Genomic DNA, 57671 nt, shown 5'->3' on the forward strand with positions numbered 1-57671 from the left:
CTAACGACGGGTGAAATGATGAATATCACTGCATGGATACGAAAAGCAGTCTGGCTCACATTGCTGATGCCTTGCCTGTTGAAAGCAGAGTTTCTTGATTTGGCCACTATGCCGCTGCAAACCTCCGGCAGTTCGGATGTGCTGCCGAACCTGATGTTTGTGCTGGATAACTCGGGCAGCATGGGCTGGAATTACACGCCTGACTGGGCAGTCGGCGAGCCGGATAACAGCAGTTATGATGCCTCTGACTGGCTGTTCAGTAATGCCGCCTACAATACCCAGTTTTATAATCCGACTGTGATTTACTCGCCGCCGGTAGATTACCGGGGGGTGAGTCTTGCGAATCAGACGGCCTATGCGGCAACGTCAGATCGCGCCGATACCCTGTATGGTCGGGTGTATCGCGGCACGTCAGCCTATTATTTTGCCTATGTGCCGGGCGAGTATTGCACCACACCCAATCTGACCAGTTGTATTGTGTCAAAGGTGGCCACAGGGGCATATATATACCCTGCAACCTTGCGCTGGTGTAATTCATCCTCTGCTTCCGGCAAGCGTACGCTGTCGGGTTCCGACCGTTGTCAGGCGATACGCAATACCGTCACCAGCGTGAATGACAGCAATACTTACCGTTATCTGCGCGAACCGCGCGCCACCTACAGACTCACACTGACACGTAATAGTGGCACGGTCACAGTGAGCAGCATCAAAATAAACAATATTGAAATCTTGTCTTCTTCAACTTCGTCATCCTCCAGTAGCACACTGGCCTCAAATGTGGATAGTCGTATATGTGACGGCTCCATCACGGGTAATTGTCTGATCGCGGGCAATTCAGTATCCCGCAGCAGCAATGTGTTGACGATTACTACCTTTGCCGGTGACCCTGTCGATACAGCCAATCCGGTTCAGGTGACCATGTCCGGCAATGGCAGTTATAGCGCGCAACTGGTGACAGCAAGCAGCAGCGATATTCCAGGTAGCCTGGTGTATCAGCAAATCACCAGTAGCCAAAGCAGCTACACTGCACCTGGATCAACGAGCAAAGCGGTTGATCGTACTGACTGTGCAGGCAGTACCTGCACTTACAGTGAAGAACTGAGGAATTACGCGAATTGGGCCACCTACTACAGTACGCGCATGCTGGCGATGAAAACCGCAGCCAGCCAGGCGTTCCAGGCGCTGGATGCCCGTTATCGGGTAGGGTTTGTGACTATTAACAGTGCCAGTAACAACTATTTGCCAATTGCACCGTTTAACGCTACGCAAAAGCAGAACTGGTATAACACGCTGTTTGCGGTGAACCCGACAGGCAGCACGCCCCTGAGAACGGCACTTTCTGGGGTTGGGCGTCATTTTGCCGGAAAGAAAACCTTGGGCAATGATGACCCGATGCAATACGCTTGCCAGCAAAACTTTACGTTGTTGACGACTGACGGTTACTGGAACGATGACTCTTCGACGCCAAGAAGAATTGATGGCTCCACAGCCATTGGCAATCTGGATGGCGGCTCGACCCCGCGCCCGCAATTTGACAGCAGTGGCAAATCCAATACGCTGGCGGATGTGGCGAAGTATTTTTATGATACCGATATTCGCGATGGTGACTTTTCTAACTGTAACGGCTCCTGGGGGACATCCGTGTGCGGCACAGTGACTGATTATCCCAAACAAAATATGGTGACGCTTACTTTAGGCTTGGGTATAGATGGGACGTTAGCCTATACCGATGATTATAAAACCCAGGCGACGGGTGATTTTAAAGACATCACCACTGGCGCCAAAAACTGGGATGACCCCATCAGTAAAACCTCGGGCCAGCGGATTGATGATTTGTGGCATGCCGCAGTCAACGCCGGCGGCACTTATTACAGTGCCAGTAACCCTAAACTGCTGCGCGAGTCGCTGAGTAAAGGTCTGTCTGAAATCAAATCTGTACAAGGTGCGAGTGCCGCGGCAGCAGCCAGTAGTCTGGCGCCGACTAGCGGTGATAACTTTCAATACGTGGCCAGTTACCAGACCGTCAAATGGATCGGTAATCTGGAAGCACGTACGGTGGATGTGCAATCCCTGGAAACCTCGCAAACAGCAGTATGGTGTGTGGAAAATGTGGCGGCAACTACCTGCCCGGCCCCCTCGGTGGAAGCGCGATTGACAGGCAATGGCAGTACGACGATCTATTGCAAAACAGTCAGTTCGAACGAGACTGCTTGTGGTAGTGCTGGTGGCGTGTTGGGCGCAGTGCTGGGCACCAGTGAGCTTTCGTCTTGTTATCAAGAGGTACAAGGTAGTTGCACCGGGCGTTTACAAACGCAGGTGGCAGGCAATAGTCGTAAAATTTATTTTAACTTAAGCGGTGCTTTAGTGAGCTTTAATGCAGATAACCTGCCAGCCGTGCATCAAACCGCGTTGAATAGTGGCTATCTTGCCTTGAGCCAGATGCAGGGCTTGCCTGCGTCTGACCCCAAGATCACGGACGCTAACAAGGTGAGCAAACTGGTGGATTATTTGCGTGGAAACAAAACCTACGAAGATATCAGCCTGAATACAGTCGCCGAAAATCGCTTGTTCCGTGAGCGCCAGGCTACATTGGGGGATATTTCGCAATCGCGCCCGAACTATTTCAAAGTTTCAAACGCGGGGTATCTGGATGCTAATTACACGGCCTATAAGGCCTTGTCCGAATCACGGCTGGCAGCGGTTTATGTCGGCGCCAATGATGGCATGCTGCACGCTTTTAATGCCAATACCGGTGATGAACTATGGGCGTTTATTCCCACTCCGGTGATCAGTAATCTGTCTCATCTTGCTGATAAAGAATACGGGGCGAGTTACCATACCAATTACGTCAATGGCAGCCCGATAGTGGCGGATGTCTGTGTGTCCGGCTGCGGCTCCAGTGGCGCGGTATGGCGTACCATTTTAGTCTCAGGATTAAATGGCGGAGGGCGTGGCTATTTCGCGCTGGATGTGACCAATCCGGCATCCCCCGTCTTGTTGTGGGAATTTAACGCACAAAACACTGGGGCCTTAAACAACATTGGTTTTAGTTTCGGCAATCCGCTGGTGACCAAAATGCTGGATGGTCGTTGGGTGGTGGTGGTTACTTCTGGCTACAATAATGGCACCTATGCCCGTAAACTTAATGATGGTAGCTATGTGAACAATAGTCCGGTAGGGGATGGTGTTGGTTATTTATATGTGCTGGATGCCAATACCGGCAGTTTGCTCAAAACCTTGTCTACCGGTGAAGGTAATGCTGCCGACCCAAGCGGACTGGCCAAGATTTCAGGCTTTGCCGAACAAATGTTTGAAAATAATACGGCAAGCAAAATCTATGGCGGCGATTTGAACGGCAATATTTGGCGCTTTGATATTAACACTGGCGCGGTGACCAAGATTGCCACCTTGCGCGATAGTGGCGGTATCGCTCAGAAAATCACCACGCAGCCTGAGTTGGGCAAGATCGATAACAATATTGTGCTGATGGTGGGGACCGGTAAATTTATTGAGGCCGCTGATTTAACCAACACGCCACAAAACGCTGTCTATACTTTTAAAGATAATAACCAGACCACTGCCATTGGCCGTAGCCAACTGGTTCAGCAAACGCTGGGGGCTGATCGCCGGGTGGCTTCGCCAGCCAGCATCAATTTTGATTCCGGGTATGGCTGGTTTCTCGATTTTCCCGCTGGAGAGCGGGTCAACCTCGATCCTTTGTTATTAAACGGCGTGTTGCTCATGCCAACCACCGTGCCCAGCAGTGCAGCTTGCAGTGGAGCTGGGTATGGCTGGTTTAACTTCTTTGATTATAAAAAAGGTGGCTCGCCACTGGCGAGCGGTTTGGTGTCGGAGCGTATGCTGACACCGGCAGTGGGATATAACATTGTTTATGACAACAAAGGCGTCCCACATGTGGTGGTTACCGGCAGCAATGACCCTACGCCGCAACAGTTAAGTCTGGATGATCAGGTGTTTGGATTATCAAGTTCAGGCACGATTTCAGAGATATTCAAGCAAAAAAGCAACGGCAGTTATGGCACCAAGCAAAGCTGGCACGAGTTGATTCAATAGGCAGTAAAAAAGCCCCGGTCGGGGCTTTTTTATGATTGCAAAGTTATTTCACTTTTTTGGCAAATACATACAAAATAATGCAGATCACAACCAAAATACCAATCAAGGTATAAATACCGCCAGCGCCCAAAAACATAACGTTCCCCTTAGCAGAATAGTGAAGACTTCTAACGCTATTCTAAGCAAAAAAGGGCAGCGTTTTCAAGCGCCCAAGCAATGTGGGTCGCAACGTTAAACAGCTAAACGACTTCCAGCAGCAGTTCGGCAGGTTTGTAGACAGACTGGATATTATTGTCGGCCACAATGTCTTCTGCCAGGTAGATGATGTCTTGTGCTGTAATCAGTTCTGGAATGCTGGCCGCATAAGTCAGGGTGTCATCCAATAATTCGTACATAATCATTCCTTGTTTTTTGGGTCAATATATTCTTAACGTCACAGAACAAAGATTCTTGAGCAATAGTCTCTCGTTCAGTCTTAATTAATTGCAATTCTGTCTATGGGCACCGCTATTTATTCAAATTGCTAAGCCAGGCAAGGCGCGATTAAAAAAGTTTGACGCAGCATATATGTGATATGTAAGGACAAGTTTTTTACGAGCAACGAAGTATCGCAACGGAATTTGAATGCATAGCGGTGCCCATATGAGATGCCTGATCAGACGCATGTTATATTGGATGTGTGAAATTTTAATGAACGCTTGATTGCAGATAAAGGTGCCTTTAAAACGTGCAACAGCAGGCCTGACCGCTTGCGATTGAAAGTGTTTGGTGCCAGGTTCGGGGGTGCGACTATGAACGTGTTACGTATTGGTGGGGGATTGCTGCTCTTGCTTGTATTTGCCCTGGCAGGCTTGTATGGCTACAACCTGTATGGAGATGACGGCCCGGTGCCGCCCAGTGCATTGTCGCAAGCCATTAATCAGTGCGATTTGATCGCAAGTAAAGCAGCCGCCAATTTGCCAGAAGTGCTGCCTTTCCAAAAGCTGGAAAAAGCAGCGAGACAGGCGCGTGTGCTGGATCAATGCATGCAGGATCAAGGGTTTCAGGAAAATCCTGACTGGGTCAGGGCTGCGATGGTCAAATCAGCGCACATTGCAAAACAGCAGCAGATTTCAGAAGGCGAAGCCTACGAAAAACTGCGGCGGGAAGAGATGTTGCAAGGGACGGCAAGTGACCATCCTCTTTATTGGCGCAAGCGACTTTGAGTGTGGCGAGTGCAAGTGATATTGCGTGGGTCATGCCGTCATACAGTTAGCGCTTTTGCCCCAGATAATCGGTTTTGCCCAGTGGTACGCCAAGATGGCGCAAAATATTGTAGGCGGTAGTGACATGAAAATAAACATTGGGCATTGCCCATTTTTCAAGATAGTCCAACCCGCTGAAGGTGAGTTCGGCCTTTCTTATGGTGAGGGTGACCTCTCTGGATTCTGCGCCCGCCACTTGCTCAGCTGTAATGCCTGCTAAAAAACTTACCGTTTTATCAATGCGGGCATAAAGCATCTCAAAGCTGGATTCATCATCTGCATACTGCGGAATTGCAATGTTAGCCAGTCTTGCTCCTGCGCCCTTGCTCATATCGCTCACCAGTTGCACCTGTTTTAGCAATGGGTACATATCTATATAAAGACGGCTGTTCAGAACAGTTTCAGGCGCGACTTTCATCTGAAGTGCATAAGACTCACCCTGCTCAAGAATATGCTTCAGGTTATTTAAGTTGCGGATAAGTGGCGCAATGCTGACATCATATACATTCATCAGGGTTCCTTATTAATGTTCGTAGCGACGATATTGTAATGCCTCAGCAATGTGCGCATCACTCATTGTTTGGCACAACTCTAAATCGGCAATCGTTCTTCCTACTTTTAAAATCCGGTGATAAGCACGCGCAGACAAGCCAAATTTATGCATGGCAGCTTGAAGCAAGTGATTGCCACGTTCATTGAGTTGGCAATGTTCGCTGAGTTCCAGTGGCCCCAAAGCGGCATTTGCTTTGTTCTGGCGAAGAGATTGCTGCTGTCTGGCGGCTTCCACGCGTTCACGTATCTGCGCACTTGTCTCGTTTGCCTGGGCAGCGCTGAGTTCTTCAGGCTTGAGTGCAGGCACTTCAATATTCATGTCTATCCGGTCAAGTAATGGCCCGGAAATCTTGTTTTTGTAGCGCAATATCTGCTCTGGAGTACACCGGCAGCGATGGTTGAAGTGTCCGTAAAAACCGCAGGGGCAAGGATTCATTGCCGCGATCAGTTGAAACTGTGCAGGGAAAGTCGCCTGTCTGGCTGCCCGTGAAATAGTGATGTGGCCGCTTTCCAGGGGTTCGCGCAAGACTTCCAGCACTTTGCGGTCAAATTCCGGCAGCTCATCCAGAAACAATACGCCATGATGGGCGAGGCTAATCTCACCTGGCCGTGGCACACTGCCGCCACCCACCAGAGCAATCCCTGAAGCGGTATGGTGCGGGGCCCGAAATGGGCGACGTTTCCACAAGTGCGCAGGAAACTGGCCTCCAAGCGACAAAATGGCAGCACTTTCCAATGCCTCCTGTGTAGACATGGTTGGCAGAATTCCAGAAAAACGCTGTGCCAACATGCTTTTCCCGGTGCCTGGTGGTCCGCTCATCAGTACGCTATGCTGCCCTGCCGCAGCGATTTCCAATGCACGTTTAGCGCGCAACTGGCCTTTGACCTCGCAAAAATCCGGCCATTGCTTAGAGGTGTCTATTGGACTGATCGATTGTTGTTGTGGCAACAATTGTTTGCCGGATAAATGCGCACATACGGCAAGCAGGCTATCGGCAGCGTAGACCGTGGTGCCATCCACCAAGCTTGCTTCACACGCACTTTCTTGGGGTAGGATAGCTGCTTTGAGAGGGCCGGCCTGTTTTGCGAGTTGGAAAGTCATTGCCAGTGCGCCACGAATGGGGCGCAAGGCACCCGTCAACGCCAACTCCCCGGCAATCACATAGTCGGCCAACCGGGTTTTGGGTAGCTGGCCTGAAGCTGCCAAAATGCCCAGCGCAATTGGCAAATCATAACGCCCGCCTTCTTTAGGTAAGTCAGCTGGGGCCAAGTTCACTGTGATCCTGCGAGAAGGAAACTCAAACTGCGCGGTTTGAATGGCAGCCCGCACACGATCCTTACTCTCTTTCACCTCTGTCTCAGGCAATCCAACAATGGTGAAACTGGGGAGCCCATTGGCCAGATGCACTTCAACGACCACTTCTGGTGCATCCATGCCGCTCAGTGCGCGGCTATATAGAACAGCAAGGCTCATGTCGCATTCCAGAGGATTGAAATGCTAACAATTGTAAATTATTTTTTACCTTCTGTTGCCTGTAAGCCCTCCAGAGCCTCTATTTTTTCTTCCAGACTGCGTAACTGTAGCTGGGTACGCGCTAATAGCGTGGCTTGAATATCAAACTCCTCGCGTGAAACAAGTTCCATTTTGGTGAGAGCGCCCTGAAATAGTGCATGAATATTAGATTCAAGCTCCGAAACAGGGCTGGACTCTACTAATTCTCTGATTTTTAAAGATAATTCTTTTATTTTTTCACTTGGAAAGTGCATATTCTGGGCTCCTTTTTTATGAATTTTAACATGCACAGTATACATAAAGGTATGGATAATGCGCTGTTTATGGTTGGGAAATTATTAAAAACAGTATTTTATTGAATTTATATAACTATTTAAATTAAGTTTTAATTTTAAGTTATTGATTATTATTGTTTATGTTGATTGGCACGTGATTTGCTTTTACCGCAATGTTGTTTCATTCTCGTTTACAACAATTCGATCAAAGATATTTAAAGAGAGAGGGCTCATATAATGCGTCAATCAATTTTGCTAACAGCAATACTAGGCACCTTGTCATTCGCACAAGTTTCATACGCAGATGAAGTGGCTAAAGAAGAGGCTTCAGACTGGGATGCAACTGCAAACATCAGTTTCGTTTCTGACTACTACTTCCGTGGTCTTTCACAAACATGGCATAAACCAACTGCGCAAGGCGGTTTGGACATTACTCATTCAAGTGGGTTCTATGCAGGCGTTTGGGGCTCTGCTGTAACACCAAATACCTATCCAGATGCAAATACAGAAATCGATGTATATGCCGGTTTCAACGGTAGTATTCCAGCCGTTGAAAAACTTGGCTACACAGTGGGTGTTTACAGCTATATGTATCCAGGTGGCTCATGGAAGAAGTATGATGGACTGACCGCTGACCAAGGTAAAAAATCTGGTGGTAAATGGGATACTACAGAATTAAACGTTGGCTTATCTTATGATTGGATAAGTGCAAAAGTATCTTACTCATTAACTGACTGGTTTGGTGCTGAAAAGGCAACAGGTTGGGATGGCAGTACAAAAGGTTCAACATATTTTGAATTGAACGCTGCTTATCCATTACCATGGTGGGACTTAACCTTAATTGGTCACGTAGGTCATATGAATGTTGCTGGTAAATTGCAAGCTAGTGGCTTCCCCACAGCAAACGGCGCAGCTGGTACATACGAAACCAACCCTGACTATACTGACTGGAAATTAGGGCTGAGTAAAGGTTTTGCAATTGGCAAGTCTGAAGGCTGGGCTGCAGGTTTGTATTGGGTTGAAGCCAGCAACGACAGATATTGGGGTGGTGGCTACGGTGGCACAAGCTTTAGTCGTTCAATCAACGGTACAACCGAAACTAAAGATTTGAATGATGGCCGCTTCGTTTTCACACTGGGCCGTACGTTCTAACTAAATAAGTTTGAGTTCTGGCAGGCGTAGTGTCTGCCAGAGTTAACAACGGGAGAAGCAAATGAAATTTGTATCCGCAATAATCAAGCCGTTCAAGCTTGATGAGGTGCGTGAAGCCTTGTCCAATATTGGTGTGCAAGGGATCACCGTCACCGAGGTCAAAGGATTTGGTCGTCAAAAAGGCCATACCGAGTTGTATCGTGGGGCAGAGTACGTCGTTGATTTTCTGCCAAAAGTGAAGCTCGAAGTCGCTATCAAGGACGATATGCTGGATCAGGTAGTCGATGCCATTGAAAAAGCGGCCGCGACAGGCAAAATCGGTGATGGCAAAGTCTTTGTCTTCGATTTGGAACAAGTTTATCGTATCCGTACCGGTGAAACCGGTCCGGATGCGTTATAAGAGGGGGCTTCAGTTATGAAGAAAATTCTTTCTGTGTTATCACTGGTTGCGCTGATGGGTCTGGCAGCTACGCCGGCCAGCTACGCTGAAGAAACCGTAGTAGAAACCGTGACTATTGAAGAGACTGTTGCACCAGATGCAGCGCCAGCTGCCGAGGCACCAGCCGCTGCTGAAGCGGCACCAGCAGAAGCTGCAGCCGAAGCGCCTGCAACCCTGGATGTTGGCAGTACTGCATTTATGATTGTGGCGACTGTGCTGGTGATTTTGATGACCATCCCTGGTTTGGCCTTGTTTTATGGCGGTTTGGTACGTCAGAAAAACATGCTTTCTGTGTTGATGCAAGTGTTCGTTGTGTTCTCCATGGTGTCGGTGATTTGGGCGGCTTATGGGTACAGTGCGGCATTTAGCGAAGGCAACATGGTGGTGGGTGGCTTGAGCAAGGCATTTCTGGCGGGCATTACGCCTGACAGTTTGTCTGGCGTAATTCCAGAGTATGTATTTCTGACCTTCCAGCTGACTTTTGCAGCCATTACTCCAGCGCTGATTGTGGGCGGGTTTGCCGAGCGTATGAAATTTTCAGCCGTGCTGTTGTTTACCGCGCTGTGGGTGACATTTGCTTACGTGCCAATCGCGCATATGGTATGGGGTGGCGGTTATTTGGGTTCGCTGGGTGCTAAAGACTTTGCCGGTGGTACGGTTGTACACATTAACGCGGGTATTGCTGCGCTGGTGGGTGCCATCATGTTGGGTAAACGTATCGGTTACGGTAAAGAAGCCATGCCTCCGCACAATCTGGTGATGACCATGGTCGGTGCTGCATTGCTGTGGGTGGGTTGGTTTGGCTTTAACGTAGGTAGCGAACTGGCTGTTGACGGTGTTGCTGGCATGGTGCTGATTAACACACAACTGGCGACTGCTGCTGCCGTGTTAGGCTGGATTTTTGCCGAGTGGTTGTTCAGAGGTAAACCAAGTATGCTGGGTGCTGCTTCAGGTGCTGTGGCTGGCTTGGTGGCGATTACGCCTGCTTGTGGCTTCATCGGTCCGATGGGTTCCATCATTCTGGGCTTTACCGCCAGCTTTGTCAGCCTGTGGGGCGTGACCAAGTTGAAAGGTGCGCTGGGTTATGACGATTCACTGGATGTATTCGGCGTACACGGTTTGGCTGGTATCTGGGGTGCTGTAGGCACCGGTATCCTGATGTCTCCTGGCTTGGGTGGCGTTGGTTACGCTGAAGGTGTTACTATGGGCGGTCAAGTCACTACGCAAATCATTGCAGTGGTGGTGACGATTGTCTGGACAGGTATCGTGAGTGTGATTCTTTACAAAGTTGTAGACATGCTGGTAGGTCTGCGTGTGAGCGAAGAATACGAGCGCGAAGGCTTGGATACAACCGAGCATGGTGAGCGTGCTTATAGCATGTAAATAATGCGTAATAAGAAAACGGCTCGATATGAGCCGTTTTTTTTTGAACTTATACTGTCCATGCTTTATCAATGGTAAGGGCCAAATTAAAATAACTCGATGACCATGCACCTAGAAAACTCCATGACGCCTTTGCAGCGAGTCTTGCAAATTGCCAAACTCGAAAAGCAGGATATCCTGCTATTGTTTTATTTAACCTTGGTCTACGGGGTACTGGGAATCGCGACCCCGGTCGCCGTACAAACGATGGTGAATATCGTCACCATGGGCGGGGTACTGCAACCCTTGTATGTGGTCGGGTTTATTCTTTTTTGCTTGTTGGCACTCTCCGGCGCTATTTACGCGATTGAAAGTTTTCTGGTTGAACTGATTCAGCGCAGAATTTTTGTGCGCACCAGCATGCAAATTGCCGACAACATGCAGCAGATTCATATTTCAGTGTATGACAAGAACAACACGGTTGAACTGGTGAATCGCTACTTCGATATCCAAACCGTGCAAAAATCTGTCGCAACCTTGCTGACCATCGGTCTGACTGCGCTGCTGCAAGGGCTGATAGGCAGTATTGTGCTGCTTTTTTACAGCCTGTATTTTGGCATTCTTGTTGTCATCATGCTGATAGTGTTGTGGGCGATTGTGTTCGGGCTTGGCAAACAAGCCGAAGAGAGTGCGATACAGGAGTCCAAAGCTAAATACAATATGGCGGCCTGGCTGGAAAACATTGCCAGAAATAAATGGTTATCCAAGTTTTACGGAGCAAGGCAACGCACGCAGGCGCATACCGAATATCTGGTCAAATACTACCTCACAGCAAGAACCCGTCACTTTAAGGTATTGATGATGCAACTGATTAGTGGCGTGGGCTTGTACGCACTGATTGGCACAGGCATGTTGATCTTGGGCGGCACATTAGTGATTCAAGGGCAAATCAACCTTGGGCAGTTTGTGGCAGCCGAGCTGATTATTTTTGGTGTGCTTTCAGCTTTTGTGCGTTTTATTACCAAGCTTGAATATTTTTATGATCTGCTTGCAGCGGTCGATAAAATTGGCGTACTTGAAACCCTGCCTCAGGAGACGTCAGGCGAACATCAGGCCAGCAGGGATGGCTATCAGCAACTACAGGCGTTCGATATGGGGTTTAAACATCACCGGCAAAGCGCACTGATGAATAAACTCAACTTCAAATTACAACGTGGTCAAGGTCTGGCGATCTTGGGCGGATTGGGGAGTGGCAAAAGTACTTTACTGGAGCTCATCACTGGCTTGCGGCAACCCGATCAGGGATATCTGGCATACAACGGCATCGACTTGCGACAGCTTGATCTCAACCACCTGCGTGATCATATCGGGGTTGCCAACAAGGTGGAATGGCAACATGGCAGTATTTTTGAAAACCTGCGATTGCACCGCGCAGATATTGAAATCGACATGGTGATAGATGTTTTGCAGGTACTGGGCTTGTGGGATGATATCAGTAAACTCGAACACGGTATTGAAACCGAGTTGACGGACTTTGGTGCGCCATTGACCTATACTCAGCTACAAAGACTGATGCTGGCACGGGCCATCATCGGTAAGCCAGATTTAATGATTATTGATGGTTTGCTAGATGGTTTGGCGCAGCATGAACTGGACCAAGTGTTGAATTTGCTGAAGCGCCAGGAAACTGACTGGATGTTGATTGTGACCACCCGCTTCCAGCATATTGCACAACAATTTCAGCAGGTACTACAACTGGAAACCGCCACAGAGGCAAAAGGAGGCGGTGATGCAGCGTAAACAGCAGATCAGCCTGATGCATGGCGTTGAAACACCTGATTCCTTGCGTGTGTGGATCAAACGACTGGCCTGGCTCTTGCTGGGACTGCCTGCCTTTTTTATGTTTTTGCCTTGGCAGCAAAATGTCACTGCATTGGGCAAGGTAACTGCTTACTCTCCTTCCGAACGGGTACAAACCATTGATGCACCCGTCAGTGGTTTAATTAATCGCTGGCATGTGCAAGAGGGCTCGCAAGTGAAAGAAGGCGACTTGCTGCTCGAAATTGCTGACACCGATCCTAATTTCAAGCAACGGCTTGAAGCGCAGCGCGATAATCTGCAAACCAAGCTTGGCGCAAAGCAAGATGAGTTGCGCGCTTATGAGCTGCAGAGGCAAAACCTTACGGCAGCACGGGATGCGAAGATTTCGGCTGCTCAGTACAAACTCGATGTCGCTACGCAAAAGATTCGCAGTAGTCAGGAGGCGGTAAATTCTGCCCAAGCCACGCTGGATGCAGCAAGCTTGCAACTACAGCGTTTGCAACGTTTGTTAGGCGATGGTCTTGTATCCAAGCGCGATATGGAGCTGGCTGAGCGGGATCAGATTATTGCCAGCCGCAACATGAACAGCGCGCAGGCGCAGTGGCAATCGGCAAAGGCAGAAGCCAGTTCAGCACAGGCAGATATTCAGCAGGTGCGTTCGGATACACAGGCTTATCTTGACTCAACCACGGCCGTGATCAACAAAATTAAAGGTGAAATGGCCGATAGTGAAAATAGCCTGCATACCTCTGAAATTTCGTTGTCACGGCAGAATATGCAAAAAATTGCGGCACCGCGCGCTGGCACTATTTTCAGGCTGCCGGTCAACTCACAGTCGCAAATCATCAAGCAGGGGGATCCCTTGCTGGTGATCGTGCCGCATACTTCTGAACGCGCAGTCGAATTGTGGGTGGATGGCCGTGATGCGCCGCTGATTACGCGAGACAGTGTTGTGCGGCTTGAGTTTGAGGGGTGGCCCGCTATTCAGGTGCCAGGCTGGGCACAAGTGGGTGTAGGTACATTTGAAGGCAAAATTGCCTTTGTTGACCCGACGGATAACGGTTCCGGACACTTCCGGATTATGGTGGTGCCAAGCGAAGGCACTCCCGAATGGCCATCGCCCAGATTCTTGCGGCAAGGCATCAGCGCCAAAGGCTGGGTGTTGCTGGAGCGCGTGACCATCGGTTACGAGTTGTGGCGGCTGTTGAATGGTTTCCCGCCGCGAATTCCGCATGAACCTGTACCGCTCAATAGTGGCGGAGGCAAGCCGGCATGAGGGTTGTATGGTGGATCACCTTCTCCGGTTGGCTTGCAGCCTTCTCGGGCATTGGCATAGCCGCCGAAGACATTGAGGATGTGCGTGCCAGACAACGGTTGGAGCGCCAGGAGGGGCGAGCCTTGGAACAATACAGTCGTCAGCCTGGCGTCCCGTTACATGACGCGGTGAAGCAGCAACAGGATCAGCGAAAAACCCCCGTAGTCATCGATTTGAAAAGTGCCTTGCAGCCCTTTGATAAGCCAGAAACCAACAGTATTTTGTCGGCCACAGCAGAGCAAGGCACACAGCTGACCATTGCAGATATGCGCCAGCGTGCCTTGCAAAACAACTTGCAAGTCAAAGTGGTTAAAATGGATCCGGGGATTGCCAATCAATCCTTGCGCGAAGAGCAGGCAAAATTCGACCAGGTGATTTTTGCTTATGCCAAATATGCTGACAAAGATACGCCAGCCATGTCCGGCGACAAGGTCATTATCAAGTCGGACAATCCCTTGCTCGATGGTGAGTCCGCGAAGCTTAATCTGGATGCCCAGCGTAAGCAATACTGGGATGTGGAAGCGGGTGTGAAAGTCCCGTTACGTACCGGGGGTACGGTGACCTTGAGTGCGCCTCTGGAAAACCGGCAAAGCCTGGGCAAGTTTGCCAGTGATCAGTATCGCAGTGCCTTGCGTTTTTCTTTCAGCCAGCCCTTATTGCGTAACGCCGGGCGGGATGTGAACGAGGCCAGCATCCGCATTGCCGAACTGGACCGGGACGGGGTACAACTTAAAACCCGATTGCAAACCATTCGTATTGTGACCACGGTTGATAAGGCTTACTGGGATTTGTATGAGGCGTGGGCTGCACTGGATGTGCGGCGCAACCAGTTTGAATACGCCAGCCAGAATCTGGCCATGGTGAAGCGCAGGGTGCAGGAAGGCATTACTGCCGCGGTTGAAATTAACCGTGCTGAGATTGGCGTAGCCGACCGTATGGAAGCACTCATTGTCGCCGAGACCAATCTAAAGCTGGCACACCGGCAGTTGCAGTTTTTGCTCAATGATCTGGATGACGGCGGCAGTCAGTCGGCGTGGGTTCCTGTTACGCCACCAAATCTGGTCAAGTTTGAATTTGACCGCAGCCACTTGATCCGGGATGCACTGGACAGTCGTATTGAGTTGCTGGAGCAGGAGCTCAAGCTCAGTGCGGATTTGATCCAGATCGAATATCTGCAAAACCAGACGCTGCCCATGTTTACACTCGATTACCAGTACGGTGCACTGTCAGGCTCAGGCGAGCGTTTTGGCAATATTGGTCAGGATCTGTTTAACGGACGCTACAGCGACTGGTCGCTGGGGCTCAAGTTTGAAATGCCGGTCAGCAACGAGGCCAGAAAAGCCAAACTGGACAGGGCGATTGCTCAGCGCATGCAGCGCTTGACCACCAAAACTCTGCAAACTCTGACGGTCAAGCGTGAAATTTACGATGCTCTGGACAAGGTGGACCAGAATTGGCAACGCATTATTGCCGCACGTCAACAGGTGCTGGTCGCCGGGATCAACTACGAGGCGGAGCTCAAGCAGTTTAATGAAGGCTTGCGTACCATGACCGAAGTGCTTGAAACGCTGACGCGCCTGGGGGAGGCGCAACTTAAAGAAATTCGTGCCATCAGTGATTATCAGGTGGCACTGATTGATGTGGCTTATGCCACTGGCACGGTATTGGGACACGGGAAAATCAGTCTGCAATAGGTGGATCAGCCTCGCTGTCAGGTGTTACGTCGTAACGTCGCTCAAGGCTGCTTGTTTATCCGATATGTTTGCATCAGCAGATCAAACTGTAGCAAACTCATCCGCTGAATGCCTGTCCGCTCTCCATGTTTGCGCGGTGCACTACGCATGTCATCTGCCTCAAACACACTGATACGTTGCGTGCCATAAGTGGTTTCTACCAACAACACTGGCACCCGTTTGCGAAGTAATTCATGCTTTTGCTTGCTGGGCCTGTCAGACATGCGGTACTGCTGTTCATCCATGCGGTAGGGCACATTCTGGTTTAACAAAAAAATTTCCAGTTCTTTGGTGCTCTCGGCAAATACATGGATATCCGTGTCGGCGTAAGGCCCGGCAGTGCCTTCCAGCACGGTGCCAGTTAAATGCGGGTTGAACTTCTGTAATATTTGCATGGTATGCAAAGCGGCTTGCCGGAGATCCAGCAAGTGTGCTGCATCCGCTTCATCAGAATACAAGGCATGATATTCACGCAAGGCCTCATCAATTTCGGCATTGGTCGGCAAGGGAACATCTTGCGTAATGCCGAGGGATTTAACCGCTTTGCGTTTGGCGCGGCCATAGTCACTGATGCCTTCCTCATACATCAGTCTGGCAGCAGACTGGGCGATTTCCTGACGCAGGTCACTCGAAAAGTCATCAAACATGGCAGGTACTTGTTAATTGGGTGCTAACAACTTTGCAGCCGGATTCACTGGCAATTTTTTATCTTCATTGCCAGAAGTATGTTCACCCATTAAACGCTCCAGAAAAGAAGGTTCATGCTCATCCTCTTCCTTGTGTTGATCTTCAGGGTCAAACAGGCCCGGCAAGTTCTCGGGTTGTGACTGCGGTAAAAATTCTTCATAGAAGTATTCATAAATACCGGGATCGTCTTCGCCAACCTGGGCGCCGGTATAAGCATCCACTTTTAGTTGAACAATGCCCTCCGGAACTTTGTACTGATAGACTGGCATGCCTTTAAGTGTTTCTTGCATGTATTTGATCCAGATTGGCAGTGCTGCACGCCCACCCGTTTCCCCTCGGCCCAAATTGCGGGGGCTGTCGTAACCCATCCATGCAATCGCGACCTCTTTAGGGTGGTAACCGGCAAACCAGGCGTCATACTGGTCATTGGTGGTGCCGGTTTTGCCAGCAATATCCGGACGTCTTAATGACAGTGCCGCTCTCGCCGTCCCGTTACGCACAACGTCTTGCAGCATGGTTGTCATTATAAAGGCATTGCGCTGGTCAATCACGCGCGTTTCAGACACATGCTTGCCTGGCTGCACAGCTTGTAGCACCTTGCCGCGGCTATCGACGATTTTTTCGATCAAGTAAGGATGTACGCGATATCCGCTATTGGCGAATGTGGCGTAGGCCGCTGCCATTTGCCAGACCGAGGTCGATCCGGCGCCAAGTGCGGTAGACAAGTAAGGGGGATGGTCTTTAGGGTTAAATCCAAACCTGCGCAGATAGTCCTGGGCGTATCTGGCACCAATCGCACTCATCAGGCGAATCGAAATCGTGTTTTTTGACTGTGCCAGAGCCTCACGCAGCCGCATTGGTCCAGCATATTTTTCATCATAGTTATGCGGTTCCCAGGCATTGCCACTGCCTGTTTGTTCGGATGAAAAACTGATCGGAGCATCTTCAAATACACTGGCAGGGGTATAGCCTTTATCAAGTGCTGCCGAATAAATAAATGGCTTGAAGCTTGAGCCCGGTTGACGGCGGCCTTGCGTCACATGGTTATATTTGTTGCGGTGAAAGTTAAATCCGCCCACCAGTGCATTCACTTCGCCCGTTTCGGGGTTGAGCGCCATGAAAGCACTTTCCACTTCGGGTAGTTGTACTACCATCCATCCTTCGGCATGGTGATACACCCGAATCACAGCACCAGGCGCCACTGTTGTTGGCCCTGGTTTTTTGGGCAGTATATGGTTTTTGACCAGCAAAAGCGCTTTGTCTTGTAGCGCAAGCACTTCCCCGCGCTTGGTGACCACGGTGAGCAGGTCGGGCTCGACCTTGGTGACCAAAGCGGGCACAAACTGGTTATAAGTGACAAATTCGCGCAGTAGCTCTGCGCCTTCGGCAGGGCTTATTTTAGGGGAGGGTAGTGATAATACCTTTTCTGGCCCCCGGAATCCGTGTCTTAATTCAAAATTAATCACGCCCTGAATGACGGCGGCGTTGGCTGCGATCTGATGCTGCTTGCGGATGGTGGTCGTGACCTTCAGGCCGCTCGAATAAATCTTTTCGCCATAGCGTTGATAGAGTGTGGCTCGCACGATTTCTGCAACGTATTCCGAGCCTAATGGTTGTACCAGCTTGGCGGACTGGAATTTGAGCGGTGTGTGCATCGCCTGTTCAAACGCATGCGCACTGATCAGCCCATAACGGCGCATATCACGCAATACTTCATGTTGGCGTTTTACTGCATAGTCCGGGTGGATAAATGGATCATATTTGCTGGGGGCTTTGGGGAGGCCAGCTAACAGGGCCGCTTCTGCCAGATTGATTTGCCTGAGCTCTTTATTAAAGTAGGTTTTGGAGGCGGCAGCAAAGCCGTAGGCGCGTTCGCCAAGGTAAATCTGGTTCAGGTAAAGCTCGAGGATTTTATCTTTACTGATGGCGTTTTCTATTTTAATCGCCAGCATGGCCTCTTTTATTTTGGTCCAGATGTTACGGGGCGCATCCGGGCCGCTAAAAAAGTTTTTGGCAACCTGCATGGTGATCGTGCTGGCACCCTCGTGCCCACGGCCCGTCAGGTTGTTGCGGATCGCGCGCACAATCCCGGTGGTATCAATCCCGTTATGCGTATAAAAACGCCGGTCTTCAATCGCCAGAATTGCATCTTTCATCACTTGCGGTGTTTGTTCAATAGGCACAAACGCGCGTCTTTCCTGGCCAAACTCGCCGATTAACTCACCGTCGGTATCAAAAATACGCAGGGGCAGTTTCGGGTGGTAGTCAGTGAGTGCCTCCAGCGAGGGCAGCGACGGATACAGGATACTGATCATCAGTACCAGTAATGCGCCGACAATCAAACTACCGATGATGGAAAGGAAAAGAAAATACTGTAACCAACGTTTTGGATGCATGCCTTGTGTGACTCATCGTGAGAATTACCCCTGAATTGTAATCTTTTTTTGCCAATTCATCGGCAGTTTATTGTGGAATCATGCAAATAATCGCCCTCAGTCTGAATGAGTGGCCTGCGATAAAACAAGTTTTTTGCATGCGCCAACCTGGTGGTTGGCATAGATGATGCATGCATTTGAAAGATGAAAGAACACAAAGGGCTAAACCGTTGAATTTAGGCTTTTTACAACGCAAGAAAACCAGTGCCATTGGCGTAGATGTCAGTGCGACGGCCATCAAAATGGTGGAGCTGTCGGTCAGTGGCAAGCAGCAGTTCCGGCTGGATGGCTATGCCAGTGTGGCCTTGCCCAAAGGTGCGATTACTGATGGCAATGTTAATGACCTGAATCAGGTTGCCGATGCCATGCGCGCTGCCTGGCGTTTGCTGGGATCGCGCGGGCGCGATATTGTCATGGCTCTGCCGACTTCTGCTGTCATCTCCAAACGGGTATTAATGCCAGCGGACATGCGCGAAGAAGACATGGAGTTACAAGTAGAATCCGAGGCTAATCAGTACATCCCCTTTCCGCTGGATGAAATGAATCTGGATTTTCAGGTGCTGGGTCCTGCCGGTAAAGGGGGCGATGAGGTTGAAGTGTTGATTGCTGCGGCCAAAAAGGAACGGATTGATGACCGTGTCGCCGTTGCTGAGGTTGCTGGATTGAAAGTCGGCGTGATGGATGTCGACACCTATGCGACTGAAATGGCCTATCGCCAAATTGTGCGCCAATTACCCGAGGTGGGTAAACGCACTGTCACTATGATTTTTGATGTCGGCGCGTTCGTCACGCATGTGAATGTGATGGTGGGAGCGCATTCGGTATATACCCGTGAACAGGCGTTTGGAGGCGCCTTGCTCTCCCAGGAAATCCAGCGCCGCTTTGGCTTGTCTGCCGAAGAGAGCGAAATTGCCAAACGTCAGGGCGGGCTACCAGAGTCTTATGCACAGGAAGTCTTGCAGCCGTTTATGCAGTCACTGGCAGCCGAGGCGACGCGAGCAGTATCGTTTTTTACCAACTCTACCCAATATGCCAAGGTTGATCATTTGTTGCTGGCGGGTGGCGTAGCTTCTACGCCAGGGCTGACGGCGCTGGTGGAGGAGAAATCAGGTATTCATACTGTGTTCGCGCATCCGTTTCAGGCGATGACACTGGCTAACAAAATCAAACCATCGCAATTGATGCAAGATGCTCCCGCATTGCTGATTGCCTGTGGACTGGCCATGCGGGGAGTCGATGCATGATCAAGATTAATTTACTGCCACATCGGCAGATCAGGCGTGCAGAGCGGCAACGAGAGTTTGGTTTGATGGCTGCATTGGTCGCTGTGGTGATGGCCGCCATTTTGTTTGTGAGTTGGAGTTATATCAAATCACGCATCGAAGACCAGCAAAGCCGTAATCAGCGATTACAGGATGAAATTACACGGCTGGACAGCGAAATTGTCGCTATCACCGGCTTGAAAGACCAGATCAAGCGCGTGCTGGAGCGCAAACAAATTGTGGAAGGCTTGCAAAGCGGTCGTAATCAGGCTGTGTCAGTGCTGGATGAATTGGCGCGGCAGTTGCCTGAAGGCGTTACCTTGAAAAGCATTAAACAAAGTGGCAATGAAATTGACCTGAGAGGCGTGGCTGATACCAATGCAAGGGTGGCCACACTGGTACATAACCTGAGTAGCTCTATGGTGATGCAGAGCCCCAATCTGGTTGAGATTAAAGCCAATAACAGCCAGCCGGAACGCAAGCAGTTCGAGTTTGTACTCAAGGTGATGTTAAAGCAGGACAAGCCGGATGAAGCGCCCGCCAGTGCGGCGGCAGCGGTTCCACAAGGATAAGCCATGGCCATGCAACTTTCTGATTTTAATAATATAGATTTAAATAATGCAGGCAATTTGCCACTGCCGGTAAAGGCAGTCTTGTTGACTGTACTTGCTGCGATCTTGCTTGCCCTTGGTTATTTCACAGTGATTAATCCTAACCTCAAGCAGTTGCGCGGCGAGAAAGAAAAAGAGCAGGGCCTGCGTGATGAGTATCTGGCCAAAAAGGTTCAGGCGATCAAGATGGATGCCTACTCCAAGCAGGTGATCGAAATTCAACGGACATTTGGCACGCTGCTCAAGCAGTTGCCTGATAAGTCAGAGATGGATGGTTTACTCACCGATATCAATCAGGCTGGTTTGGGGCAGGGCTTGTCCTTCGAGGCCTTTGTGCCGCAAGAAGAAGTGTATGCGGAGTTCTATGCCGAAAAGCCGATCAGCATCAAGGTGATTGGCCATTATCACGCACTTGGCACATTCGCGAGTGAGGTGGCCAAGCTATCCAGAATCGTGACTTTAAACAATGTACAAATCCAGCCTGTAGGTAAAGATGATAAAGCGCACAAAGATGCACTGGTCATGGAAGCGGTAGCCAAGACCTATCGGTATCTCGATGCTGAAGAAGTGGCTGCCCGCAAAGCGCTAGAGACAAAGGCAGGGAAGAAATGATCAGGGCGAACTCAACGCTGTGGGTGTGTGTGTGTTGTCTACTTGCTGCCTGTGCAGGGCCGGAAAGCGACGATTTGACTGCGTTTATGCAAGAAACCAGCAGTCACTTGCCAGTCAATATTGAGCCGTTACCACAAGTACAGGCGTTTGTTTCCAAGCCTTATAACGCTGACGGTGCGTTACATGATCCATTTGTGCCACGAAAAGCAGAAGCGCAAAACTTGAACCAGCCAGACCTGAAACGCCCTCGGGAACCTTTAGAGGCCTATCCGCTGGAAGGACTCAAGTTTGTTGGAGTCGTTAGCCGACAACACAAAACTTACGCCACCATACAGACGCCGGACAATATGATTTATCAGGTAAAACAAGGTAATTACATTGGTGAAAAGCTGGGCTTAATTACCGCCTTGGCTGAGAACAAACAAACGTTGAAGTATGAAATGACAGTCAAAGAAACGGTACAAGATGCCACCACTGGCGAGTGGACGGACCAAATGACCACGTTGGAATTGCAGGGTAATCAATGATGAAAAAATTTTATTACATGGGTGTGTGGGTGACTCTGTGGTTGGGATGCATGGCAATGCATGTTTCAGTGCAAGCCGCCGAGGATGCGGTGAGTACGCATCAGTTGCAAACGGTCGATGTCACTTCTTTACCGGGCGGCCGCCTGAATGTGCAGATACAGCTAAATGAGGCACTGCCAGTGGTGCCTACCAGTTTTATTTTAAGTAATCCTCCGCGGATTGTGTTTGATATCCCGCATACGCACAATGCCACCGGAAAAAACATAGTGATGGTGAATCAAGGTGTGTTGAAGTCATTGCAAATTGCACAGGCCAATGATCGAAGCCGTGTGGTGCTCAACCTGACCAAGCCTGTCGCCCATCAGTTGCAACTTCAGCATAATGCCGTGGTGGTGGCACTGGCTCAGGAGTCAGCCGAAACAGCCACTTTGCCAACACCCGCCAAGCGCTTTGCGGATGCCGAAGTGCTCAATCAGCACCGTATTCAGAAAATTGATTTTGTCCGCGGTAAAAATGGCGAAGGCCGTATTCTGGTCGAATTATCAGACAATAATGTGGGTGTGAACGTCAAAAATGCTGGCAAAGCTGTGGTGATTGATTTTGCCAATACCGACCTGCCTGAACATTTGCAACGTCGATTGAATGTGATTAACTTCAATACTCCGGTGATGTATGTTGACGCAATACGCCGCAATCAGCAGGCGCAGATTGTGATCGAACCAGACGGCGATTGGGAGCAGTCTGCCTATCAGATGGATAAAAAGCTGGTGGTGGATATCCGTCCGCTGGTCAAAGACCCGAACAAGCTGATTCAGGGCTCCAGACAAGGCTATGCTGGTGAAAAGCTGTCTTTGAACTTTCAGCGTGTAGATGTGAGGGATGTATTGAAAGTGATTGCTGACTTTACAGGTAAAAATATCGTGGTCAGTGACACTGTTTCAGGCACGGTGACCATTGGCCTGAAAGATGTGCCATGGGATCAGGCGCTGGATGTCATCATGAAGAGCAAAGGCCTGGATATGCGTGTCAATGGCAGCGTCATCTCGGTGGCCCCTGCCGAAGAGTTTGCAGCCAAGGAAAAAGCGCAACTGACTGCCGAAGCCGAGCGCGAAACGCTGGAAAGCTTGCGCACGGAAGTGTTTTCATTGCGCTATCAAAAAGCAGCCGATTTCCGCAATATGTTATTGGGTGGCGGTCCTGGCATGGGCGGCAGCAGTGGTAGCACGGCCTCTTCCTCCGCCTCGTCTTCTAACCGACTCAACCGTATTTTGTCGCCACGCGGGAGCGTTACCTATGATGCGCGTACCAATACTATTTTTGTGCAGGATACGCCCAGAAAGCTCGAAGAAATCCAGTCTATTATCAACAAGGTGGATGTGGCGGTGAAGCAGGTGATGATTGAATCACGCATGGTGATTGCTTCGAATACCTTCTCCAAGGCATTGGGTGCGCGCTTTGGCATCACGCAAACCGGCACACCTGGCACCAATACCAACCTGACCGTCAGCGGTAGCCTGGGTAACCGGTTTACCCAGATTTCTGCCACCGGCGTAGCCACACAGGGCACACACAACGGCAGTATTCAAACCGCGACCAATGGCGGCAGCATTCTCACCAGTTCAGATGGTCAGCCGGATTTGATGTCCAATCTGCCAGTGACCAATGCCTTTGGCAGTGTGGCGCTGAGTTTGCTTAAACTGTCGGCTAATGCTTTGCTCAATCTGGAATTGTCTGCACTCGAAGCGGATGCGCGCGGTAAAGTGATTTCCAGTCCACGGGTGACCACGGCCAACCAGCAAAAGGCCCGTATTGCCCAAGGGGTGGAAATTCCGTATCAGTCTGCCACCAGCAGCGGTGCGACGGCGGTGAGCTATAAAAAGGCCGAGTTAAGCCTCGAAGTCACTCCGCAGATTACGCCCGACCAGAAAATTATTATGGATCTGGATGTGCGTAAAGACAGCAAAGGGGAGGAAACTTCGGGCGGGGTCGCGATTAACACGCAAAACGTGCAAACACAGGTGCTGGTCGGCAACGGTGAAACTGTCGTGCTCGGCGGGATTTATGAGCAGGTGTCGCGCAAGTCCACCGATAAAGTGCCATTTTTCGGTGATCTGCCTGTCGTGGGCTACGCTTTCAAACGTAACACCAAGCAGGAAGACAAAACCGAGTTGCTAATTTTTATCACGCCTAAAATTATGGATGAGAGCCTGAATTTGAATTAATCAGGGGTGCAACCGTGTGTGCTTACTGACAGCACGCGGCCTTTGACTTAAAATGCCCAACTTGATCGGTTGGGCTTTTTTATGGGCGAACACATACCAAGCAATATTTTTCTGATTGGATTGATGGGGGCGGGTAAAACCACCGTCGGCAAAGTGATTGCCAAAAATCTGGGAAAAACGTTCTATGACACCGATCAGGTGATTGAGCAGCGTACGGGTGTCAAAATCCCGACCATTTTTGAACTGGAAGGCGAGTCAGGGTTTCGCAAACGTGAAACTGCCATGCTGGAAGAGTTGTCTGAACAACAAAATATTGTGCTGGCCACTGGTGGTGGTGCCATTATTGCCCCGGAAAACCGGGCCATCCTCAAGCAGTATGGCTACGTGATTTACTTGCGCGCCAATGTCAATGAGCTGTATCTGCGTACGCGTAACGATAAAAATCGCCCCTTGCTGCAAAATGTGGATGTTAAAGCCAAACTTGAGCAGCTGTTTCACGCACGTAACCCTTTGTATACCGAAACCGCAGATTTGATTGTCGATACCGGCCATCAGCCGGTGACCGTGATTATCCATAAAATTGAATCCGCATTGAACGCGCTGGAGCCCTCATGCAAACCTTGACCGTCAGCCTGGCTGATCGCAGTTACCCCATCCATATTGGCAGTGGCCTGTTGGGCCAGGCTGATTTGATATTGCCACACCTCAAACGCAAACAAGTCGCGATTGTCAGCAATACCACTGTTGCCCCTCTTTATATGCAGGCCGTGGCCCAGCCACTGCGCGAGGCCGGCGTCAGTGTTATTGAGATTATTCTGCCTGATGGCGAAGCCTATAAAAATAACGCAACCCTGCAAATTATTTATGACCATTTACTGCAACAACGCTGCGAGCGCAATACCACGCTGATTGCACTCGGTGGTGGCGTCATTGGCGACCTCACCGGCTATGCCGCCGCCACCTATTTGCGCGGTGTGCCGTTTATTCAAGTCCCCACCACCCTGTTGTCGCAGGTTGATTCCAGCGTCGGCGGTAAAACCGGCATCAATCACCCGCTGGGCAAAAACATGATAGGCGCCTTTTATCAGCCCAAGCTGGTACTGGCAGACATCGAAACGCTCAACACCCTGCCGCAACGCGAACTGTCGGCCGGTATCGCTGAAGTGATTAAATACGGCCTGATCCGCGATGCTGATTTTTTTGACTGGCTGGAAACCAATATGCCGGCACTGATGGCCGTAGACCCGGCAGTCACCAGTTATGCCATTTATCGCTCTTGCCAGAACAAGGCCGAAGTTGTTGCCGCGGATGAGCATGAGCAAGGTGAGCGTGCCTTACTCAACCTCGGTCATACCTTTGGCCATGCCATTGAAAATGCCATGGGTTATGGCGTCTGGCTGCATGGTGAGGCGGTGGCGACCGGCACCATGATGGCCGCCGATTTGTCGCAACGCATGGGCTGGCTGGATGCCGCGCAAGTGGCCCGTATCCAAACCATCATGCAAGCTGCCAAATTGCCTATTACACCGCCAGACCTCGGTGCAGACGAATATCTACGCCTGATGCAACTGGACAAGAAAGTGGCCGATGGCCGCATTCGGCTTATTTTGCAACAAGCGATAGGCAAGGCCATTATCACCGCCGATTACGATGCCGAAAAGCTCAAACAAACCCTCTCACTCACGACCTAAACGAGACACACGATGACCCTAGCCAGCTTTGCCGCACACCCAGAACAAACGCGTGGCCGCAGCGTCATCGAGCAGGAGTCCCCCACGCGCAATGTGTTCCAGCGTGACCGCGACCGTATTATTCACTCCACCGCTTTTCGTCGGCTGGAATACAAAACCCAGGTCTTCGTCAACCACGAAGGAGATCTGTTTCGTACCCGCCTCACGCATAGCATCGAAGTCGCCCAGCTGACACGCGGTATCGCCCGAACCCTGGGCTTGCATGAAGATCTGGCCGAAGCCATTGCGCTGGCGCACGACCTCGGCCATACCCCGTTCGGCCATGCCGGACAGGATGCACTTAACCACTGCATGAAAGACTATGGTGGCTTTGAGCACAACCTGCAGTCCCTACGCGTAGTCGATGTGCTGGAAAACCGCTATGCCAGTTTTGATGGTCTCAACCTGACGTTTGAAGTGCGGGAAGGTATCCTCAAACACTGCTCACGCAAAAATGCCGAGCTACTGGGCGAGGTGGGCGAGCGTTTCTTACGCAAGGAATCCCCCAGCCTCGAAGCGCAGATTACCAATTTTGCAGACGAAATTGCCTATAACAACCATGATGTGGATGACGGCCTGCGCTCTGGCCTGATCACCATCCAGCAATTGTCTGGCATTCAGCTGTTTGCCGAAAATATGGCAGAAGTCAAAAAGCTGTATGGCGAGATTGAAGAGAAACGCCTGATTCATGAAACCATACGCCGCATGATTAATGTGCTGGTGATCGATTTATGCGAGCAAAGCCAGCAAGCGATTGCCAAGGTGCATCCTGCGAGTATTGACGATGTACGCAAAGCACCTTACCTGGTTGGTTTTAGCCAGGCCATTGCCGACAAAAATCTCGAACTCAAGCAGTTTTTGCGTAAGCACCTCTACCAGCACTACAAGGTTAACCGTATGAGTGCCAAGGCCAGCCGCATTATCGAAGAATTGTTTAATGCCTTTATGCAATCCCCCAAGTTGATGCCGGACGAGCATCAACTTGCGGCTAAACAAGATCAGGCGAGGGCGGTTGCGGATTATATTGCGGGCATGACGGACCGCTATGCGATACGTGAGCATAAACGGTTGTTTGCGGTGGAAGATAGCTGGTAGGCGCCCGATGTAGATGTTTTGCAAAGTGCCATTTGTTTAAAATGAAGGAAATACTTAATGTCTCTTGAAGAAAAGCAAAATGAGTCTATTTCCAAAAGTTTGGCGAGAACTCAAGAACAAAAATCAGCACCATTAGATTTTTTTCGAGTTGTAAAATTTTTTGGGTGTATTTTTGTATCTCTTTCATTTGTTATTGCTATCTTCACAAAAGGTCTTTTTGTACTTAGTAAAAAAGGCTTTTCTATTGTTTCTGTTGAGGAATCTCCTCAATTATTCTGGTTTTTCTTTGTGCTTTATGGATGGTTAACAATTGCAGTTGTCCATAGCTTATGGAGAAGATTTATAAGATAGTATGGGGTGTTAGTGGTTGTTTGTCAGGTTTCATTTCGCCTTTAGGCGAGTAACTTTTCTTTGCTTGCACAAAGAACAAGTCACCAAAAGAAAGTGCACCCCAGCTTCCGCTTTATCCGTGCGCTACTCGGCTTGTCGGGCGTCCATCGAAACTCAACCTGGCAGCTCACACAATACGTGAGCTGCTGCGGGATTCGGTCAGCCGATGGCCGAAAACTCCCGACAACCCTGCGTTGCTCGGCGCGGCAGATGGGGGCCCCGAACACCAAAGAGCGCGTATCAATTTAGGTTTTTAAAAGCAGCCTATCAATTTATTTGGTTGTTATTTATTTGAATCAAGCCTTTCAGCCTCTGTTTCTCTCCCTCTCCTAGCAGGAGAGGGCCGGGGTGAGGTGGAGGGGCCCCATCTGCCGCGCCGAGTAGCGCAGGCAAAATAAGATGAAGCGAGCGGTTGTCTGAATCCCGCAGTGGACTGCGAATTGTGCAGGCCGCTAGGATGAGTTTCGCGAGCGCTTGACTATAAGTCCGGCAAAGCAACGGACGAAAGTCCTAAGCCGAGCAACGAAGGAAACAAGCGGAAGCTGGGGTGCACTTTCTTTTGGTGACTTTATCTTTATGCAAGCAAAGAAAAGTTACTCGCCTAAAGGCGAAAAGAAACCCGACCTACTACTCACAAAGACACACAAAAGCCAACCTCAATCCAAAGTTTGCAAAGGGTTTTCATCTACTTGCCCGCAGACTGCCATCCTGTTTACAGCCCCAAATGCGCACGTAACACTTTCACCACACCAGCCCCTGCTGCACTGGCCGCACTTTCTGCAAACTTTTTCGCAGCCGATTTAAAGGCAGCGACTCTTTCCTGAGCTGTCTTTTTCTTTTTAGCAACATCATAGCTTTGTTGAAAAAGCTCGAGCTCGTCTTTGTCAAACACGCTGCCCAATACTGCAAACAGCCCGCTGGCGCTGACCTTCACAATCTCGGTATTAAACGAGTAATCGAAAATCTGTTGATGTATTTTGAGTTGACCCTGCAACCAGTGTTTGGCGAGCACATCTTCAATGATCAGGCAGACTTTCTCGCCGTCTGCCTCCAAGCTGGCCTTGCTGAGCGCTGCCAACAGCCTGCCCATGGCCTGGTCTTCCGGGCGTCCGCCAAATTTTAATGCTGCCTCATAGCGCAGTTTTTTGATTTTTGCGACCGGGGTTTTCAGGCGCTCGCTCACCGTTTGGTTACTGTAATTCGCCAGTGGGCTGCCCTCCAGTCCATAGGTGTCCAGCAAGTGCATGACAAGGGCATCAATGTCTGACTTGGGCATGGAGCCGAGGCCGAATTTTAAATAATTACTCAGAAACTCCTGCTCAAAAGTGTTCATGCGCGCGGTCCAGTTCGGTTAACAAATAGAGGGGTGGGCTTATCCTAGCGATCGTTTATCTTAGCGAGCGTTTATCCAGGGGTCAACGCTATTGCAAGGGGTGCTGGCGTTCAATATTTCATGTATTACTTTGCGTTATATTACTTATTCACCCTTGCCCGCAATTTCAGGATAATCCATTTGTATGAAGTTTATAAAAAAAATCATACGATAGGCGACTTTCAATGCAACCATCCTTACACATGCAGCAATACCCAATCTTGTGGATGCTGTTATCTGCCAGCTTGGTCACGCCAATGGCGCAAGCGAACGAAGCGCTTCACCTGGATGAAGTCGATGTGCGCGGGCATTATGACAATGCAATCGGCATAGCCGACGCAGCCAGCGAAGGCACCGTGAATGCGGCGTTGATCAAAAACAGACCGACTCTACGCACGGGAGAGATTCTGGAATTTGTACCCGGCATGATCGCCACTCAGCACAGTGGCAGCGGCAAAGCCAACCAGTTTTACCTGCGCGGGTTTAACCTTGATCACGGCACAGACTTCGCCACTTATGTGGATGACATGCCTGTGAATATGCGTACCCATGCGCATGGGCAGGGCTACACAGATTTAAACTTCCTCATCCCTGAGCTGGTCAGCCATATCCATTATAAAAAAGGGCCCTATTCAGCAGAAGAAGGGGATTTTTCCTCGGCCGGTGCAGCGAGATTGCACCTGGTTAATCAATTGCCACAAGGCATCGCCAGCCTGACCATAGGTAGTTACGATTATCAGCGCATGTTGCTGGCAAACTCTGTACCGCTTGCAGACGGACATTTGCTCTATGCGCTGGATATGAATCACTACGATGGCCCGTGGCAGGTCGCAGAAGGTGTGAGGAAATACAACGGTCTGTTGCGCTACAGCGAAGGCGATGCGCATGACAGCACGACTTTGACTGCGATGGCTTACCGCAATCGCTGGAATAGCACCGATCAAATTCCAAGGCGCGCAGTGCAGTCCGGTCAAATCAGCCGCTTTGATGCCATAGACCCTAGCGATGGCGGAGATTCATCACGCTACAGCCTGTCATTTAACAAACAACACCGGGATCAGCAGGGTAGCTGGCAGATGAGCGCTTATGCCGTGCGTTCCGAGTTAGACCTCTACAGCAACTTCACCTATTTTCTGAATGACCCTGTTAATGGTGATCAGTTTAACCAGAGCGAAAAACGTACCATGCTCGGCGTGAATCTCAGTAAGTCATGGCTGGGTGAATTGGCGGGTTTGCCAATGGAAAACAATCTGGGCATACAAACGCGCTATGACAAACTCTCCCCGGTGGCGCTGTATAACACGGTAAACACGCAGCGTATTTCATTGATACGGTCTGATAAGGTGGAAGAAAGTAGTGCAGGCCTGTTTGCTGAAAACACCGTCTGGTGGCATGAAAAATTACGCACAGTGGTCGGTGTGCGCTATGACCGTTACCAGTTCGATGTCAAAAGCAGCATTAACGGAAACTCAGGCAACACCAGTGATGGCATTACTTCGCCCAAGCTCTCGGTGATTGTCGGACCATGGGCCAACACCGAGTTTTTCTACAATATCGGCAAAGGTTTTCATAGCAACGATGCGCGCGGCACCACCCAAACCCGCCTGGCGGATGGCTCAGCAGCCTCACCTGTCACACCGCTGGTCAGCACACGTGGCAGCGAAGTCGGCGTGCGCACAGAGTGGGTGCCCGGCCTGCAAAGCTCGTTGGTCGTGTGGCAACTGGATATCGACTCTGAACTGGTGTTTGTCGGCGATGCAGGCGAAACTGAGCCAAGCCGCGCAAGCCGTCGTACCGGCATTGAGTGGAATAACCATTATGTGGTGAATGACTGGCTGCTGCTGGATATGGACCTCGCCTTATCTAAAGCGCGCTTCACCAAAGAAGACCCCGCTGAGCCAGGCCGCTATATTCCAGGGTCAATTAACAAAGTGGCCTCGCTAGGCGCCACCGTGACCAATTGGGGCAACTGGTTTGGTAGCATGCAACTACGCTATTTTGGCCCACGCGCACTCGTCGCAGATAACTCTGTGCGCTCAAACGCCACGCTGCTAACGTATGCACGCCTTGGATATCGCTACAACCCGCGCACCACGCTGACGCTAGATGTATTTAACCTGTTTGACCGCAAAGCCAGCGATATCGATTACTACTACGAATCACAACTGGCAGGCGAAGCTACCCCGGTGAACGACAAACACTTTCATCCGGTAGAACCCCGCTCAGCGCGCCTCGCACTCACCTATAACTTTTAATTCGCCAAAGATAGAACGAGCATATTTGCGGTATATTAAAAGCATGCGTCTACAAAAGGGCGCATGCTTTTTAATCATTTTATATTGTAAAGAGAATGTATGCGTCGCATTACTATTTCGGTCGAAGATGACCTGGCCGATGCTTTTGACCAGCTGGTTGCCGTCAAAGCCTACGTCAACCGTTCAGAAGCCTTCAGGGATTTAGTGCGTAAAGCACTCGATGACGCCGTGATGGAAAACACCAACCATACACAAGCCGATTGTGTCGCCTCGCTCAGTTATGTCTACAATCATCACGAACGCCAACTCGCCAGCCGTGTGAATCAACTACAGCACGACCATCATGACGTGATTATCACTGCCCAGCATGTGCATTTGGATCATGATAATTGTATGGAGACGGTGATTCTGAAAGGCAAGATTGCCGAAGTGGAGGCTTGTGTAAATGCGATCTCGTCACAGACCGGGGTGACGCATGCGAAGGTGCATGTGATTCCGAGGTAGTTGAGATAATCACTTGATTGCCACATGCGCGAGTGTAAGCGCATGAACAGCTCGCGGGTAGCATATTGGGCGATAGGCGGTCATTTGCGGGGGAGTGGTTGTAATGTTAATGTTGGTCATGTAGGATGACCAACATGAAGTGATTAAGGCGATCAAGATGACTCAATTTAATATTGCAGAAGCAAAAGCCAACTTTTCAAGCCTTGTTAAAAAAGCCATGATGGGTGAAGAAGTGATTATTGCGAAAGATAACAAGCCGTTACTCAAGCTCTCACCGATTGTGCCAGAAAAACCAAAAAAGCCACAACCTGGCACAGGAAAAGGCTCCATACTGTACATCGCAGATGATTTTGACGCGACGCCAGAAGGCTTTGAGGATTATGTGTAATGCGTCTTTTATTGGATACGCACGTATTTTTGTGGTGGGTTAATGACGACCCAAAACTGAGTAACCGTGTACGAGATTTAATCGCTGATACTGATAACAGCAAATTTGTCAGTGCTGTAAGCGCATGGGAACTCTCGATTAAAACTGGATTAGGCAAAATCAGGTTAGATCAACCAGTTTCAACATTTTTTTCAACTTTCACCGCTGAAAATTATTTTGATGTGTTGCCAATACAATTAGCGCATATCTACTACACCGAACACCTACCATCCCATCACAAAGACCCCTTTGACAGGCTGTTAATCGCACAAGCCAAGGCAGAGCACTTGCAAATCATTTCGGCAGATGCCACTTTTGATGCATATGAGATAGAGCGATTTTGGTAGGCTACATGACATATTAAATTCGCCAGTGGGAAGATATTTATTCTTAAGGTATTGATAATGTTAAATTTATTCTCTTAGCGCAGTGCCCTGAAATGTTGGAATGCTAGATTTGGTGGTTTTAATTAAATAATGGCACTATTTGCTACGATGCTAGACCTGTCCCTAGTCGTTTTAGGGAGGATTACAACTGCACTTTGGTATTTTAAATTTTTTATGAGTAGAAACTCGCAAAAAATATAAATAAAATATATCAATATTGGTATCATTATAAATAAACCTTGCTATTTAAATAACATTGCCCCATAGTGAGTGGGTGGTGATTTACAAGTTGTCTAGTTTTTATCAGTTAAGTTTCTTTCCAAAGTTTCTTCTCTTTTTCATTCCTAAGTCTTGTTCCTCGCCTAACTTCAGGCAAATGCCTTATCAATATTACAAAAAGGAATTAACATGGCTATAGGCAATGTAAAATGGTTTAACGACGCTAAAGGTTTTGGTTTTATCACTCCAGAGAACGGTGGGGCGGACTTATTTGCACACTTCTCAGCAATTACTTCAGATGGTGGCTTCAGAAGCCTCAATGAAGGTCAACGTGTATCATTTGATATAATTGTTGGCGCTAAAGGCGAGCAAGCCGCAAACATTAAACCGGAATAATTTTCCGGTAGCGTGTAAGTAGTGATGAACTACTGAAATATGAAGCCCAGTTTACTGGGCTTTTTTACGTCTATTCAAAATATAAATGCGACAAAAACTTTCACAGCGATGGTCCGACTATTTCCTGGACAAAATCCTACTCTCACGCCAAGCCAACATAATAGCCATCGATCATCCAGCCCCTGTTTGTCTGCCTATGGCTCAAGGCGGGCGGCTATGGGTCGGGTTTCAGTCTGCTGGCAGGTCAACTCTTGGAGGGGAGACTCGAGGTCTTGTGGATTATTTGGATTATTGGGGTCAGTGTTGGGGTCAGTGTAAAATTAATCTAATCGCTGGTAACTATATAAGTTTATTTTTACACTGACCCTAATTATTTTCAGTTATGTCTACAACCACCACGAACGCCAACTCGCCAGCCGTGTGAATCAACTACAGTACGACCACCACGACGTGATTATCACTGCACAGCATGTGCATCTGGATCATGATAATTGTATGGAGACGGTGATACTGAAAGGCAAAATTGCCGAGGTGGAAGAGTGCGTGAATGCCATTTCGTCACAGACGGGAGTGACACATGCGAAAGTACATATTATTCCGAGATAATTTAGAAGTTTACGTAATCAATTCAGCGCCATCAAATTTCCTACAAGAACATCAACTTTAGTTTTATTATTAAAGTAAGGTGTGATTGTTGCATTTCTCAGTTTCTCAGGCCCCATAAATAACAAAAATGAGATATAGATAAATGAATTTCCATGTGCTCATAGAACGAATCGTAAATAAATTAAATGTTAAAGTTAAAAAGGCCTTTCTTAACAATCAGCCTGATTCTTTAGTATCTAATTTAGAAACTTACAATGCTTTAACACCCAACAATAAAGCAGACTTAAGCGAGTACAAAAATGCTTTGTTATATGCGCTTACACATAAAGACATTAAAAATATAGCCATCACAGGCCCATATGGCTCTGGAAAAAGCAGTATTTTAAGATCATTTGAGAACGAATATAACGGCTCTTGTGGCTATGAGTTTTTAAATATTAGCCTAGCCACTTTTGATATCGGGAATCCAAAGCTGAATGATGAGCAGAGAATAAAGCTTAACAGCGATGTTGAAAAAAGCTTATTGCAACAAATTTTCTTTAAAGTCAGTACTGATGAGTTAGAAGACTCTCACTTTAGTCGCTTACAGATAAAAAAATACAAATACATACCAATACTAAAAAAATCATTTTTGATTAGCTATCTTGGCTTTGCATTTTTTATTATCGTTTTTGCATCCTCATTGATGTTTACTCTCAAACCGGAACTTGAGATCTTTAAACATACCAATCTGTTTAATCCGCAATATAAGCTCTTATTTAAAATATTTGTGGCCATTAGTGGAATCGCACTGTTACAACAAATTCTTAACTCCTTCCCTAAATTGGGCCTCAATAAATTTGGAGCCGTAGGAGCAGAAATCAGTTTTAACGAAAGAAAGGGTGATTCAATTCTCAATAAGTTTATTGATGAACTCATTTATTTTTTTGGGAAAACCAAATACAACATTGTTGTTTTTGAGGATCTAGATAGGTTTCCAAGTAGAGATATTTTTATCAAGCTAAGAGAAATTAATACCTTATTAAACTATTCAGATGAAATTCGAAAGAAAAATAAATTAATTAAATTTATTTTTGTATTAGGTGATGATGTTTTTCAAAACTCTGAAGATAGGATTAAATTCTTTGATTTTATCGTCCCAGTAATTCCAGTCATAAACTCATTTAATGCAGAAGAAAAGCTGCGAAACGCAATCAGCAAGGCATTTAAAGAACATTCAGTTGAAAAAGCTTTTTTTGAAGACATTGCGTTATTCCTCGATGACATGCGAATGCTCCTAAATATCGCAAATGAGTTTGTAGTCTACAAAAAAATGTTGGCGGCAAGCTCTCATGCGGATGATGAGTCTTCAAGCAAAATCCAGCTAGATGATACAAAGTTATTAAGTTTGATAATTTACAAGAATAAATATCCAGATGATTTTAAAGATCTGAATTACAGAAAAGGCATGGTGGCAACTATATTTGCCAATATAAATCAATACAAAGATGAGTATATGCTTAGTCTAAAGGAGGAAGTTAAGAGACTAAATGAAAAGCTATCTGAAATTGATAATGAAAGTGTCAATAGTCTCGAAGAATTAAAGCTTACATATCTTGCAGGATATTTCCAAAAAATACCTGATATGCGGAGCATCTATATTAACAATGAATACAAAAGTTTAGGCGAGTTGCTTAGTGATGATGTGTTTAATACATTGATATCTCAAAGCACAATAACGTATGTACGTACTGAGCAAAGATTCTCCAACACCAACTCCAATATACCATTCAGTGAGATTGAGAAATCGATAAATCCGCTTGTTAGTTATAAACAAAGAAAACAAAATATCATCGATAAAGCAGGTAGTGGAAAAACTGAATTAAAAAGAAAAATCAGCGACCTAGAGATTCAAATAAAGCGTGCCTCCTCACTAAAATTAAATGAGTTAATTAAAAAATCAAGCCATCTAAGCCTCTTTGATGGCATTGCAAAACAAGACTCTGTTGATACAGGTTTGATACGCTTTCTGATTGTGAATGGGTATATTGAAGAAGACTATGATGCTTACATGTCTTTCTTTTATCCTGGTGAGTTATCTACAAATGACAAGCAGTTTTTGATCAGTCTAGCTAATCAAAAGCCATTAGATTTTAATTATCCGCTTAACAACCCTGAAAAAGTATACCAACGTATACAACCTGAGAGGTTTAGTATTAGAGCAATATTGAATTTCGACCTTCTTGATTACCTTTTAATTGAAGAAACTAATTCACTAGCATTGGAAGATTTTTTAGGCCAGATTATTTTAAGTGAACATGAAGGATATGAATTTATAAATGATTATTTAGGCATGCTAGGAATCAACGAAGGCGGTGTTACGAGAGCAGAAAATAAAATACTAATTAACAAATTAGCTATAAAAGAAAAACAATATTGGAGAGACTTCTTTGAAAATATAGATAAAGATGATGCTACAAGAGATAAGTTATTGAGCATCTTCTTATTGGATGTTTCTCTGAAGGATCTGCCCATTGTGAATGTAGATAAATTCTTTAGTGATTATCTTGCAGAGTCTAAAACAATATTTGAGATATTGGCCCACTTTGACCTTGATAGAGTTAAGGAAATTATCAAAGTATTAAGTCTAAAATTCCGAGATATCACCTCATGCAAGAGTCAAAGTATCTTGGAAATAGTGGAGGAGTTTAATGCTTATCAGCTATCAGAGAAAAATATACTAAAAATCTTAACCTACCTAGATGACAGTACTGATCAGGAAATAAATGCTGGATACACATGTATTCTAGAGTCGGGTCGTCAACATTTAACAAGTTATGTAAATAACAAACTGGAGATTTATGTCAAAGAAGTCTTGTTGTTAACTGAGCACTTAACCGAATCAGAGCTTGCAATCAGAACACTAATAAACTCTGAACTGGATACAGAGCTTATTAGAGAAGTAATTGAAAAGTTTAATTTCAAAATTGCAGATATTACTTCAATTGAAAATAAAGAATTATGGAGTGATTTGTTAGAAAGAAATCGCCTTGATGCTAGTTGGGATAATGTAATCAAATACTTTGAATATAGTAAAGAGGACCTAGATGAGCATCTAATTTCTTTTACAGGGAATCTTGATAACAGTCTGCAACTCGGTGGCAAAAGGCTTAATTCAAAAGCAAGTTATGTTCAAAGTCTATCCAAGAGAATAATTTATTGTGACTTATTTAATGGTCATGCTTATAAGAACCTAATTAAATCTGTACCTTATTGGTATCAAGATTTAAGTGATATTGATGTATCAAATGAAAAAATTAGCTACTTGGTAATCGACAATAAATTTAAAGTAACAAAAGAGAATCATGATTTTTTGCGGAATAAGATACCGGAATTATCATATAAGCTGATTGAAAATAATTACCCAGAATATGCAGAAAATCCCACTTTAATTATCCTAGAGAGCCAGGAGTATAGAGCACTAATTAATTCAGATGTCTTGGAGAGTCTGGAGAAAATTGCTCTTATTAAATCTATCCCTGAAGCTTTTTATGATGAGGATGACGAGTTAACAGAAACTGTGAGTACATTCGTTGTTCAAAAAACAAATGAAAAGGTTGTTACCACACACATAGCAGAAAAAATGCTTTCCTCTCCGATTGATTTTGAATTAAAGGTGAAAATATTTAATAGATATGCCGGAGACTTTGATAGGACCCAAATTAAAGCTATCGTTTCAAAAATAGATATCATCGGAGGTCTTACACAAAACAAGCGTCCAAGAATTATGAATAATGCGGACACTCTAGCGTTAGTTATATTTTTATCTATGCATCACTACTTAAGCTATAAAGAAGAAAAGGGTCAGCTTAAATTAACTCCCAAAGGTAAGTTACTGGATTAACATATTCTTAAAATGTGATTACAGAAGTTTCGTCCCCAGCGGAACCTCATGCTCCGGCACACATAAAGTCACTCTTCCCTCTGTATCATGAAAACCCGTCACCAGGCTTCTGACATCAACGGCCCGACTTGTTTGGGTGGGAAATTAACCACGGCGACCACCAGTTTGCCGATCAGGTTTTCTGGCGTGTAGAAAGCAAGGGGTCGGGTCTAGCTATGTAGCATTTCAATGCTTTAATTTAACTCGGAACCATGCATTCATTGCGTCCAATCTTCCATTTTTAAGCCTTCAATCCGCTCAAAATGCTTGGTGTTATGCGTCACTAAAATCAAGTTTTCGGAGAGTGCATGCGCGGCGATCATGACATCTAAATCGCCAATGGGTAGGCCGGTCTTACGCAGTTGGGCATTAATTGTGCCGTATAAATCTGCCGCTTGCGTTGTCCAGACTAATGTTGGCGTGGCTTCTAGTAGCAAGTCAATTGTGGTGTGTCGTTTGTCATTGGCATTTAGCAATGCTTGCCCGTAGCGGATTTCGGCACGAGTAACCACGGAGATGGCTAATTCGTGTGCTTTTAATGTGTGTTCAACGCGCTGTTGCAATGCGATATGCTGTTGCCGCGTAAAGTAGCCAATAATGTTGGTATCCGCCAAATAGCGAATCATGGCTGTGTTTTTTCGTGGGCGTTGGCTTGGTCGTCGTCGGCAAACGGGTTGCGCGGTGGTGCGTAGGTGCGGTCAGCTAAAAAATCGTCTGGCAAAGGATTTTCTTTGAGCATTCTAAACAGCGAATCTAATTTAGATTCATCGTTGACCACAGGCTTTAAGGTAATTTCACCGGTCACTTCATTTTTGCTAATCCACATTTCGGTTGCTTCCACACGAAAAGCTTTGGGTAGCCGCACGGCTTGGCTGTGACCTGTATTAAACACTTTAGCAGTCGCTTGCATGATGCACCTCAATTTTGTATCTACATAATCATAGATACATTAGCACGTTTTTTGTTCATAAGCTATGTTGTTGAGATGCCTACCGAATCAGCGCCGACACGGCCTTGAACTGCGCATGTGTTGCGCCTTGCATGGGCTCAAAAAGCATGGACTCGGTATTTGTGATGATACAGCCTGGGCTGTAGTCATTCCACATTCTATTTGATGCATTAACAACCTCGTTTGCAAGTGCCTATTCCCAGGTCAGCACATAGTGCGCTGTGCGTTTAGATTCACCCGCTTTGGCCAGCACGCCTATGGTGACCAGTTCGGTAATGTCGCGCAAAGCGGTGTCAGTTGAACATTTGGTCAGAGTTGCCCATTTGCCAGTGGTGAGGTGGCCTTCAAAGTTGTGCATGAGCTTATCAAGCATTTTGATTTGCCGCTCATTCAGCGCGCCGTTGGGACTGCGTTGGCTGACTTGTGTCAGATAGACGACACCTTTGAGGTCTTGATTGGCCTGTTGTATAGCACGAAGCAGGCAGCTTAAAAACCAGTGCAGCCAGTTTGTGATGTCCATGGTGCCTTTTTGCGCCATTTCCAGTTGCAGGTAATAGTCTTCGCGTTCCAGTTGTATCTGTGTGGATAAACTATAAAAACGTTGCGTTGATTGATCGGCTTTTGCTAAGGCCATATCCCCTATGGCGCGGGCTATGCGGCCATTGCCATCTTCAAATGGATGCAAACTGACAAACCACAGATGTGCCAGCCATGCTTTGAGCAATGGATCTGTGTCTGGTGATTGGTTAAACCAGTCTAAAAACAACTGCATTTCGACAGCGATGATTGATGCAGGTGGCGCTTCGTAGTGTACGGTTTCGTGCCCTATACCACCGGAGACCACTTGCATGGGGCCGTCTGCGTCGGTTCTGTAAGCAGCTGTCGTAATTTGATGCATACCGCTATAACCGTTAGGAAAGAGTGCAGCATGCCAGCCAAACAGGCGTGCATCCGTCAGTGGGTGCACATGATTTTGCGTGGCATCCAGTATCATTTCCACTATACCATCGACTTGTCTGCTCGATGGCAGCAGGCCGCCAATGTTGAGTCCTAGTTTTCGTGCAAGGGATGATTTCACCATTTCGTTATTGAGATGCTCGCCTTCAATTGCGCTTGATTTAACCACGTCGTTGGTGAGCGTACGCAAACTCGTTTCTGCGGCGAGTTTAAACCCCAGGGTTTGGATAGCGCCAAGTAACTTGCCGCGCTCAAGATTAGCTTCTGATAACAGCGGCAGCAGCGCTGCCGTCGCAAATGTCCATTGCGGCCAGTCTGCCGATTGCCAGATATATTTGGGATGATCACCGCTATTCATGCGGTGATCATGACATGTGTCAAGCAAAGCGTCAATGATTACCGCATTTTTTGCGGCAATCATGGGGGCTGATTACCGCATGCAGGAATTTTTGCAGGTGAATATAAAGAGGGTGTATTAAAGGCTTAACGAATTAGCGCTGAAACTGCTTTGAACTGAGTATGCGTCGCGCCTTGCATAGGCTCAAACAGCATGGACTCGGTATTGGTGATGATGCAGCCAGCATCACGCATGCGTTCAATTGCGTTGTTGCGGTTGGTGTCACTACGTGAGATCACGGCATCTTCCACCACAAACACCTGCTTACCTTCGGCCAAGGCATCTAATGCGGTTTGCAGTACGCAGATATGGGTTTCCAGGCCAAACAGCACCACTTGCGGGGCGACGCTGACGGAGGATTCTTGCAGTTCAGGCGCCTGCCAGGCAGAAAACGCGAGTTTGCTGACGCGTGGTGTGTAGTCGGGTAGCAGGGCTTGCAGGACTGGCAACGTCTCGCCCAGCTTTTCCGGATATTGTTCGGTGACCCAGAGCGGGATTTCGAGCAGTTTTGCGCCTTGGATCAGGCGCTGGATATTGGCGATGACGGCGGACATGGCAGGTTCTGGCATGGCAGAGCACAGGCGTGTTTGCACATCAATCAGCATCCATAAGGCGTCGGTGGTAGCGGTGATTGCGGTGCGTGGTTTCATGGCTGTGTCTGTCCCGGGCTGTTTTTCACCAGTTGCTGGTCGATGTCTTGCAAGTCTGTTTCATTGACAATGCCGCTGGCGGTTTTGAGCCGGATGATGTTGACCAGGTAATTGTAGCGGGCTTGCAGCAAGTCGCGTTTGGCGCTGTAGTATTGTTGTCTGGCGTTGAGCAGGTCTACGCTGGTGCGAATGCCGACTTCGTTACCCAGTTTTGTGGCGTCGAGTTGGCTTTGGCTGCTTTGCAGGGCTTTTTCCAGCGCCTTGATTTGTGCCATGCTGCTACTCAGGCCCAAGTAGGCGCGCTGGGTTTCCAGGATGGTCTGGCGGCTGACGTTTTCGAGATCGTCCTGGGCTTTGAGTTTGTTGTAAGCCGCTTGTCTTACCCGCGAATCGACGGCGCCGCCCAGATATAGCGGCACACTGAGTTCTACGCCTATCACTGCATTTTGCAAGTCGCTGCCAAATCTGTTCTGGCTGCCGTTGTAATGGCTGTCGGCGTAGCTGGCGACGGCATCTAGCGTCGGGTAATGGCCGGATTGGGCGATGGCGATATTTCGCTCGCTCATGTCTATTTGGGCTTGTTGTATCTGAATGTTGAGGTTGCTGGCGGTGGTGACGTCTTGCCATTCCTGCATGGGTTTGAGTGCTGGGGTGATTTGCAGGTCTTCGCGCACTTTGGCCAAGGTGGCTGGCTGTTTGCCAATAATGGCCTGCAGGCTGTGATTAGATACCGCCTGTTCGTTTTGGGCGGCGATTTCCTGCGCCACGATCAGGTCGAAGCGGGCTTGTGCTTCGTGCACATCGGTGATGGTGGTAATGCCTGCCTCAAAGCTGGTGTTGGCCTGCTGTAACTGTTCGTGGATGGCCTGTTTTTGCGCCGTCAGCAGTTCGATGCGGTCTTGTGCCTGTAATACGTCAAAGTAGGCTTGTGTGGTGCGCAGGATCAGCTGCTGCAGTGTCAGGTGCGTTTGCTTGTCAGAAATGCTGACCTGTACCTTGCTTAAATCAATGCGTTCCAGCGTTTCTTTACGGTAGATGGGCTGGCGCGCCTCAATTTTGGTGCTGTAGCCCTCAAAGCGGTTCACCCCTGAGGGGAGGGGCACGCTTTGGGTGTTGTACTTGAGGTCGGTATGGTTGGCATTCGCGCTGGCACTCAACGCCACGCTGGGACGATAACCGGCCTTGGCTTGCTCAATCAGTTCTTGCGCGGCCTGATTGCCGTGCCCGGCGGCAGCCAGTTGCGGGTCGTTTTGCTTGGCTTGCAGATAGATGTCGAGCAGGCTCTGGGTGGTTGACCAGGCAGGCATGCTCAGCCCCAACCCGACTGCAAGCATGCATATACGTGAAAATAATCGCATGGCCAGCATGGGGGCTATTAAAAACTGAAAGCGACCGCTTGTGGCGCATGCGCCATTTCGGTCAGGCTGGTTTCAAACAGAATATCCTGTTTGTAGCTGTTTTCGGCCAGCCGCTGAATCAGCGTGGCTTCCATCACGGGCGCCTTGCCCAGCACGATGAGCAGGCGGCCACCAATGCTGAGCTGGCGGCGCACCCCTTCAGGCTCGACCGGGCTGGAGGCGGTGAATACAATCGCATCAAACTGGGCTTGTGTTTGCAGACCGGCGTGACCATCGGCATGAATGACTTGCACGTTGCCAATGCCATGATTGCGCAGGTTGGTCGCCGCCACTTCACACAGCGCTGGCGATAGCTCTAGCGCGGTGACTTTGGCACAATGTTGCGCCATCAGAGCGGCCAGATAGCCACTGCCCGCACCAATCAGCAGCACCTTGTCGGCAGCTTGCAGTTGCAGGGCCTGCAAAAAACGCCCTTCGACTTTGGGGCTGAGCATATGGTGGCCGTCGCCCAGCGGAATTTCGATATCGGCAAAGGCCAGACCACGAAAAGCTTCGGGCACAAAGGCTTCACGCGGCGTGTTGCTCAGCGTGGCGAGTACAACCGGGTCCAGCACTTCCCAGGTACGGATTTGTTGTTCGATCATATTAAAGCGTGCGGTAGCGTTATCAGTCATTTGGTCGGCTCTCGTATTCATATCAAAAAATCAAAAAGGAATTGCTGAATTATTTCATAGTTCTTGCGGTCATGTGGGCCCAGAATGTATATAGCGCTGGCACAAACAGGACGGTCAACAGCGTGGCTACGGTAAGCCCGCCCATGATGGCCACCGCCATCGGCCCGAAAAACACGCTGCGGGTCAGCGGAATCATGGCCAGAATGGCTGCGGCCGCAGTCAGCACAATCGGCCGGAAGCGGCGCACCGTCGATTGCACCACTGCAGTTTCGAGCGAGGCGCCTTGGGTGATATCCTGATTGATCTGGTCGACCAGAATCACCGAGTTGCGCATGATCATCCCTGAGAGCGCAATGCTGCCCAGCATGGCGACAAAACCAAACGGCATGTTAAACAGCAGCAATGCAAAGGTAATGCCTATCATGCCCAGTGGCGCAGTCAGCACCACCAGCAAGACATTGGAGAGGCTGCGGAGTTGCAACATCAGCAGGGTAAATACGGCCCCCAAAAACAGCGGCACCCCTTTTGCCACCGATTTGGCGCCCTTGGCTGATTCTTCAATCGCCCCGCCGGTTTCAACCGTTACCCCGTTGGGCAGCTTTTTCAGTATCGGCGCAATTGATTGCTGTACCTGCTGCGAGACGACAGGTGCTTGCAGATTGCCTCGCAAGTGCGCACGCACCGTCAGTGAGGGCACACGGTTACGGCGCCAGATCACGCCTTCTTCAAAACTATCATGTATGGTGGCTATTTGCGAGAGCGGCACGCGCTCCCCGCGCTGGCTTAATACCGTCAATGTGGATAGCTGCGCCAGCTGGGCATGTTCGGGCCCGGTGCTGCGCATGACCAGATCAATACGCTCATTGCCTTCCCTGAATTCGCTCACGACTTGCTCAAAATATTGGGTGCTCAGCATTTGTGCAATGTCGGGCGAGCTGACGCCGAGCAGACGGGCTTTTTGCTGATCAATATCCACATGCACCACTTTGCTGGGTTCCTCCCAGCCGAGTTGTACATTGCGCAGGTTGCCGTTGGCACGCATGACCTCTGCAATATTGTGTGCGACTGCGCGTATCGCCACCAGATCTTGCCCATCCACGCGGAATTGCACCGGAAATCCGACTGGCGGGCCATTTTCAAGACGCAGCACGGAGGCACGCAATTGCGGAAAGTCATGCTCAAACAGATTGAGCAGGTCATTGCGCAACGCTTCGCGTTGCTGCAAGTCATTGGTCAAAATCACCAGCTGGGCAAATGCGCGGTGTGGCAGTTGTACATCCAGCGGCAGGTAGTAGCGTGGCGCGCCAGACCCCAGGTAAGAAACCATATTTTGCAACTTGCCATGCTGTTGCTGCCAGTTTGCCAGCCAGTGCTCCAGTCTGGTCACCGCTTGTGTGGTGGCGGCATCGCTGGCATTTTCGGCCAGACGCAAGTCAACCACGATTTCCAGCCGGGTCGAGTCGGGGAAAAACTGTTGCTGTACTTTGCCAAAACTGGTCATTGCCACAATAAACAAGGCTACAGTTGCCAGAATGACTTTGCCCTTGTGCGAGACGCACCAGCTGACTGTGGTTTGCAAGCGACGATAAAACGGTGTTTGATAGAGCGCTGTTTCGTGGTTCTCATGCTGCGTGGCGGGTGCCTTGCGATGGTCTGATTCCGGTAGCAGGTGGTAGCCCAGGTAAGGGACCACAATCACGGCAGCCAGCCACGACAACCCCAGTGCAATGGCGGATACTTGGAAAATGGATCGGGTATATTCGCCTGTGGAAGAAATGGCGGTGGCAATCGGTAAAAAGCCCGCGACGGTAACCAGCGTGCCTGTCAGCATCGGCATGGCCGTAGAAGTAAAGGCAAACGAAGCAGCTTTGGTGCGCTCCCAGCCTTGCTCCATTTTTGCCGCCATCATTTCAACCGCAATAATGGCGTCATCTACCAGTAGGCCGAGTGCCAAAATCAAGGCGCCAAGCGAGATTTTGTGCAGGCCAATATCTAACCAGTCCATCAGCAGAAAAGTCGCTGCCAGCACAATCGGAATCGAGATCGCAACCACTATGCCGGTACGCCAGCCCAGTGATAGCAGGCTTACTGCGAGCACAATGATCAGTGCCTCGGCCAGTGATCGCACGAAATCATTGACCGAGTGCTGCACGATTTCAGGCTGTGAAGTCACCAGATTGAGTTTAACTCCTACCGGCAGTTGTTGCTGGATACTGGCCGTGGATTGTTGTAATGCCTTGCCCAGTGCGACCACATCGCCGCCTTGTTGCATGCTCACGCCGATGAGCAGGGTAGGCGTGCCATTAAAGTGGATGCGCTCTGCGGGCGGGGTGGCGTAGCCACGGCGAATAGTCGCCACATCGCCCAGAGTCAGGGTTTGCGAGCCACTGCGAATTGGCAATGTGCGCAAATCTTCCAGCGATTGCAGGCGACCACTCACATCCAGCCGGATGCGTTCTGGACCCACATCGAATGTGCCTGCGCCGATCACGGTGTTTTGCTGTTGCAATAATTGTGTCAGCTGTGCCGGGCTGATGCCCAGCGACGTCAGCTTCTGGTTGGATATTTCAATGATGATTTTTTGTGGTTGCTCACCAAATAAATTGACTTTTTCAATGTCGGGCAATTTGAGCAGCCGTGCGCGCACCCATTCTGCTTGGCGTTTTAACTGTTGCGGGGTCAGGCCGTCAGCAGTGATGGCGTACATGGTGCCGTAGACATCACTGAACTCATCATTAAAGGTCAGGCTTTGCAGATTGCTCGGGAAGGTGTGGCGGATATCGCCGATTTTTTTGCGGACCTGATACCAGAGATCGGGAATTTTTTCAGAGAATGTATCGTCGCGAATCACGATAAATACAACGGATTCCCCTGGACGTGAATAGCTGCTGGTGTAATCAATCGCCGGAATTTCCTGTAGTTTTTTTTCGATTTTATCGGTGACTTGCTGCTCCATCTCCTGCGCGGTTGCTCCTGGCCACGCGCTGCGGATCAGCATCACTTTAAATGTAAACGGCGGATCCTCCGATTGACCGAGTCGAGTATAGGCAATTGCGCCTGCTAACAAGGTAAGCACAATAAAGTACAGCACCAGTGACTGATTACGGAGCGCCCAGGCCGAGAGGTTGAAACGTTCGTTTTCCATCAGCGCAATACCTCGGCCGCTGGTGTGACAGCCTGCACCTGCATGCCTTCTGCCAGCGTATGCACGCCAATGGTTGCAATGCGTTCCTGCACTTGCAGGCCGCTGATGACAGGTATGCCTGCTTCAGTGATTGGCCCTGTGGTCACCTTGCGCAAATGCGCACGCTGTTGCGTATCGATCACCCACACTGCCGTATCTTTTCCTTGGCGGGTAATAGCGGTGCTTGGCACGATAATGTAATGGCTGGACTGTGCATGTCCCGCTTGGCTGAATTGCACCTGCGCCGTCATACCTAGTTTGACTTGCGGGTTGGTGTCCAGTAACTGTACGCGCAAATCAAACGCATGGGTCTGGCTGTTGGCAGCTGGTGAAATTTCACGGATACGCCCTCTGTCATATCTCGCATTCTCAACCAGTTGTATCTTGGCGTCGTCTCCGGGGTGCAATTGATCAATCACGGTTTCCGGCACTGAAACTTGTACTTCCAGGGCATTGAGGTCATAAATCTGCGCGATGGTTTGGCCAGTGGCTACCACTTGCCCCGGTTCTGCTGTGATCATGCCCACTACGCCTGCACGGTCAGCCAGAAGTTGGGTATACGCCGTTTGGTGCTGGCTGACAGCTGCCTGCGATTGCGCCTGTTGCAGCCTGGCTTGCGCAGTTTTGAGTTGGGTTTCGTAGCTATCCAGGGCTGATCGTGAAATAAATTGTTGGCGATAGAGTTGCTGCCGACGCTCCAATTCTGCTTTTGCCAGTGCCAGATTAGCCTGTGCCGCTTGTACGTCAGCTTGTGCTGAGCTTGCATTTAATTGCGTGTCACTGGCATCCAGCTTGGCCAGCACTTGACCTTTTCTTACGACATCCCCCACATTAACCAGACGCTGGACAATTTTGCCATTGATCCTGAAACCGACGTTTGATTCATAACGTGATTTCACCACGCCGGTATAGCGACTGTTTACACTGGAAGTGGCGTTTTCCACGGTCATGACCCATACTGGCCGCGGCGCGGCAACCTCTTCAGGCTCTTGATGGCAGGCCGGGAGCATAAATAATATGACCAAAATGTAGGGCACTTTGAAAGCGTTATGATTATTTGTTGTCATTAATCAGTCCTTGCATGCACAGGTCCAGCATCATTTGTATCCGCGCCTCCAGTGGGCGCCAGTTTATCCACGCATCCTCTGCCATATTAATGTGTAAGGCACACAGGCCGTGCATGGCGGCCCAGACAGTTTGGGCAATCAATACCGGGTCTTTGAAGCCGGGCTTGAACACACCAGCCTGCCATGCATTGCTCACCACGCTAATCAACTGGTGATAAGCATCCTGCTCCGGGTTGTGTTGTTCAATGCTGGACAAGGCAGGGTCACAAGGCAGATGTGCCGTCATAAACATCATACGGTAGTGGTTAGGGTTAGTGAGCGCAAACTGCACATAATGCTGGCCAAATTGTACAAACCGTTCCAAAGGGTCAGAAATGCTTAATGTTGACTTGAGTGCGCTGGCCAGTTTGAGCACGTCGGCATCTACCACTGCCCGCAGTAACTGTTCTTTGTCACTGAAATACAGGTAGATGCTTGTTGCTGAATAACCAATCCGCTTGGCAACTTCGCGCATGGTGACTGCCTCAACGCCATAGCTGACAAACAGTTCGCGTGCAGCATCGATGATCAGTGTGCGCAACACCTGTTTTTCAGCTTCGGTTCTCACTTTTGGTGGCATGGATAGAGCGCTAACAGCATTAAATTAACTAGGTTAAGTTAACACTGTTAATTTAAATTGTCAATCATGGCTGGTATTTATTTGCCAATTGGTGCAGAGTAACATTTGTGATACATCAATGACCTTGTTTGCGACGCAGGCAGGGGCATCCCGTATTACGTTACTAGTAAATTTCATCAGGATGGTGCGCTGTAAACATAATGAATTCAAAAAAGGAGTGTTCGGTATGAATGTGTCACAACGGTGGGTCAGTTTGGCTGGGCGAGTATTGTTATCTTCTATTTTTATCATCAGTGGTTTGGGCAAAGTGACTGATCCGGCTGGCACCATTGCCTATATCGAGAGCGTGAATGCGCCCATGCCGCAAGTGGCTTATGCGGTGGCCGTGTTTGTGGAGCTTGTGCTCGGGATTGCCTTGTTGATAGGGTTTAAGGCCAAGTTTGCTGCGGCGTGTATTGCATTGTTTACATTGGCTACCGCATTTATGTTTCATAGCAATATGGCCGATCAGGTACAACTGATCATGTTCTTGAAGAACATTACTATCGCAGGCGGGTTACTCGTCATTGTCGCTTTTGGTCCTGGCGGCTATAGTCTGGACCATCGACGTTAAAAGTGAGGGTTTGATGACCACAGTATTTGTATCACACGGCGCTCCCATGTTGGCTGTGGAACCTGGACAGACGGGAGTCATGTTGGCAGAACTGGCTAAAACCATGCCAAAGCCAGATGCAATATTGTGTGTCTCTGCCCACTGGGATACGAGGGTGCCCACGGTCAGTACAGCGCCGGAGATGGAGACCATACACGATTTTAGCGGCTTTCCGCAGGCGTTATTTGAAATTCAGTACGCTGCAAAAGGTGCACCGCTACTGGCAGCACGTGTGGTCGAATGTTTGCAGGCGGCGCAAATCTCTGTGCATACGCATGCTACACGCGGGTTGGATCATGGGGCTTGGGTGACGCTCTCACTGATGTATCCGCAGGCTGAAATTCCGGTCACGCAATTGTCAATACAAAGCCGTGCATCTACCGCCAGCCAGTGTGCGCTAGGTCGGGCTTTGCAGCCTTTGCATGCGGAAAATATTCTGATTTTGGCTTCGGGTGCCGTCACGCATAACCTGGGGGATTTTTTCAGCCCGGAACGCGACGCCGCTGCTTTGCCATATGTGCAGGCTTTTGCTGATTGGGTTGGGCAGACGATTGCTGAAGAAGATGTAGACCAGTTGCTATTCTATCGTCAGCAGAGTGCGCATGGCGCACGTGCGCACCCGACCGAGGACCATCTGATGCCGTTATTTGTGGCACTGGGCGCCGCAGGTGCGAGCAAGGTACGGCGCTTGCAGCCAGAACTCACTTACGGAATTCTGGCAATGGATGCTTATCTTTGGTTGTAAAGCTGACTGCGGCTTGTTAGCGTAGCTCGTATTGATTGAGCTTGTTCCACAGTGAGCGCTCACTGATTTCAAGCAGCTTTGCAGCCTTGGTTTTATTGCCTTGGCAACTGTCGAGTGCTTGTAAAATCAAGCGGCGCTCAATTGCCTCCGTGGCGCGCGGGATGGACAACGATGTTGCAGTCGTCTGAGCCACGTTTTCTGCCGGTTTTATGGCTGGGGTTTGTGCAATGTCCGCCGGTAAGTGTTGTGGTTGAATCGCTTGTTGCCCTGCCAGAATCGCCGCGCGTTCCAGAATATTTTCCAACTCTCGCACATTGCCTGGCCATGCGTATTGCTGCAAACACAGGCGGGCCGCTGGACTTAACTGCGATGGCCGTTTGCTCAGAAAAAACTCTGCCAGCAAACTCACATCCTCACCACGCTGGCGCAAAGGAGGGACAGGCAGTTGAATGACATTCAAGCGGTAGTACAAATCTTCGCGCAGCTTGCCTTCCCTGACGGCTTGCATCGGATCGCGATTGGTGGCTGCCACAACACGCACATCCAGTTGTATCGGTCGATTGCCGCCTAATTTTTCGACCATGCTTTCCTGTAGTACGCGCAACAGTTTGGATTGCAGCTGTATTGGCATTTCGGTGATTTCATCCAGAAACAGCGTACCGCCATTGGCCAGTTCAAACTTGCCAATGCGTTCTTTGACTGCGCCGGTAAAGGCGCCTTTCTCATGCCCAAATAACTCTGATTCGAGGATGTCTGCTGGAATGGCTGCACAGTTGACGGCTACAAACAAGTGCTCCTTGCGTGAAGATGCCTCATGCAGCGCCTTGGCAACCAGCTCTTTGCCTGTCCCTGTTTCGCCAACAATAAAAACAGTTGCACGCTCGGGCGCGACCTGTTGAATCATATGTTTTAGCGCCTGCATGGGTGGGCTCTCGCCAATGATGCCACTGGCAAGCGGCTGGCTGGATTCTTTAAAAAAAGAGTTTTCAAGCTGGATACGGTTAACGGTTAATGCTTTTTCGATGGCAATTTCCAGTGTTTCCAGTTCGAAGGGTCGCAAGATATAGTCGCTCGCTCCCAGCTTCATGGCTTCCACAGCGGTTTTGATTTCTCCCTGCGCCGTTACCATGATAAATGGCAGGTGTTCATATTGCTTGCGTATGGATTCGAGCAGCTGCAAGCCATTCATGCCTGGCATGTGCAAGTCGCTGACAATCAAGTCAATCTGTTGCTGCTGAATGACTTCAAGCGCTTCGCGGCCATTGCCCGCCGAAATCGCGCGATAACCCGCTTGCCGCAAACTGATTTCAAGCAGTCGCCGCATATGCGGTTCATCATCAACCGCCAGAATGGACTGTTGTGGGGGTGGCATATTATTCTGAACTCAAAGGGAACGTAAGGTTAAATTGGGCACCTTGCCATTGGCTGGTGCAGTAACTGATTTTACCACCATGCGCTTCAACAATCTGTTTAACTACCGCCAGGCCTAGACCGACGCCACCGGCCCGCTGGGTGAAAAATGCTTCAAACAAGTGAGGCTGTTGCGATAACGGCACGCCGGGGCCATTGTCTGCAACGCTGATCAGTGCATTGTTATCATGCGTGGACAAGCGGATATCAATATGACCGCCTTCGGGCAATATCTGGATGGCATTCATCAACAGATTTAATAATACTTGGGTCATCTGGTCCTGATCGGCTGCCACGGTCACAGGTTTCTCGCCATGCAGGGAAAGCGCGATGTTTCTGGAAGCGGCTTGATTTTGCAGCATGGCAGTGACATGTTGCAAATGCGATTGTAGCTCCAGCGGAATTTTATTGGGCAGGCGTGGCCGGGCCGAGTCAATCAGTGCGCTGACCAGCTTGTTCAGCCGCTCTGTTTCCGAAATAATAAAGCCCAATACCTCACGGCCGTCACTGCTCAATTGGGGCTCGCGTAACAGAACATCTGCTGAAGAACGCAAGATACCTAACGGCGTGCGCACTTCGTGGCTCATTGCGGCGGCCATTTCACCCACGACGGCCAGTTTGGCGGCCTGTGTGAGTTGTTGTTCTGATTCAGCCAGCTCTTCAGTCATCCTGGTGAATGCCTGGTGAAGCGCCTGAACCTCACTCGGCCCGCTCAGAACGGGAGGGACGGCATCTGGTTGCCGCAAGCGCTGCACATAGCGCGTGAGGGCTTCCAGCGGGCGGCTGATATTTTGTCCAATGGGTCGCACCAGTAAAAGCGAGAATCCCAGAATGAGGCCCAGCAATACTACAAAAATCAACCCTAGTCTGTGCACGGGCGCAACTGCAACATCATGATCTTTATTCAGAATGATTTGCCAGTCAGTGGTGGGCAAGGTGCTGGCAAGGGGCGCACGCGTGTGCAGACTATGTTTTTTATCTGACCAGTTGTTTGATTGCGCAAGGAGGTGCCCCCTGCTGTCAACCAATGCCAGTTCTGTGCTGTGCTGTGCCGCATGATCCAGCATATTGCCAATCACATGCCAGTTAAAGGTAGCGACCAAGTGGCCCAGTGGCTGTAATGTGATTTGAGAAATCACTGGCGCGGAAATCATTAACTGCTGATTGGTTAAGTGATAAATGATGATTGGGTGCTTATTCTCCTGAAAGGACATCCAAACCGGGGGCGTGCCCAGTAATTGCCCGATATTGGCAGGCTTGCTGGAGGCGATGACTCTGGATTCCAAGTCTACAACATCAATACTTGCATATTGCCCGGCATAGCTTCGTCCGGTCTCTGCCAGAAAAATGGACAACCTTTTATCAATGTCTCCGATTTGCATGTCTTGCATAATTGCAAGCTGGCTCCAGCTGGTTATATTCTGGATGCGCTCAAACAAGACTCTGTCTATATGCTCGGCGACTGCTTTACCCGTGGTTTGCAAGTCGTGCTGGATTTCGATGCGAAGTGCTTGACGGGCTTGGTAAAAACTCAATAGGCTGACCAACAGTGCAGGCAGCAGACCTGCCAGCAGAAATGCAATTAAAAGCATTTTTCTGATAGTGAGTGGGGCCTTAAAAGACATGGAGTATGAGAAAATGTTGTTTACGGGGTATGGCAAGTCTTGTCATCAGGAATGCGGATATGTTCATAAATTTCTTCAGAGTCGTGGTTAGTGTAATCAGCCTGTGTGTGCTCTGCAAGCCGCTTTTTGCTGAAGAGCATGCTTCCTTCTGGGAGGGCTTCAGAGTGGGCGGGTACAGCAGTGCTGATCTGCGCATTCCCCGTACAGAGCCGACACAACTTAAACTGAATGAAATCAGCATGATTGTGACCTGGGATCAGGGCACACGCGTCAAATTCTTTAGCGAGCTGGAGCTCGAAAATCCTGTTTCGTATGACCACCATCTCGGCTTGCACAGTAAGCAAAGCTATGTGGATCTTGAGCGGTTTTATCTTGATTACAGCTTAAGTGAAAAAAGTAATGTGCGTGTCGGGCGCTTTTTGAGCCCGGTCGGACGCTGGAATCAGTTACATGCACCTCCTTTGGTTTGGACTGCCAGTCGTCCACTGGTGACTACAGAGTTGTTTCCGGCTGCGCTGAACGGATTGATGCTGTTTGGGAATGTGCCGTTGCAAGAGCGTTCGCTGGAGTATCAGGTGTATGCCGAGGGGTTAAAAGATCAGCGAAAAGAGCGCGATGAGCGCACCTATCGTGATGTCAAAGGCGCCCGGTTTGCCATCAATAACATTTTTAACTTTGCCAGTGAAAATGCCGGCCTGAATACCTTGGGGCTTAATCTCGCCAGTTATCAGGAGGATCGCCCCGGAGCACCGGCCTATCGTTTGATTGGCATTGATTTTTTACTTGAGTTTGACCGCTGGGAGCTCAGCGGAGAGGCATACAGCCGCAACACTTCACAAGGCAAGGATGCAGGCAGTGGCGCGTATTTACAGAGTGCGTACCTGATTCGCAATGACTGGTACTGGATTACGCGGTTGGAGAACCTGCATTATCCAGCTGAGCAGAATGCAGAACGCTGGGTATTAGGCGTGACTAAAAGACTGAAACCCAATCAGCTGCTGAAGTTCGAGTTTGTGGGGGGAAGCGCCGAGTACGAAGATATCCCGCGTGGTTTTACAACTTCATTTGCGGTGATGTTCTAATGTTTTCCAGATTTAGAAGCTGTGTGCTGGTTTCGATGTTCTGCGTTTGGTCGAGCGCAGGACTGGCTGTAGAGGATCCCGTTATTGCCGTGATTGTATCTGCATTATCTGCGAATGCGGTTAGTGTGTCAGTGGGTGATCTGGCCTCGATTTACTGGAGAAAAACGTTGTATAACGCCCATGGCAAGCCCTTGCATCCAGTGAATTTATTTGCGGAGCATCCCCTGCGGGTCCGCTTTTCGCAGCAAGTGTTACACAGCCATCCCAAGTCACAATTGGGGTATTGGAACGGGTTGTATTTTAACGGCGTACTCCCGCCCTATACTGTGCAGTCAGAGGAGGCGATGCTTCGTTATGTCGCCGATACCGAGAATGCTGTGGGGTATGTAGACGCCTGCAAGGTCGATTTACGTGTCCGCGCAGTGTTATGGGTCAGTAACGGTAAAGTTCTGACTGAGTCACCCATGTTGCACTGTGAAACGCTGAATCCTTGATTAGCTCTTGCCTGCCGGGCGGCTATTGGGCATGTTAAGTTCTACATGCTGTGCGTGGCGCGTTGCCAATGGTGGTAAATGCAATTGTGCCCTGACATCCTGATTAGCCATCAGCCAGCCAACTTCGGCATGACATACTTCAGACTTCAGTTCATACGCCGTGAGCAGCGTGCAGAACAGATCGTCATGGCTTAAAGGAAAGTTTGCATAAGGCCGGATTTGCGACAGTTGGTAGTCAAAATGCTGACCTAGCCATAAAATTGCCGGCACATGGGTCTGCTCTTTGGGGGCGATTACATAAGGCGCAGCATGTAAGTAAATGCCATGTTCGCCGAGTGATTCACCATGGTCAGCCACATACAACATGGCAGTTTCATGACTGTTATCATATTGTTTGAGAAAGCTGATCACCTGACTCAAAAAGTAATCTGTGTATAAAATGGCGTTGTCATAAGCATTGTCGATTTCTTCTTGGCTGCACTGCGACAAATCGCTTTTGTGGCAGGCCGGTGTGAACTTCTCAAAGGTCTTGGGGTAGCGTCGGTAATACTCCGGGCCGTGATTGCCCATCTGATGCAACACAATCAACATGTCCTGCTTTTGATGCCCAGCGACGACTTTTTCCAGCCCTTTCAGCATCCCCACATCGCGACATTCGCCACTGTCACACACGGTATTGCGGGCGGGTGTTTGATAGTCCTCATAGGGCATGCGGATCGCCACGCCTTTGGAATCGGAGTTATTGTCCCGCCACAGCACGTTGACACCATGGTCTTTCAACACATCCAGTGCGTTTTCCATGTGTTTGGCTTTGTCTTCGCTATATTCACGGCGCCCCAGTGCCGAAAACATACAGGGCACCGAAACCCCTGTTGATGTGCCGCATGACGAGACTTGACTAAAGCTGAGAACCTGCTCTTGCGCTAGGCGAGGATTAGTCAACTTGTGATAGCCATTGAGTGAAAAGCGGTCATACCGTGCAGTCTCACCGACCACCACAATAATCAACTCATGTTTGCCACCTGTCACAATACGTTTTGCATCTTTGGCAACGCCGACAATGACTCTGGATTCCGGTAGGCGAAACTGTTGGGTTCCCCATTTGATCAGAGAGTAATGCACAAACGTGGGGTTGGCATACATTCTGACCAGCTTGTGTTCGCGCACAAAGCTGGCAAAGCCCGCAGACTGTGGCAATACACAACCAACCATTAATGCCAGCAACAATCCGATATGGAGTGCACGCTTGGACAAGCGCTCACGCACAAAGCAGCTGGAGGGTGCTTTAAAAAACACCCATAACGCTGGCAAAATTCCGAACAGTCCGAGATAAAGCACCATTTCCCACGAAAACAGGCCTGCGATTTCCTTACTGTCAGTTTGTATAAAGTTATCCAGCATCACTGTGTCAATGATGATGCCGTACTGATGCATATAAAATCCTGCGGCGGCACTGATGATCAGTGTGATTGACAATAACCAGCGTGCCATGCGCCCATGTGTAATTAGCAATAACCAGACCGCCGTTGCCAACGTGAAAAACAAGACCAGACTGATCAATAGCCCTGTCTGATGCATTCCTAAAGGATATAGCTGCCATAAACGGGACAATAATGCCTGGTTGCCAAACAACATCAGCCAAAGGGTTACTGCCCATATCAGACTTGTTTGCGGAGAAAAGAGTTGTCGGACAGGATTCAAAAATCGTGAAAGCATGAGGGGTGACTTCTTGTAAATGATAAAACACAGAGCAACAGTCCGCACATCAGCCATACGGAGCTCAATGTGTGCGAGAGAAAATGGGCGCCACGCATTTGTTGTGACCAGCCCAGTAACAGGCCTGCCGCTAACCCCAGCAAGGCCACCGCCAGTGCTTTGCGTGGATGGTGTGGCAGCCATAACAGACACAAGGCTGATAGCCATAAGCCACTGGTGGCGTGACCCGCTGGAAAACAGTGCCCCGCTTCAGTGGCGGCATGCCATGAAAAAGCCGGGACCCAGGCAATATGACCACCATAACGGGTGATATCCCATGGGCAGGCGTGTGGCATCAGGTGTTTCATCCATGCCACCAGGCTACTGTTTACCAATGCCAGCCCGACTATCCAGCGCAATGCGTAAGCGCTTAATGTATAGCCATGCAGTTTTGCAGGTAAATGTGCTGCGATCGTGGTGGGCAATACCGCAAGAAACAGGAGAATCAGCCAGCAACCAATCAGTATTTTTTTTGCATATGCATGCATGACAGTTTCAAATAAAAAATCGTGCTTTAGTTGAAACCTTTGCTGGTGAAAGTCAAAGGCTTGATCTGCAAGCGTAATATCGATATGCGTTCCATTGGCCAGCCAGACAATGACGGCTGCCGCAACAAGCCATCCTGCCCACAGGCAGATCAATGTTCGGCCAGGTAACCAGGTTTCCATACTGCCAGCTTGTTAAACGTAAATTGTTGAGTGCCTGCCAATGGCTGCAGTTTTCCAAGATGTGGATCACCGACCAGAATGTTGTCTTGCCAAAACGCACTATTAACCAGGCTTTCCTCAGGCTGAAAGCCATCGAAACGAATGCCCGCCAGCTCAGCCATGGTATAAATAAAGTCGGCGTTATCATATTGCTGATGAGTCCTAGCCTGAACTAAGAGCCTTGATGCGTTAAACCAGTTTCCGGAGCGCCATACAATAAACGGGATGCTGTACATTGGCAACGTTGGACTGGCTTCATTTCTGCCCTGAAATTGATAGGGTGCGGTGTCGTAGACATCTTCGCCATGATCAGAAAAATAGACCAGTAAGCTATGTTGCTGTGTCGATTTCAAACTTGAAATGAGCTGCGACAGAATCCAGTCGTTGTAACGGACTGCATTGTCATAGCTGTTGATCAGTGCAACTTTTTCTTCTTCCAGCGCAGGATGAGGCAGCCCTTGCGAGGTTTTAAATACATTAAATTTTTCCGGGTAGCGGTAGCTGTATTTCATATGCGTCCCAAGCAAATGCACCACAATAAATTTTTTCTGATGCGGATTTTTCAGACTTTCTGCAAAGGGATTTAATACTTTGTCATCGAAGCTGTACGCATTCTGGCGACGTTCGTAATTCAAGAAAAACTGCTGGTCTGCCTGTTTGGCAAAAGAGGTCAGCATGGTGTTTCGTCCAGTCAATGTTTGCTGGTTCGTAATCCAGATGGTGTGATAACCCGCCTGTTTCATCATGGCCACCAGCGATGGTTTACTTTTGTACTCATCGGGATGCAGTTGATCTGCGAAAGTTAACACCTGCTGCAAGCTCTCTATGGTGTTGGGTCTTGGCGAGTACACATTGTCAAATACCGTGAGTTCATGTTTAATTTTTGACAGTTCCGGATTGGTATTCCGAGGGTATCCGTATAGGCCCATATGCAGGCGGGAGGTTGATTCGCCGATGACAAGCACAATGGTGGTCGGACCAGGTTTTGGCTGCTCGCGCAGGTGACCAAGTGGTTTGATCGCGTTCATTGTGAGCAGCGTATGTTCAACTTCAGCGAGTTGTGTTTGATAGTTCACATAGCCCAGCAATAGTTGAAAGGGCGGGATAGCTGCCAGATGCTTGTTGATTTTTTTTACAGTCAATCCCCAGTCACCCGTTAGCCCGTATTTGAGCGGAGAGCCGAATGCCAGCAGCAATGTCATCAAGGAGTAGGCGATGGCTTTGCTTTTTTCCAGGTGCCGGGGGCGTAAAGACTGCCACAGCCAAAGTGGAATGCTCAGGTATAAAATGAATATTGGTATAAACCACCACTGAAAATAATTCTTCAAATACTCTTGTGATTCACTTTGATTGGATTCAAACAGAATCATCATCAAGCTTTGGGTAAGCTCTTGCCGGTAAACCAGAAAGTAAGCCAAGCCAGGTAACGCCAATATGCAGATTGTCAGCGCAATTGCGGCACTGAGTTCTCGAATTCTGGTTGGAAACCACCACAGCGGAATTAACCATAAGCTGGAAATAATGACTGCGTCTTTAAAGCCTTCGCCACTGGCTGCGCCAAATACCCACAGTAACAGCTGCGAGAGTCCCCCGAGAATCAAAAACAGGCCATAAGCCTTAATAAACTGTTGCATAAAGTATCGTTATGTTTGTTGGTTATCAATCGTTGAACACGTCTATCGCAAGCGGCATGCCACTTCATTGCACCTACGCAATATATAGGATAACCATATGATTTTATTGATTTAATTTAAATTTTCATCAATGTATGTTTAGAACTTGGTTTTTAAATCCCTGCATAAAATGCAGATGCGCTGGCATAAAATTATTTAAACACTGCAAATATTGCAGGGATGTATGGAGGTGGTTTTTGTTAAGTATTTGATTGTTAATGATTAAATTTTGTGGCACAAGCATTGCAATACATTTTGCATATTGTTGTCTACGAAAGTGACGCCATGCTAAATGCTGAATCCTGTACTGAATTTTATGCAGCCCCCTCGGCTTACCAGCTGAGAGAGTTTGCACAGACAAGGCGATATGAAGTGAATGAAATTACTGCGCATGCGATTGGGCTGACAGCGGCTTGCCGACCAGAGGTGGAAGCGTTCATTGCCACGGTATTCCGGCAGGTGTACGGCGCCGAGATTCATCACTTTATGCCTGAACTGGTGGCATTGCGTGATGCCAATGGGGTGTTGATGGCGG

51 protein-coding genes (2 of these 51 only partly in view) are annotated in these 57671 nt (G+C 48.9%); 30 read left to right on the top strand and 21 right to left on the bottom strand.

Annotated features, from left to right (window positions below):
- Both Q9291_RS00955 and Q9291_RS00960 read left to right on the top strand, forming a co-directional pair.
- Positions 1 to 4, top strand: the end of a protein-coding gene (locus Q9291_RS00955) for a hypothetical protein (protein WP_306388110.1). It extends 692 nt beyond the left edge of the window; only the last 4 of its 696 coding nucleotides appear in the window; its start codon lies off the left edge, out of view; the stop codon is at positions 2 to 4.
- An 11-nt stretch (positions 5 to 15) separates the two neighbouring features.
- Positions 16 to 4074 carry a pilus assembly protein gene (locus tag Q9291_RS00960; protein WP_306388111.1) on the top strand — a complete coding sequence of 1353 codons (4059 nt, stop codon included), beginning with the start codon at positions 16 to 18 and terminating at the stop codon, positions 4072 to 4074.
- A gap of 239 nt (positions 4075 to 4313) precedes the next feature.
- Here the strand turns inward: Q9291_RS00960 and Q9291_RS00965 are convergent, their stop codons facing one another.
- Positions 4314 to 4469 (bottom strand): hypothetical protein, encoded by a 156-nt coding sequence (locus tag Q9291_RS00965; protein WP_306388112.1) that lies wholly within the window; start codon positions 4467 to 4469, stop codon positions 4314 to 4316.
- Positions 4470 to 4865: 396 nt separating this feature from the next.
- Here Q9291_RS00965 and Q9291_RS00970 point away from each other — a divergent pair, with 396 nt between their 5' ends.
- Complete coding sequence (locus Q9291_RS00970) at positions 4866 to 5279, top strand: hypothetical protein (RefSeq protein WP_306388113.1); 414 nt, start codon at positions 4866 to 4868, stop codon at positions 5277 to 5279.
- A gap of 46 nt (positions 5280 to 5325) precedes the next feature.
- Here Q9291_RS00970 and Q9291_RS00975 read toward each other — a convergent pair whose 3' ends face one another.
- From Q9291_RS00975 to Q9291_RS00985, 3 genes are read right to left on the bottom strand one after another with little or no spacing between them, the layout of a single operon-like run.
- Complete coding sequence (locus tag Q9291_RS00975; RefSeq protein WP_306388114.1) at positions 5326 to 5829, bottom strand: DUF1993 domain-containing protein; 504 nt, start codon at positions 5827 to 5829, stop codon at positions 5326 to 5328.
- Positions 5830 to 5841: 12 nt separating this feature from the next.
- Entirely contained in the window at positions 5842 to 7344 is a 1503-nt protein-coding gene (locus Q9291_RS00980; RefSeq protein ID WP_306388115.1) for a YifB family Mg chelatase-like AAA ATPase, read from the bottom strand.
- A 38-nt stretch (positions 7345 to 7382) separates the two neighbouring features.
- Positions 7383 to 7637 (bottom strand): accessory factor UbiK family protein, encoded by a 255-nt coding sequence (locus tag Q9291_RS00985; RefSeq protein ID WP_306388116.1) that lies wholly within the window; start codon positions 7635 to 7637, stop codon positions 7383 to 7385.
- Between the two features lie 258 nt (positions 7638 to 7895).
- On the opposite strand from Q9291_RS00985, the gene Q9291_RS00990 reads away from it, so the two are divergent.
- The 6 genes from Q9291_RS00990 to Q9291_RS01015 all read left to right on the top strand — a co-directional run bounded on the left by Q9291_RS00990 (position 7896) and on the right by Q9291_RS01015 (position 15441).
- Positions 7896 to 8810 (top strand): TorF family putative porin, encoded by a 915-nt coding sequence (locus Q9291_RS00990; RefSeq protein ID WP_306388117.1) that lies wholly within the window; start codon positions 7896 to 7898, stop codon positions 8808 to 8810.
- Positions 8811 to 8871: 61 nt separating this feature from the next.
- The gene (gene glnK / locus Q9291_RS00995; protein WP_018986930.1) at positions 8872 to 9210 is read left to right on the top strand and encodes a P-II family nitrogen regulator; all 339 of its coding nucleotides are present in this window, start codon (positions 8872 to 8874) and stop codon (positions 9208 to 9210) included.
- A 15-nt stretch (positions 9211 to 9225) separates the two neighbouring features.
- Positions 9226 to 10632, top strand: a complete 1407-nt coding sequence (locus Q9291_RS01000; protein ID WP_306388118.1) for an ammonium transporter — start codon at positions 9226 to 9228, stop codon at positions 10630 to 10632.
- A 99-nt stretch (positions 10633 to 10731) separates the two neighbouring features.
- The gene (locus tag Q9291_RS01005) at positions 10732 to 12411 is read left to right on the top strand and encodes a peptidase domain-containing ABC transporter (protein ID WP_306388119.1); all 1680 of its coding nucleotides are present in this window, start codon (positions 10732 to 10734) and stop codon (positions 12409 to 12411) included.
- Entirely contained in the window at positions 12401 to 13708 is a 1308-nt protein-coding gene (locus Q9291_RS01010) for an HlyD family secretion protein (protein ID WP_306388120.1), read from the top strand. Before Q9291_RS01005 ends, Q9291_RS01010 begins: the two co-directional genes overlap by 11 nt.
- Complete coding sequence (locus Q9291_RS01015) at positions 13705 to 15441, top strand: TolC family protein (protein ID WP_306388121.1); 1737 nt, start codon at positions 13705 to 13707, stop codon at positions 15439 to 15441. Before Q9291_RS01010 ends, Q9291_RS01015 begins: the two co-directional genes overlap by 4 nt.
- Before the next feature lie 41 nt (positions 15442 to 15482).
- On the opposite strand, the gene Q9291_RS01020 is transcribed toward Q9291_RS01015, so the two are convergent.
- Both Q9291_RS01020 and Q9291_RS01025 read right to left on the bottom strand, forming a co-directional pair.
- Complete coding sequence (locus tag Q9291_RS01020; protein WP_306388122.1) at positions 15483 to 16127, bottom strand: hypothetical protein; 645 nt, start codon at positions 16125 to 16127, stop codon at positions 15483 to 15485.
- A 12-nt stretch (positions 16128 to 16139) separates the two neighbouring features.
- On the bottom strand, positions 16140 to 18563 hold the full coding sequence (locus tag Q9291_RS01025) for a penicillin-binding protein 1A (protein WP_306388123.1): 2424 nt from the start codon (positions 18561 to 18563) through the stop codon (positions 16140 to 16142).
- Positions 18564 to 18772: 209 nt separating this feature from the next.
- On the opposite strand from Q9291_RS01025, the gene Q9291_RS01030 reads away from it, so the two are divergent.
- The 9 genes from Q9291_RS01030 to Q9291_RS01070 all read left to right on the top strand — a co-directional run bounded on the left by Q9291_RS01030 (position 18773) and on the right by Q9291_RS01070 (position 27012).
- A complete protein-coding gene (locus tag Q9291_RS01030; RefSeq protein WP_306388258.1) occupies positions 18773 to 19846 on the top strand; it encodes a pilus assembly protein PilM in 1074 nt (357 codons plus the stop codon).
- Positions 19843 to 20436, top strand: coding sequence for a PilN domain-containing protein (locus Q9291_RS01035; protein ID WP_306388124.1), 594 nt, complete (start codon positions 19843 to 19845; stop codon positions 20434 to 20436). The genes Q9291_RS01030 and Q9291_RS01035 overlap by 4 nt, the downstream gene beginning before the upstream one ends.
- Before the next feature lie 9 nt (positions 20437 to 20445).
- Positions 20446 to 21087, top strand: coding sequence for a type IV pilus inner membrane component PilO (locus Q9291_RS01040; protein WP_306388259.1), 642 nt, complete (start codon positions 20446 to 20448; stop codon positions 21085 to 21087).
- Positions 21084 to 21614, top strand: a complete 531-nt coding sequence (locus Q9291_RS01045; protein ID WP_306388125.1) for a pilus assembly protein PilP — start codon at positions 21084 to 21086, stop codon at positions 21612 to 21614. The genes Q9291_RS01040 and Q9291_RS01045 overlap by 4 nt, the downstream gene beginning before the upstream one ends.
- Positions 21611 to 23836 carry a type IV pilus secretin PilQ gene (locus tag Q9291_RS01050; RefSeq protein ID WP_306388126.1) on the top strand — a complete coding sequence of 742 codons (2226 nt, stop codon included), beginning with the start codon at positions 21611 to 21613 and terminating at the stop codon, positions 23834 to 23836. Before Q9291_RS01045 ends, Q9291_RS01050 begins: the two co-directional genes overlap by 4 nt.
- An 81-nt stretch (positions 23837 to 23917) precedes the next feature.
- On the top strand, positions 23918 to 24460 hold the full coding sequence (locus tag Q9291_RS01055; RefSeq protein WP_306388127.1) for a shikimate kinase: 543 nt from the start codon (positions 23918 to 23920) through the stop codon (positions 24458 to 24460).
- Entirely contained in the window at positions 24448 to 25527 is a 1080-nt protein-coding gene (aroB, locus tag Q9291_RS01060) for a 3-dehydroquinate synthase (RefSeq protein ID WP_306388128.1), read from the top strand. The genes Q9291_RS01055 and aroB overlap by 13 nt, the downstream gene beginning before the upstream one ends.
- A 12-nt stretch (positions 25528 to 25539) precedes the next feature.
- Positions 25540 to 26661 carry a deoxyguanosinetriphosphate triphosphohydrolase gene (locus Q9291_RS01065; RefSeq protein ID WP_306388129.1) on the top strand — a complete coding sequence of 374 codons (1122 nt, stop codon included), beginning with the start codon at positions 25540 to 25542 and terminating at the stop codon, positions 26659 to 26661.
- A gap of 57 nt (positions 26662 to 26718) precedes the next feature.
- Complete coding sequence (locus tag Q9291_RS01070) at positions 26719 to 27012, top strand: hypothetical protein (protein ID WP_306388130.1); 294 nt, start codon at positions 26719 to 26721, stop codon at positions 27010 to 27012.
- 751 nt (positions 27013 to 27763) lie between these two features.
- Here Q9291_RS01070 and Q9291_RS01075 read toward each other — a convergent pair.
- The gene (locus tag Q9291_RS01075; RefSeq protein WP_306388131.1) at positions 27764 to 28384 is read right to left on the bottom strand and encodes a hypothetical protein; all 621 of its coding nucleotides are present in this window, start codon (positions 28382 to 28384) and stop codon (positions 27764 to 27766) included.
- Positions 28385 to 28650: 266 nt separating this feature from the next.
- Between Q9291_RS01075 and Q9291_RS01080 the strand changes: the two genes are divergently transcribed.
- From Q9291_RS01080 to Q9291_RS01110, 7 genes are all read left to right on the top strand, one after another.
- Positions 28651 to 30678, top strand: coding sequence for a TonB-dependent receptor (locus Q9291_RS01080; protein WP_370530721.1), 2028 nt, complete (start codon positions 28651 to 28653; stop codon positions 30676 to 30678).
- Between the two features lie 99 nt (positions 30679 to 30777).
- Complete coding sequence (gene nikR, locus Q9291_RS01085) at positions 30778 to 31182, top strand: nickel-responsive transcriptional regulator NikR (protein WP_306388132.1); 405 nt, start codon at positions 30778 to 30780, stop codon at positions 31180 to 31182.
- A gap of 157 nt (positions 31183 to 31339) precedes the next feature.
- Positions 31340 to 31570 (top strand): type II toxin-antitoxin system Phd/YefM family antitoxin, encoded by a 231-nt coding sequence (locus tag Q9291_RS01090; RefSeq protein ID WP_306388133.1) that lies wholly within the window; start codon positions 31340 to 31342, stop codon positions 31568 to 31570.
- On the top strand, positions 31570 to 31956 hold the full coding sequence (locus Q9291_RS01095) for a type II toxin-antitoxin system VapC family toxin (protein ID WP_306388134.1): 387 nt from the start codon (positions 31570 to 31572) through the stop codon (positions 31954 to 31956). Before Q9291_RS01090 ends, Q9291_RS01095 begins: the two co-directional genes overlap by 1 nt.
- A gap of 447 nt (positions 31957 to 32403) precedes the next feature.
- Positions 32404 to 32610 carry a cold-shock protein gene (locus Q9291_RS01100; RefSeq protein ID WP_306388135.1) on the top strand — a complete coding sequence of 69 codons (207 nt, stop codon included), beginning with the start codon at positions 32404 to 32406 and terminating at the stop codon, positions 32608 to 32610.
- 372 nt (positions 32611 to 32982) lie between these two features.
- A complete protein-coding gene (gene nikR, locus Q9291_RS01105) occupies positions 32983 to 33216 on the top strand; it encodes a nickel-responsive transcriptional regulator NikR (RefSeq protein WP_306388261.1) in 234 nt (77 codons plus the stop codon).
- A gap of 142 nt (positions 33217 to 33358) precedes the next feature.
- A complete protein-coding gene (locus Q9291_RS01110; RefSeq protein WP_306388136.1) occupies positions 33359 to 37099 on the top strand; it encodes a YobI family P-loop NTPase in 3741 nt (1246 codons plus the stop codon).
- A gap of 257 nt (positions 37100 to 37356) precedes the next feature.
- Here Q9291_RS01110 and Q9291_RS01115 read toward each other — a convergent pair whose 3' ends face one another.
- The 9 genes from Q9291_RS01115 to Q9291_RS01155 form a co-directional block, all read right to left on the bottom strand.
- Positions 37357 to 37764: a type II toxin-antitoxin system VapC family toxin gene (locus Q9291_RS01115; RefSeq protein ID WP_306388137.1), complete on the bottom strand. Its 408-nt coding sequence runs from the start codon at positions 37762 to 37764 to the stop codon at positions 37357 to 37359.
- Complete coding sequence (locus tag Q9291_RS01120) at positions 37761 to 38048, bottom strand: antitoxin (RefSeq protein WP_306388138.1); 288 nt, start codon at positions 38046 to 38048, stop codon at positions 37761 to 37763. Before Q9291_RS01120 ends, Q9291_RS01115 begins: the two co-directional genes overlap by 4 nt.
- A gap of 232 nt (positions 38049 to 38280) precedes the next feature.
- Entirely contained in the window at positions 38281 to 39402 is a 1122-nt protein-coding gene (locus Q9291_RS01125) for a Fic family protein (RefSeq protein WP_306388139.1), read from the bottom strand.
- A gap of 125 nt (positions 39403 to 39527) precedes the next feature.
- The gene (locus Q9291_RS01130) at positions 39528 to 40091 is read right to left on the bottom strand and encodes an isochorismatase family protein (RefSeq protein WP_306388140.1); all 564 of its coding nucleotides are present in this window, start codon (positions 40089 to 40091) and stop codon (positions 39528 to 39530) included.
- Positions 40088 to 41398, bottom strand: coding sequence for a TolC family outer membrane protein (locus Q9291_RS01135; protein ID WP_306388141.1), 1311 nt, complete (start codon positions 41396 to 41398; stop codon positions 40088 to 40090). The genes Q9291_RS01130 and Q9291_RS01135 overlap by 4 nt, the downstream gene beginning before the upstream one ends.
- A 68-nt stretch (positions 41399 to 41466) precedes the next feature.
- A complete protein-coding gene (locus Q9291_RS01140; RefSeq protein ID WP_306388142.1) occupies positions 41467 to 42123 on the bottom strand; it encodes a protein-L-isoaspartate O-methyltransferase family protein in 657 nt (218 codons plus the stop codon).
- 49 nt (positions 42124 to 42172) lie between these two features.
- Positions 42173 to 45268, bottom strand: a complete 3096-nt coding sequence (locus Q9291_RS01145) for an efflux RND transporter permease subunit (protein ID WP_306388143.1) — start codon at positions 45266 to 45268, stop codon at positions 42173 to 42175.
- Positions 45268 to 46374: an efflux RND transporter periplasmic adaptor subunit gene (locus Q9291_RS01150; protein WP_306388144.1), complete on the bottom strand. Its 1107-nt coding sequence runs from the start codon at positions 46372 to 46374 to the stop codon at positions 45268 to 45270. Before Q9291_RS01150 ends, Q9291_RS01145 begins: the two co-directional genes overlap by 1 nt.
- Positions 46361 to 46993 carry a TetR/AcrR family transcriptional regulator gene (locus tag Q9291_RS01155; RefSeq protein WP_306388145.1) on the bottom strand — a complete coding sequence of 211 codons (633 nt, stop codon included), beginning with the start codon at positions 46991 to 46993 and terminating at the stop codon, positions 46361 to 46363. Before Q9291_RS01155 ends, Q9291_RS01150 begins: the two co-directional genes overlap by 14 nt.
- A gap of 226 nt (positions 46994 to 47219) precedes the next feature.
- On the opposite strand from Q9291_RS01155, the gene Q9291_RS01160 reads away from it, so the two are divergent.
- Positions 47220 to 47606 (top strand): DoxX family protein, encoded by a 387-nt coding sequence (locus tag Q9291_RS01160; RefSeq protein ID WP_306388146.1) that lies wholly within the window; start codon positions 47220 to 47222, stop codon positions 47604 to 47606.
- 13 nt (positions 47607 to 47619) lie between these two features.
- On the top strand, positions 47620 to 48390 hold the full coding sequence (locus Q9291_RS01165; protein ID WP_306388147.1) for a DODA-type extradiol aromatic ring-opening family dioxygenase: 771 nt from the start codon (positions 47620 to 47622) through the stop codon (positions 48388 to 48390).
- A gap of 16 nt (positions 48391 to 48406) precedes the next feature.
- Here Q9291_RS01165 and Q9291_RS01170 read toward each other — a convergent pair whose 3' ends face one another.
- Positions 48407 to 49762: a sigma-54-dependent transcriptional regulator gene (locus Q9291_RS01170; RefSeq protein WP_306388148.1), complete on the bottom strand. Its 1356-nt coding sequence runs from the start codon at positions 49760 to 49762 to the stop codon at positions 48407 to 48409.
- A gap of 1 nt (position 49763) precedes the next feature.
- Positions 49764 to 51392, bottom strand: a complete 1629-nt coding sequence (locus tag Q9291_RS01175) for a sensor histidine kinase (RefSeq protein ID WP_306388149.1) — start codon at positions 51390 to 51392, stop codon at positions 49764 to 49766.
- A gap of 92 nt (positions 51393 to 51484) precedes the next feature.
- Here Q9291_RS01175 and Q9291_RS01180 point away from each other — a divergent pair, with 92 nt between their 5' ends.
- Together Q9291_RS01180 and Q9291_RS01185 are read left to right on the top strand one after the other, a co-directional pair.
- Positions 51485 to 52507, top strand: a complete 1023-nt coding sequence (locus tag Q9291_RS01180) for a putative porin (RefSeq protein WP_306388150.1) — start codon at positions 51485 to 51487, stop codon at positions 52505 to 52507.
- Complete coding sequence (locus Q9291_RS01185; RefSeq protein WP_306388151.1) at positions 52507 to 53001, top strand: hypothetical protein; 495 nt, start codon at positions 52507 to 52509, stop codon at positions 52999 to 53001. The genes Q9291_RS01180 and Q9291_RS01185 overlap by 1 nt, the downstream gene beginning before the upstream one ends.
- Here the strand turns inward: Q9291_RS01185 and Q9291_RS01190 are convergent, their stop codons facing one another.
- The 3 genes from Q9291_RS01190 to cptA are packed head-to-tail and all read right to left on the bottom strand — an operon-like array spanning position 53002 to position 57097.
- Positions 53002 to 54717 (bottom strand): phosphoethanolamine transferase, encoded by a 1716-nt coding sequence (locus tag Q9291_RS01190; RefSeq protein ID WP_370530713.1) that lies wholly within the window; start codon positions 54715 to 54717, stop codon positions 53002 to 53004.
- Positions 54699 to 55424: a phosphatase PAP2 family protein gene (locus Q9291_RS01195; RefSeq protein WP_306388153.1), complete on the bottom strand. Its 726-nt coding sequence runs from the start codon at positions 55422 to 55424 to the stop codon at positions 54699 to 54701. The genes Q9291_RS01190 and Q9291_RS01195 overlap by 19 nt, the downstream gene beginning before the upstream one ends.
- Positions 55394 to 57097: a phosphoethanolamine transferase CptA gene (cptA, locus tag Q9291_RS01200; RefSeq protein WP_306388154.1), complete on the bottom strand. Its 1704-nt coding sequence runs from the start codon at positions 57095 to 57097 to the stop codon at positions 55394 to 55396. The genes Q9291_RS01195 and cptA overlap by 31 nt, the downstream gene beginning before the upstream one ends.
- Before the next feature lie 270 nt (positions 57098 to 57367).
- Between cptA and Q9291_RS01205 the strand changes: the two genes are divergently transcribed.
- Positions 57368 to 57671 carry the 5' portion of a thermostable hemolysin gene (locus Q9291_RS01205; protein WP_306388155.1) on the top strand. 389 nt of this gene lie beyond the right edge of the window, so only the first 304 of its 693 coding nucleotides appear in the window; it begins with the start codon at positions 57368 to 57370; its stop codon lies beyond the right edge, outside the window.

Origin of the sequence: Methylophilus aquaticus (assembly GCF_030769565.1) — a bacterium.
GTDB classification, from domain to species: Bacteria; Pseudomonadota; Gammaproteobacteria; order Burkholderiales; family Methylophilaceae; genus Methylophilus; species Methylophilus aquaticus.

Excerpts from the sequence above, each read along its gene's own strand:
- Q9291_RS01080 (WP_370530721.1), top strand. The coding sequence starts at position 28,651 with ATGCTGTTATCTGCCAGCTTGGTCACGCCAATGGCGCAAGCGAACGAA.
- Q9291_RS00965 (WP_306388112.1), bottom strand. The coding sequence starts at position 4,469 with ATGTACGAATTATTGGATGACACCCTGACTTATGCGGCCAGCATTCCA.
- Q9291_RS01065 (WP_306388129.1), top strand. The coding sequence starts at position 25,540 with ATGACCCTAGCCAGCTTTGCCGCACACCCAGAACAAACGCGTGGCCGC.
- Q9291_RS01165 (WP_306388147.1), top strand. The coding sequence starts at position 47,620 with ATGACCACAGTATTTGTATCACACGGCGCTCCCATGTTGGCTGTGGAA.
- Q9291_RS01110 (WP_306388136.1), top strand. The coding sequence starts at position 33,359 with ATGAATTTCCATGTGCTCATAGAACGAATCGTAAATAAATTAAATGTT.
- Q9291_RS01170 (WP_306388148.1), bottom strand. The coding sequence starts at position 49,762 with ATGCCACCCCCACAACAGTCCATTCTGGCGGTTGATGATGAACCGCAT.
- Q9291_RS01050 (WP_306388126.1), top strand. The coding sequence starts at position 21,611 with ATGATGAAAAAATTTTATTACATGGGTGTGTGGGTGACTCTGTGGTTG.
- Q9291_RS01140 (WP_306388142.1), bottom strand. The coding sequence starts at position 42,123 with ATGACTGATAACGCTACCGCACGCTTTAATATGATCGAACAACAAATC.
- Q9291_RS01195 (WP_306388153.1), bottom strand. The coding sequence starts at position 55,424 with ATGGAAACCTGGTTACCTGGCCGAACATTGATCTGCCTGTGGGCAGGA.
- Q9291_RS01145 (WP_306388143.1), bottom strand. The coding sequence starts at position 45,268 with ATGGAAAACGAACGTTTCAACCTCTCGGCCTGGGCGCTCCGTAATCAG.
- Q9291_RS00980 (WP_306388115.1), bottom strand. The coding sequence starts at position 7,344 with ATGAGCCTTGCTGTTCTATATAGCCGCGCACTGAGCGGCATGGATGCA.
- Q9291_RS01150 (WP_306388144.1), bottom strand. The coding sequence starts at position 46,374 with ATGACAACAAATAATCATAACGCTTTCAAAGTGCCCTACATTTTGGTC.
- Q9291_RS01055 (WP_306388127.1), top strand. The coding sequence starts at position 23,918 with ATGGGCGAACACATACCAAGCAATATTTTTCTGATTGGATTGATGGGG.
- Q9291_RS01130 (WP_306388140.1), bottom strand. The coding sequence starts at position 40,091 with ATGAAACCACGCACCGCAATCACCGCTACCACCGACGCCTTATGGATG.
- Q9291_RS00990 (WP_306388117.1), top strand. The coding sequence starts at position 7,896 with ATGCGTCAATCAATTTTGCTAACAGCAATACTAGGCACCTTGTCATTC.
- Q9291_RS01115 (WP_306388137.1), bottom strand. The coding sequence starts at position 37,764 with ATGATTCGCTATTTGGCGGATACCAACATTATTGGCTACTTTACGCGG.
- Q9291_RS00985 (WP_306388116.1), bottom strand. The coding sequence starts at position 7,637 with ATGCACTTTCCAAGTGAAAAAATAAAAGAATTATCTTTAAAAATCAGA.
- Q9291_RS01025 (WP_306388123.1), bottom strand. The coding sequence starts at position 18,563 with ATGCATCCAAAACGTTGGTTACAGTATTTTCTTTTCCTTTCCATCATC.
- Q9291_RS01040 (WP_306388259.1), top strand. The coding sequence starts at position 20,446 with ATGCAACTTTCTGATTTTAATAATATAGATTTAAATAATGCAGGCAAT.
- Q9291_RS01125 (WP_306388139.1), bottom strand. The coding sequence starts at position 39,402 with ATGAATAGCGGTGATCATCCCAAATATATCTGGCAATCGGCAGACTGG.
- Q9291_RS01010 (WP_306388120.1), top strand. The coding sequence starts at position 12,401 with ATGCAGCGTAAACAGCAGATCAGCCTGATGCATGGCGTTGAAACACCT.
- glnK (WP_018986930.1), top strand. The coding sequence starts at position 8,872 with ATGAAATTTGTATCCGCAATAATCAAGCCGTTCAAGCTTGATGAGGTG.
- Q9291_RS01095 (WP_306388134.1), top strand. The coding sequence starts at position 31,570 with ATGCGTCTTTTATTGGATACGCACGTATTTTTGTGGTGGGTTAATGAC.
- Q9291_RS01185 (WP_306388151.1), top strand. The coding sequence starts at position 52,507 with ATGTTTTCCAGATTTAGAAGCTGTGTGCTGGTTTCGATGTTCTGCGTT.
- Q9291_RS00970 (WP_306388113.1), top strand. The coding sequence starts at position 4,866 with ATGAACGTGTTACGTATTGGTGGGGGATTGCTGCTCTTGCTTGTATTT.
- Q9291_RS01020 (WP_306388122.1), bottom strand. The coding sequence starts at position 16,127 with ATGTTTGATGACTTTTCGAGTGACCTGCGTCAGGAAATCGCCCAGTCT.
- Q9291_RS00975 (WP_306388114.1), bottom strand. The coding sequence starts at position 5,829 with ATGAATGTATATGATGTCAGCATTGCGCCACTTATCCGCAACTTAAAT.
- Q9291_RS01100 (WP_306388135.1), top strand. The coding sequence starts at position 32,404 with ATGGCTATAGGCAATGTAAAATGGTTTAACGACGCTAAAGGTTTTGGT.
- nikR (WP_306388132.1), top strand. The coding sequence starts at position 30,778 with ATGCGTCGCATTACTATTTCGGTCGAAGATGACCTGGCCGATGCTTTT.
- cptA (WP_306388154.1), bottom strand. The coding sequence starts at position 57,097 with ATGCAACAGTTTATTAAGGCTTATGGCCTGTTTTTGATTCTCGGGGGA.
- Q9291_RS01120 (WP_306388138.1), bottom strand. The coding sequence starts at position 38,048 with ATGCAAGCGACTGCTAAAGTGTTTAATACAGGTCACAGCCAAGCCGTG.
- Q9291_RS01035 (WP_306388124.1), top strand. The coding sequence starts at position 19,843 with ATGATCAAGATTAATTTACTGCCACATCGGCAGATCAGGCGTGCAGAG.
- Q9291_RS01045 (WP_306388125.1), top strand. The coding sequence starts at position 21,084 with ATGATCAGGGCGAACTCAACGCTGTGGGTGTGTGTGTGTTGTCTACTT.
- Q9291_RS01075 (WP_306388131.1), bottom strand. The coding sequence starts at position 28,384 with ATGAACACTTTTGAGCAGGAGTTTCTGAGTAATTATTTAAAATTCGGC.
- Q9291_RS01160 (WP_306388146.1), top strand. The coding sequence starts at position 47,220 with ATGAATGTGTCACAACGGTGGGTCAGTTTGGCTGGGCGAGTATTGTTA.
- Q9291_RS01000 (WP_306388118.1), top strand. The coding sequence starts at position 9,226 with ATGAAGAAAATTCTTTCTGTGTTATCACTGGTTGCGCTGATGGGTCTG.
- Q9291_RS01190 (WP_370530713.1), bottom strand. The coding sequence starts at position 54,717 with ATGCTTTCACGATTTTTGAATCCTGTCCGACAACTCTTTTCTCCGCAA.
- Q9291_RS01175 (WP_306388149.1), bottom strand. The coding sequence starts at position 51,392 with ATGCTTTTAATTGCATTTCTGCTGGCAGGTCTGCTGCCTGCACTGTTG.
- Q9291_RS01005 (WP_306388119.1), top strand. The coding sequence starts at position 10,732 with ATGACCATGCACCTAGAAAACTCCATGACGCCTTTGCAGCGAGTCTTG.
- Q9291_RS01070 (WP_306388130.1), top strand. The coding sequence starts at position 26,719 with ATGTCTCTTGAAGAAAAGCAAAATGAGTCTATTTCCAAAAGTTTGGCG.
- Q9291_RS01090 (WP_306388133.1), top strand. The coding sequence starts at position 31,340 with ATGACTCAATTTAATATTGCAGAAGCAAAAGCCAACTTTTCAAGCCTT.
- aroB (WP_306388128.1), top strand. The coding sequence starts at position 24,448 with ATGCAAACCTTGACCGTCAGCCTGGCTGATCGCAGTTACCCCATCCAT.
- Q9291_RS01015 (WP_306388121.1), top strand. The coding sequence starts at position 13,705 with ATGAGGGTTGTATGGTGGATCACCTTCTCCGGTTGGCTTGCAGCCTTC.
- Q9291_RS01155 (WP_306388145.1), bottom strand. The coding sequence starts at position 46,993 with ATGCCACCAAAAGTGAGAACCGAAGCTGAAAAACAGGTGTTGCGCACA.
- Q9291_RS00960 (WP_306388111.1), top strand. The coding sequence starts at position 16 with ATGATGAATATCACTGCATGGATACGAAAAGCAGTCTGGCTCACATTG.
- Q9291_RS01180 (WP_306388150.1), top strand. The coding sequence starts at position 51,485 with ATGTTCATAAATTTCTTCAGAGTCGTGGTTAGTGTAATCAGCCTGTGT.
- Q9291_RS01135 (WP_306388141.1), bottom strand. The coding sequence starts at position 41,398 with ATGCCTGCCTGGTCAACCACCCAGAGCCTGCTCGACATCTATCTGCAA.